We start from the raw sequence: 55172 nt of genomic DNA, 5'->3' as shown, positions 1-55172 counted from the left end.
CCCCCGCACCCACCCAAACCGCCCGACATCGCCCCCGCAACCGGTGGCCGCTTCGGTCGTTGGGCCAGATATGTTCAGTTTCGACGACTCCATCAGCAGTCGGGCCCTCGGCCATCCCGTCGTCGCCGTGGGGGCTCCCGCGGCGCCTACCCACGACGTTCTGACGCCGATCTACAACGCGCTGGAGACCGAGTGGCGGCGGATGTTCCGCGCCGTCCCGCACGAGCGCTCGAACGAGGACTTCGCGGCGGGCCGCCCGTCCTATGGCGCGCCCGCGGCGATCAGCCACTCGTACGCGCAGGATCCGCCGTTCCCGAACTTCTCGCTGCCCACCCAGGGCGGCTACACCACGTACGGCCGACACCGCGGCGCCTCGCTGGTGCCCGCCCAACCCCCGCGCGTACCCGCCCCGCACGGCCACCTGCCGCTCTGATGTGCCTCGACCGGGCGAAGCCGGCGGGAAACGAGGAGGGCCCGGACGCCACCGGCGTCCGGGCCCTCCTCGTGTGCGTGGTCGGCGACTACATGGTCAGCGACCGGTCTTGTTGCGGCCGCGCTTCTCCCTGACCTTCATCCGGATCTCGATCGGCGTGCCCGGGAAGCCGAATTCCTCGCGCAGCCGGCGCTCGATGAAGCGGCGGTAGCCAGCCTCCAGGAAGCCGCTGGTGAACAGCACGAAGCGGGGCGGCTTGGTGCCCGCCTGGGTGCCGAACAGGATGCGCGGCTGCTTGCCACCGCGGATCGGGTGCGGGTGGGAGGCCACCAGCGTGCCCAGGAACGCGTTCAGCTGGCCGGTGGGAATGCGCTTCTCCCAGCTGGCCAGCGCGGTCTCGATGGCCGGGACCAGCTTCTCCATGTGCCGGCCGGTCAGCGCCGACACGTTCACCCGGGGCGCCCAGGTGACCTGGACCAGGTCCTGCTCGATCTCGCGTTCGAGGTAGTAGCGGCGCTCCTCGTCCATCAGGTCCCACTTGTTGTACGCGATCACGATCGCGCGCCCCGCCTCGACCGCGAGCGAGATGATCCGGGTGTCCTGCTCGGTCAGCCGCTCGCTGGCGTCGATCAGGATCACCCCGACCTCGGCCTTCTCCAGCGCGGCCGTGGTGCGCAGCGACGCGTAGAAGTCGGCGCCCTGGGTCAGGTGCACCCGCCGCCGGATGCCCGCGGTGTCGATGAACTTCCAGGTCTTGCCGCCGAGCTGGATCAGTTCGTCGACCGGGTCGCGGGTGGTGCCCGCGACCTTGTCCACGACCACCCGGTTCTCGCCGGCGACCTTGTTCAGCATGCTCGACTTGCCCACGTTCGGGCGGCCGAGCAGCGCGACCCGGCGCGGGCCGCCCTCCATCACGCCGAAGCGCTGCGCGGGGGCCTCCGGCAGCACCGCCAGCGCGGCGTCGAGCAGGTCGCCGCTGCCTCGGCCGTGCACGGCCGAGACCGGCCAGGGCTGGCCCAGGCCCAGCGACCACAGCGCGGCGGCGTCCGCCTCCTGCGCCATGTTGTCGACCTTGTTGGCGGCCAGCACGACCGGCTTGCCGGACTTGCGCAGCACCCTGACGACGGCCTCGTCGCTGTCGGTGGGGCCGACGATCGCGTCGACCACGAACATCACCGCGTCCGCCGAGTCGATCGCGTATTCGGCCTGGACCGCGACCGACAGGTCGATCCCGACCACGTCGCGCTCCCAGCCGCCGGTGTCGACCACGGTGAACCGTCGGCCGTTCCAGGTGGCCTCGTAGTACACGCGGTCGCGGGTCACCCCGGGGGTGTCCTCCACGACCGCTTCGCGGCGCCCGATGATCCGGTTGACCAGCGTGGACTTGCCCACGTTGGGTCGGCCCACGACGGCGAGCACCGGCAGCGGTCCGCCGGACTCGTCGCCGTGCTCGCCTCGGTCGGGGGCGTCCCCGTCCAGGTCGACCCATTCCTCGGGGTCGTAGCCCGCCTCCCACGCCTCCGGGTCGAAGGCGCCCTCGGTCGTGGCGTCGGCGTGCTGCTCCATGGGGGTGTTCCTCGTTCGGGTAGCGGTACGGGTGAAGATCGTGGTCAGCCGGCGCGGCCGGTCATCCGCTCGGCCTCGCGCAGGTGCGCGGTGAGCCGTTCGACGATGCGGTCGGACGCGGCCTGGACGGCCTTGCGGGTGGCCCGGCGGTCGGCGTTCTCGACCGCCTCGAAGGGCTTGCCGTAGACCACGTCGATCCGGGAGCGCAGACCCGGCAATGCACCGATCGAGGATCCCCGCGCACCGGTGCCGAGGCACGCCACCGGGACGATGGGTGCCCCGGAGCGCAATGCCAGATATGCAAGTCCATTGTGCACTGCCGAGAAGTCGGCCTGTCCCCTAGTGCCCTCCGGGAACACGCCGAGCGCGCCGCCGCGCGCCAGTACGTCGAGCGAATCGGTGATCATTTTGCGGTCGGCGACCCCGCGCTGGACCGGGATGTGGCCGATCCCGCGCAGTACCGGGCCGAGCGCGCCGGTGAACATCTCGCGCTTGACCAGCACCTGCGTGGGCCGCGGCGCGAAGGCGAAGAGCATCGGCCCGTCGACGAAGTTGGCGTGATTGCCCGCCAGGATCACCGGGCCTGCCATCGGCACGTGCCACGCGCCCAGCGCGCGCACCCGCCAGAAACTGCGCAGCAGCGGCTCGCCGATGAAGTGCGCGGCCCCGGCGAGCGGGGGCTTCGAGGTGGTCCCGAAGGCCCCGGTCACCGCACGTGTTCCGCGACCAGGGCGAGCAGGTGGTCGACCACCTGATCACGGTCGAGTTCGGTGGTGTCCACCAGGATCGCGCCCTCGGCCATCCCGGCCGGCGCGACCGCGCGACCGGAGTCCAGCGCGTCCCGGCGGGCCAGGTCGGCCCGGGTCGCCTCGACGCTGGTGGCCTGCACGCCGAGCAGCTCGGCGTTGCGGCGGGCGGCGCGGGCCGCCTCCGACGCGGTCAGGTAGACCTTGACCGCCGCGTCGGGCGCCACCACGCTCGCGATGTCACGGCCCTCGACCACGATGCCGCCCGCACCGATCACGGCCCGCTGAAGGTCGACCAGGCGGGTGCGCACCTGCGGCACGGCGCTGACCGCGCTGACCGCCTTGGTCACCTCGTCGGTACGGATGGGGCCGGCCGCGTCCTTGCCGTCCACCGTGATGGTGGGCCCCTCCGGCGCGGTCCCGGAGACGATCTGCGGCTTGTCCGCGACGGCGGCCACGGCGGCGGGGTCGTGGATGTCGATGTCGTTGGTGAGCATCCACCACGTCATCGCCCGGTACATCGCACCCGTGTCCAGGTAGCGCAGGCCCAGCCGGGCGGCGACCGCGCGCGAGACGCTGGACTTGCCGGACCCTGACGGACCGTCGATGGCGACCACGGCGGTCGCGAGCGGCGTACGGGCTTCCACGGTCGCCGACCTTTCGCTTGTTGCCGGCACGGGGGCCGTCACGGGTATTGCCGAACCGGGCGGCGCGATGGATGCCGCGGGGCGATAGGACACCGCCCGAGGGTACCGTCACGGATAGCCTTGATCGGTTCCCCCATTATTCCGTCACCTGTCCCTTGGAGTTCCCGTCGTGCGTACCGCCGCCGTGGTCGGCACCGGACTGATCGGTACATCCGTCGCGCTCGCGCTGACCGCACGCGGGGTCACCGTGTATCTGCGGGATCGGGACAGCACCGCGGTACAGACGGCGGCGGCGATGGGCGCGGGGCTGGAGGCGACACCGCCGGAGCCGGTGGACCTGGCCGTACTCGCGGTGCCACCGGGGCGGATCGCCGAGACGCTGCGGCTGGTGCAGGCGGAGCGGCTCGCGCTCAGCTACACGGACGTGGCCAGCGTCAAGGAGCAGCCGCTCCGGGAGATGGCGGAGCTGGGCTGCGACGCGACGCGCTACATCGGCGGCCATCCGCTGGCCGGGCGCGAGCGTTCCGGGCCGCTGGCCGCGCGGGCCGACCTGTTCGACGGCCGGCCGTGGGTGCTCACCCCCTCGCGCGAGACCGACACCGAGACGCTGAATCGGGCGCTGGAGATGGTGTCGTTGTGCCGCGCGGTGCCGGTGGTGATGGCGCCGCGCGACCACGACCACGCGGTCGCGCTCGTCTCGCACGCGCCGCACCTGGTGTCCGCGCTGATGGCCGCGCGCCTGGAGCACGCGCAGGACACCGACACCCGGCTCGCGGGCCAGGGTGTGCGGGACGTGACCCGGGTCGCGGGCTCGGATCCGCGGTTGTGGATAGACATCCTGGGCGCCAACGCGAACGCGGTCGCCGACGTGCTTGCCGGCCTGGCGACCGATCTGGACACCGTGGTCGGCGCGTTGCGTTCGCTCGGCGCCGAGGACGAGGCCAAGCGCGAACTGGGTTCGCGCGGTGTGGAGGCACTGCTGCGCCGCGGCAACGTGGGGCACGGCCGGATCCCGGGCAAGCACGGGCAGCCGGCCGCGCGGTACGAGGCCGTCCCGGTGGTCGTCCCCGACCGGCCGGGCGAGTTGGCCCGGCTGTTCGCCGACGTGGGCCGGGCCGAGGTCAACATCGAGGACATCCGGATCGACCACGCCCAGGGCCGGCCGGCCGGCCTGGTCGAGCTCCAGGTGGACCCGCGGCGGGCGGAGGCGCTCACAACGGCGCTGCGGGCCGGCGGCTGGACCGTGCAACGCTGACACCCGGGCCCGCCCGCCGGTGGCCCCCGTCGACCTGTTCGGGCGTCAACCACGGACGCGCGCGGCGGATTCGCCCGTGCGAGCGCGGCGGATTCGCCCGGACGCGGCGCGGCCGGCCCGTGCGGGTCGCGCCGCGGGCCGGGCTCGGCGCGGATCCGTTCAGGGCGCGGCGCAAACCGGTCCGTGCGGGCGCCTGCCGACGCGACCGCTCCACGCGGGTCACCGCGCCGGGCCCGGGCTCGGCACGGATCCGACCGGGACGCGGCGCGACCGCTCCGGGCGGACCGCTCCGCCGGCCGGGCTCAGCGCGGTGGGTTCTGCTCCGCCCAGCGGCGCCCGAGTTCGGTGCGGAAGTCCTCGCCCCATTGGGAGTTCAGTAGAATCTCCTCGATCAGCGGGTTCGGCGACCGGTCCCGGCGATCGGAGAGCACGCAGATCGCGATCTGGCGCAACACGCCCTTCGTGTCGGTCTTGGGTGCCAGCACCACCACGAGCAGTTGTTCGAGGAGCTTACGGGTGCGTTTGTCGCCCGCGCCGGCCGCTTCCAGGCGGTCGCCGAACTGCTCGGCGTCCAGCAGGGTTTCGCGCATCGCCCGCAGGTCGTCCGGGTTCCACGCCTCCGGCGCGAGCTGCCGGCGGCGCTGTTCCAGGCGCGTGGTCAGCCGATCCGCGATCACCGGCAACACCCGCAGGTCGGCGAGCCGCAGCGCGACCGCGAGCGTGACGATGTTGTCGATGCCCGCGACCTCGGTCTTGGCCGCGCCGCCGCCGAGCGCGCGTTCGCGCAGCGTGGGCTTGTCCGGCAGGCGCTTGACCGCGCGCCGTATCTTGTCCACCTCGGTGTCCGGGATGCCGTACTCGGCCCACGAACTCCACGGCGCGTTCCGGGCGCTGGCGGGCAGCGTGCCCGGGGTCGGCGGGCTCCCCGTCGCGCCGCCGGCCTCGCGATCCGGGTCGGTGTCCGGAGCTGCGTCCGGGTCGTCCTCGGTGAGTGGCAGCGCGGGTATCGGCAGTTCGCCGCGCTCCTCCTCGAAGCCCGGCCACGGCCCGGTGAAGGCGTCCTCGATCTCCTCGAACACCGCGCCGTCGTCGGCGTACCAGATCACGTCCGGAGTCTCGGCCGGCTCGGCAGGCTCGACCGGGCGCACCGGCTCGGTCGCCCGCACCGGTTCGTTCGCCCGCACCGGCTCCGGCGGCGCCTCGGCGGCCACCGTCGGGCGCGGCACCCGCTCCTTCGCGGAGACCGTGGTCCGGGCCGGCTCCGCCGCGTACGGGAAGGCCGGCTCCTCCTCGGCGGCCCCCGCCACGGTGACCACCCGCGGCTCGCGCGGGGCCCGCTCGACGCGCCCGGCGTGCTCCACCCGCCCGGCCCGCTCCGCTTGCCCGGCCCGCCCGGCGCGCTCGACCGATTCGACCGGTTCGACCGGTTCGACTGATTGAACCGGTTCGACCCGTCGTGCCCGCGCAGCCCGTTCGATCGATGCGTTGCGCTCCGGCCGCTCCGCCCGGCCCGGCGCCGGGGTGGCCGACGGCGCCGGTTCGGGAGCCCGCTCCGCTCCTGGTGCCGCGATCTCGGCGCCCGACACCCGGGGCGCGGCGATCCACCGGCTCAACCGGGTGCAGATCTCCCGGGACCGCTCCTCGGCCCGCTCGTGCGGGAACCGACGCAGGTCGAGCATGCCCTCCAGGAGTTGGTGGACACCCGACCAGTCGGTGTCGACGTACCGGCTCACCAGCAGCCCGGCCGCGTGCGCGTGCACATCCGAACCCGACTTGGGCTCCTCCCGCACCAGCAATCCGTACCGACCCGCCCACGGCTGTGCGTCCCGCGGCCGGCGCGGCAGCACCACGAACCTCGGCTTGGCCGAGTGAGCCAACGTCTCGAACGTGGAGAACGTGAACGCCCCCGGAACCAGCCGCGGGAGCAGATCGGCGAGCCCCCACAGCACCGGCACCGGGTCGATCCCGACGTCCGCCTGCCGGAACGAGAAGAAGCGGCTCGGGTGGCGCAGCACCGCGGCCACCGTGACCTCCAGCAGGTGTGCCTGGTCACGGGCCCGCCCGCGCAGCCGTTCGGCGTTGCCGTCCAGCGCGGCCTCCACGAAGTCCCGGGCGATCGGGGCCAGGCCATAGCCGCGCGGGATGTCCTCCAGGGCCGCCTCCTCCGCCCACACCGCGTCCTGGGTGAGCACCAGCGCGCGATGCGGGCCCAGGTCGCGGCCCGGGTCGAGGAGGACGCGCGCGTTGTTGCCCTCGACCACGTACTCGCGCCGGATCACCGCGGCGCCCCGACCGGTGTGCACCAGCGCGACACTGGTCACCGGCGCGCCGCGGTCGTCCACGTCGACCGCCACGTGCTCGCGCAAGTCGTCGTGCCAGGAGAGAAGTTCGTCCCGGGACACCGAGGAGGCGATCGGCCCCAGGCCACGTCCGCCGAGCAGGCTGTCGTCCTGGCGTCGATAGACGATCTGCCGAAACCCGTCCGCGTCGGCAGCGGTCGGCGGATGGTCCCCTCGCGGCTGCGATGCCCGTGCCGTCATGGCTACGCTTCCATCCTGTATGGCGTGATGCCGAGTTCCTCGATCAGGAGCCGACCGCATTCGCGCTGGAACGGCCCATAGCAGTCGGTGGCCGACATCGCGTCCACCAGGACGCGTTGATACCGCGCCCACTCTCCGTCGAACGTGCGAAGCCGCATGACCGTGCCCGCGACGCCGGCGACGAAGTACGGGAACCGATCGCTGTCCTCGGCGACCATCCGGGTCATCTTCCACAACAGGGCGTGCAGCACGTCCTCCTCCAGCCGACAGCCGGCCACGGCGGCGAGGCCCTCGTGCAGTCGTCCGAGCACCTCGGCGTAGGCACGCAGGGAGCGCCATTCACGCCGCGGATTCGCGTACTCGCGATCGACCCGGACGGCCAGGCTTCGCACCACCGCTTCGAGCAGTGGCCGCTCGACGAGCAGCAGTGCGACCGCGAGCGATCCGGTGTCGGCCCGATCGATCGCCTTGCCGACCCGGCGGGTCTCCCGGCCGTCCTCGGCCATCTGTTCGGCGGCCTGCCCAAGCGCCACGAATCCGTCCCAGGTCGCCGTCAAGTCGTCCCACGCGTCCCAGTCCCACCTGCCTCGCGCGGACCGAGCCGGCGTGTCCTGCGGAAGTTCGGGACGGTTCGTCGACCCGCCGGCCTCGCGGCGGGTCGACCCCGCCGGAGTCGTCGGCCGATCGGGACGCGTCGGCCCGGGCACGATCGGACCGCTGCCGATCCAGTCCGCCCACGATGCGGACGCACCGCCCGAGCCCCCCGCCGTGGGGGCGTCCCGCCGGGCACGCGCGTCGTAGGCACCCGCCCGATCCGGCGCGTCCGGATCGAAGTATTCGCCCGACTCGCCCTGTTCATCGTGTTCGTCATACGCATCGTATTCGTCGTGTTCGTCGTGTTCGTCGTGCTCCTGGGTCCAGGTGTCCGTGTACTCGGTCGTCTGGAGGTCCTGCGAATACCCCAGCTTCGACCACCCCACGACCGGGCTGTCCACCTCACCCGCCGGGTCGTCCCGCGACACCCGGCCGGTCGCCGGCACCGCAGGCGTGGCCCCACGGGCGGGTTCGAGCACGTGGTTGGCCCGCTCCGGGTTCGACGCATGGGTCCCGACCGCGTCGTTGAGCTCCCGCAGCGTGCCCAGCATCTCCTCCCACGACCACTCGCAGTAGCGCCGCACCAGGATCCGTGCGGCCAGCCGGAACACGTCCTGCCCCGGTTCGGCGGCCGGGACGATCCGGACCCGGTTCGCCGGCTCCGGGGTATTGGGCCAGCGCGGCACCAGCACGAAGCTCGGCTTCATCGCCGCGTCGCTGGTCTCGTACGTGGAGAAGGTCCTGCCTCCCGGCGCCACCCACCGGGCCAGATCGAACACCCCCCACAGCACGGGCACGATGCCTTCACCGACATGCTCCGTGAGCAGCGTGAACTTCTGCCCCTCGTTGCGCATCACCGCCGCGAGCACGACTTCGACCAGTTCCGCATGCTCCCGCGCCTGGGCGCGGATCGTCTCGTGCACGTCGACGCGGTACGCCTCCGGGCGGATCGACACCCCACCCAGCGCCACGTCTTCGCGCACGTCCAGGCTCGGGATCCCCGATCCGGTCAGCCCGCCGTCGTACCGGTCGTGCAGCCATACGGCCGCCAGCATGGTGTGCGGCCGGATCATCCGCTCGGGGTCGAGCAGCACGTGCGCGTTGTTGCCGGGCCGGTTGCTGGCGTGGATCGCGGCCTCGCGCAGGATCAGCGCATGCCGGTCCCCCGGCAGGTGCACCTGGCACATGCTCCAGTCGGGGGTCTCCGGCAGCGAACGGTCCATCGAGACATGGCTGTTCAGGCCCCGGTCCCATTCCCGCAGCCGTTCGCGGTCCAGCGAGGCGGCGACCGGGCCCATGCCCTGGCCACCGAACAGATCCCCGTAGCTCCAGCGATACACGACCTGATCCAGCGGATCCCGCTCGTCCGCTCCGGTCTCCGACGCCATCTCACACCCCCACGCGCTCGACCCCGGCCTGATCGAGCATGTCGCACATCGCCAGGATCGACACGACGGGTTCGAGAACACGACGCGGCCGGATGCCGCCGGGGAAGCGGCCGTCCCGGTCCCGGGCGCCCGTGGCCGACACGAAGTGCATCGTGCAGCGCCGGAATTCCTCGAACGGACTGAGCCAGGCCACCGCGTCGTGGGCGTACAGGAAGGAGTACACGTCGCGGCTCTCGGCGGCCACCCTCGCCGGATCCAACCGTCCGGGCTTGGGCGGCTGCGAGCCCAACCAGGCGTCCACGGGCGGCTCGAACCGGATCAGGTCGGACTTGGTCACCGCGACCGCGACCGGCTGGCCGAGCAACTCGGCCGTACGCGGCAGCCGGTCCATCACCGCGGCGAACGTCCGGTCGCCCCGGCGCGTACCGGGTGGATCGTCGCCGTCGCCGGTGAGCCTGCGCAACTCCGGCAGGTCGACCGCCACCACCGGGTCCACCACGAAGACGAACGCGTCGGCAGCGGCCAGGAATTGCATCTCCCGGCCACCCCTGGCCAAGTCCTCGCCGCTGACGTCGAAGAACGCGATCGGCCGGGTCCGGCCGGCCGAGCGCAGCAGCAGCGCGTCGGCGAACTGCACCAGGTTGCCCTGGTGGTTGACCGTGGTCGCGAGCATGGTCCCGCGCTGGAGCGGGTCGACCCGGTTGCGCAGGTAGTCCTGATGCTGATCGGGGTCCACCGGCTGATGCGTGACGCCGTACGGACGCAACCCGCCGGCGTCGATCTCGGCGATCATCGCGGCGAGCAGGTGCGTCTTGCCGGAGAGACCGTCACCGATCAGCCCGATCACCAGCGGCGGTTCGTGGATCAGGTAGTTGGTCGGCAGGTAGTGCTCGCGCTCCTCGTCCCCGGCCGGGTTGGGGCAGCGCATGAAGGTCGCGCGCAGCCGGTCGTGCCGCTTGACCGGGTCGGTGACCGTGCTCAGGTTCACCCGTTCGTAGCGCAGCCGTTCGTCGCGCTCGTAGAGATCGTTCTCGTTCCACCGGATCAGGTCCAGGCAGTAGGGGCAGCGCACCTCGGGTCGATTCGGGTCGATGGGACCGGCCGCCGGGGCGGCGGTCGGTTGGGCGCCGGGAGGCGGCGCCTGGGGTGGCACGCGGGGCGTCTGTCGGGTGCCCTCCTCCGGCGGTGGCTCGGAGCGGGTCCCGGGCGGCGTGCGCGGCTTGGTCCGCGCCTCCTGGCGGGCGCCGAGCGCGTCCAACCGGCCCCGGATCTCCTCCACCCGGGTCGCCTCGGGCATCGTGTGCACCTCGGTGGGCACGTTGAGCAGCCGGTGGAAACCCGCCCATCCCTCGCCCACGTAGTGCTTCACCATGCGCCGGGCGAGTTCGCGATACGCGTCGAACGGCTCGTCGCGGCCGGTCAGATCGACCCGCACCCGGGTCCCGGGCCCGCTACCGGGCCCCCGGGGCAGGGTGATGAAGCGGGGTGCGCCCTTGGGATCGGGGGCCGTGTCGTCGACCTCGAACGTGGAGAACGTCCACGGCCCCGGCAGTAGCGCGGTGAGCAGGTGTTGCAGGCCCCACAGCAGCGCCGTGGCGTCCTCGGCGGTGGCCGGCAGCAGGGCCACCTTGGCCCGGGGCCGGCGCAGCACCGCGGCGGTGAACACCTCCAGCGGGTCGCCGAGCCGGCGGGCCCGCTCGTGCAGGCCGCCGGCGGCGAGTTCGAACGCCTCGGCGAGCCGCTCGTCGGCGAGCGGCTTGAGGCCGTAACCGGCCGGGACCCGGTCCGGGTCGAGCGCGCCGGGGGCCCGCGCTTCCAGCGAGCCCCACGCGATGGCGTCGAACGGCGCGATGCTGTCCCGGGGGCCGACCAGGACGTGCGCGGAGTTGTTCAGCCGCTGCCGGCGAGCGTCGGCGGTGAACGCGCGACGCACCAGCGCGACGCCCAGCGGGGTGTCGAGCAGACACACGCTGGAGGCCGGGCAGGCCGGGTCGCCGTAGTCCATCGTGACCGCGTCGGCCAGCCGGGTGCGGGTGTGCCAGCCGAAGAGGTCGTCGCGGCCCAGGGACGTGGCGACCGGGACGATGCCGCGGCGCCCGAGCAACCCGTCGGGGTCCCAGCGGTACACGATCTGATGCAACATCAGCCGACCTCACCTGCCGTCGCGTTCAACTCGGTTGGTTCTTTCCGAAGAGCCGGAACCGGCCCGGCCTCGGCTCGGTGACCGGCGGGTTCGCCGGTTTGGGCGGGACGCCGCCCGGCGGTGGGACGAAGGCGGACGGCGGGGCGTCGGGGGCGGCCGGCGGCGCCGGTTGGCCCGCCAGGGGCATGCGCTGCCGTTTGCGCTGCAGGGCCGCCTCGTAGCCGCGCCGGCCCTCGGCGAGCGGGTCGTAGTGGGCGTGGCCATGCACGTACGGGTCCGGTTCGTTGAGCCGGCGCAGCAGCTCCGCCGCGCTCGGTCGACGCTGCGGGTCCGTCTCGAACACACCCTGGAACAGGTCGAACAGCAGACCCTGGCTCTCCACCCCGGCCGGAACCATGCCCTGGCGAACCGGGCGGCCGACGGTGACGTGGTAGGCGACCTGGGCGGCCGACCACAGATCGTCGCGCGGGTCGGCGGGTCCGGGTCCGCGCAGTGGGCCCGGCGCGGCCCACAGCGCGGTGCCCAGGCTGCTGCGGGGCTCGCCCGCGAGTGCGGCGTGGTCGAAGTCGGCGATGTACAGCCGGCGCTGCTCGCGCTGCCAGCGCACGCTGGTGGGGGTCAGGTCGCCGTGCACGACACCGGCCGTCTCCAGGTGGCGGACGGTGCGAAAGAGCGCACGCCGAAAGGCGTCCTGTTCCTCGGTCAGCAACTTGCCCACCACATCCTCGGCGGGCGGGCAGGGCACCGCCTCCAGCAGCAGGAACGGCTCGACGCCGTCGAAGTCGTGCCCGGCGATGCGGGCCAGCTCGCGCGGATGGTCGGCCGGCCCGAACGTGCGCGCGAGCCGCAGCAGCACCCGGATCTCGGTCTCCAGGCCCGCCTCCGCGCCGATCCGGCGCCGCGCGTCCAGCGGAGCGAGCCGCTTTTGCACGAACGTGCTGCCGTCCTCCACGTCCCGAACGTCGCGGATGCGAAAGGGACGGCCCGAAGCGGCCGGTCGGTCCGGGCCGAACTCGACGCGGCGCTCCACCGATCGACCCTCGGGGTCGGTGTATCCGAGCTTCTCCTCCCCGGACTCGCCCGGCCGCCCGGGCGCTCCCGCCGTGCTCACGAGGCCCGTCCGTCGTCGCGGCGGGCAGCCGATCCGCCCGCGTGGTCCGGGCCACCGCCCGGCGCGCCGTCGACGCTTTCCTCCCACATCCGCGCGTCGTCCACCGAACCCGGCAGCAGCGGCAGCAGGCGCAGCACCCCGGCCATCCGGCCGGCCCCGGTCCACACCAGCTCGTGGTCCACGAGTTGCCCGTCGCCGCGCTCGCGCAGGGCCTCGCGGACGGCCGGGCGCACCCCGCGCGGCGCGAAGCGCACACTGCGAATGTGCGTGGGGACGTGGTCGAGCAGCATCAACTGGTCGGTCGCGCACAGTTGCAGCATGGACCGGTCCGCGGGCAGGGCGAGCAGTCCGGCGATCCGGTCCGCGTCGCCGCCGGCCGTGTTGCCGACATGCGGGCGGTCCTTCCTGCGACGTGCGAACGGCGGCGCGGCCTGGACTCCGTGGTGGGCGAGGTGGTCGGCGTACGAGCGCAACACGCGCCGCAGTTCGCGTTCCGCGCCCTGCCGGGACGCCTCCGCCGGATCCCCTTCGAGCAGCGACCACATCGGTTCGAACGCGGCATGCAGCCCGTCCACCAGGTCGCCGAGCACGACGTCGTACAGACTCGGGCCCGCGCTCGGCGGCGGCGTCGAGGGCGGTGCGGGCCGACCGGGCGGCAAAGGGCTGCCGGTGTCGTATCCCGTCGGGGTCGGCTCGGGACCGGCCGGCTCACGCACGAGTTGCCGCTCGATCGCGGTCGCGTCCTCGGCGAGCACCTTGGCGCTCTCCTCCAGCAGCGCGGCCAGCACGATCGCCCGGTCCACCGCCTCACGGCGCGGACCCGCCAGTGCCCAGTCGTTCCACACGGTGCGGACGAGCAGCGCGTGCAGTGCGTGCAGCGCCCGACCGGCCGCGCCGAGCGCCAGCGTGCGCTCCCAGCGCCGCACCCGCACCGTCCAGTCCACCCCGGGCAGCACGACGAGCACGGCCAGGCCGAGCACGAGGGCGAGCGGGCCGACGCCGGTCGGCGGCCCCCACGCGCGCCCGGCGAGCACTCCGCCGACCGCGCCGATCAGCGCGACCAGGCCGGCCGGCACGATCATCGACAACGCCTCGGCGGGCAGCATCGCGCCGCCCCCGCGGTCGGGGCGGCGCAGCGCGATCAGGGTCGACCCGAACACCGCGAGCAGCACCGCGAGGGTGGCGCCGACCACCGCGAAGGCGGGCCACAGCGCGGTCAGGAACGAGCCGACCAGGAGCCCGCCGACGACCCCGATGTGGGCCGGACCGAGCGGGAACGCGGCCGGGCGCAGGTAGTGCCCGAGGAAGCCGTCCGAGCAGGTCTGATCCACCTCGAACGCCCGCGAGGCGCCCGCGCCCGGACCGACCCGGTCGGCCAACTCGCGCAGTCTCTCGGCCAGTCCGCGCAACCCCTCGGGTCGGTCGAAGGCGGCGGCGGTGCGCTCGCGCAGCGCCGCGGCCACCGAGGTCACGCTCAGTCCGGGCGGCTCCGGGATCAGCACGCCGATCTGGTCCAGCCAGGCCCGCGCGTCCGCGTCGAAGCCGGCCGTGCCCTGGCCCACGGTCTGCCGGACCAGGTCCCGGTATTCACCCAGCGCGGTCGCGGAGTCGACGACCTGATCGTGGATCGATCGCCCGTCGCGGCCGGCCGAGCCGTACAGCGCGAGTGGGCCGGCCAGCAGCGACAGACGCCGCTGCGCCTGCCCGAAGCCCTGGTCGACGTGCGCCCACCGGGCACCCAGAGGGCTGTCGGCGCGCACACATTCGCGGATGCCGCCGCCGACCGCGGCGAGCCCGGTGCCCTGGTTGTCGGCGAGAGCCGCGAGCGGCTCGGGCCACGGTTCGTCGACGCCGCCCTCGGCACCGACCAGCCGCTGCGCCGCGCGGATCCGGGCCCGCTGTACCGCGTCGTCGCGGATCCGGTGCACGAACGCGTTCAGCCCCGGCGCCGCGATCGAGCGGGGCATCTCGGTCACCCCGGCGAGCACGTGATCGAACACCTCGGGCTGGGTGAGCACGTCGACCAGCGGGGCGAGCGCGTCGGCGTCGTCCGGCCGCAGGGTGGTCCCGGGCGCCCGGCCCGGCTCCCAGTCGGTGCCCCGGACGTCGCCGACCCACAGCGTGGCCGCGTCGCTGCCGACGAGTTGGCCCGGGCGGCGCAGCACGATCGAGCCGTCCACGGGCGAGCCGACCGCGACGCACACGACCTTGATGTAGTCGCCGCCGAAGATGCGTTCGTACGCCCGCCGGTGGGCGACCAGGTCGTCCACGGAGTCGAGCACGAGCACGCGGTCGGCGGCCACGTTCAGGGTGCCGGCGGGCACCCGGGTACGCGCGTACGCGGTCTGCACGTCGGCGAACCGCCGGGCCGCCATGACCGCTTCGTACTCGGTGCGCAGGTCGACCACGACCACCAGCGGGCGCGGCGCGCCCGCGTCGACGGAGTCGGTCACCAGCCACCCCCGGGCGTCTCGCGCTCGTCGTGCTCGTCCGGCAGCGGCAGGGTCCGGTCCAGGCCGTCCAGCCGCACCGTGCGGTCCTCGGGATCCGCGTCGTCGCGCCCGGCCCCGTCACGCGGGTCGAACGGGCCCCGTGCGTCGCGGGCCCGGTACGGGTCGTGCGGATCGCCCGCGCCCCGCGTCCCCAGCGGCCCGCGGTTCTCGCGCGACTCCCCCGGGTCGTACGGATCGTAGGGGTCGTACGGCTCCCGCCGGGTCCCTCGCTCGGCGGCCGGCGGCCGGTCCGGGCCGTCCCGATCGTCTCGGCCGCGGTCGCGTCGCTCGGGTTTGTCCAGGTTCGGCCGGCCCAGATCGCCGGTCTCCGGCAACTCGGGCACCCGCCCCCACTCCTGCGGGTCACGCGGCGCGCGGTCGCGCCACTCGCGCGGACCGCTCGGGCCCTGCTCGTCCCGCTCCTGTTCGTCCCGCCATGCCCGCGGGCCCCTCGGCTCCCTCGGCTCACGGCCGTCCCGCCGATCCGGGTCGCCCTTGTCGAACACCGGACCACCCGACTCGCGTCCGGCCCGCCGCTCCCACTCCCGGTCGCCGCGGTCGCCGCGGTCATCCCGGTCGTCCCGATTTCGCCTCGTCGGTCGCGACTCCCGTCGCTCGGCCCACTCCTCCCGGTCGTCACGGTCGTCCCGGTCGTCGTCGCGCACCCGTTCGGCAGCCCGCCGAGGCCGCTCGTTGCCGCGTTCGTCCCAACCCTGATCCCGGTCCCGCACGCTGCCGCGCTCGTTCCGGTCCCGATCCCGGTCCCGCGGCCCCCGGTCACGCACGTCACCGCGCCCGCCGAACACCTCGTCGTCGTCCGCCGCCCTTTCGGCGTGGTCCAGTTCGCGCAGCGAGTCCCGGTTGGCGCCCTGGTGCGAGAAGGACAGGTCGAGTGCGGCGGGCAGCGTGACCTGCCACAGCCGCAGCAGTTCCTCCGCCCAGCCCCGGCTGCGCTCCGGCAACCGGTCGCGCAGTTCCTTGAGCACCTTGACCTGGCGCGGCGCGACGTCGTGCACGAAGTGCCGGTACAGCGGCGAGGGTTCGCGCACCCGCGAGCCCAGGCCCTCGGGATAGGTGAGCATCAGCTGCTTGGCGAACTCCCGGCGCACCGAGGCGTCGTCGGTCAGCGTCCACTCCTCGTAGGCGCGCAGCAGGCTGCCCCACGAGGAGGCCCGGTCGAACGGGCGCAGCGGCAGCTTCATCACGGTCGGCCCGTGCGGCAGCCGGATGTCGATCACCTCGGGCGAGGACCGGTCCCCACGCGCGACCTCGACCTGCCCGTTCCACATCGCGCACAGCAGCCGGTGCAGGATGTACGCCCGATGACCCTCGGTGGTGGCCAGCCAGTCGTAGGTGAAGCCCAGCCGCTGGCGCCACTTGAGGAAGTCGACCGGATCCTGTCGGTCCAGCGAGCGCGACCACTGCGCGAGCACCTGGCGCACCTCGGGCACCTCGGTCAGGCTCATCGCGCTGCGGAAGAGCACCACCACGATCGACTCCTGCTCGACCGCGCGGAACTCGATCTTGCGGGACGGCTCATTGGGGATGTTCAGCATGCGTTCCAGGTATTGCCGCACGTCCGAGTCGTGCGAGGTGCCCGGGTGGGCGATCAGCACCTTGAGTTCGCCGCTGCCCTCGGGCGAGAAGCCGTTGGGCAGCATGCCCGCGAGCTTTTGCACGAACTGTTCGAGGTCCTCCTCGCCCACCGCGGCACCGCGCCGGGTCGCCGCGCGGGTGAGCAGATCGCGCACCGGCGGCAGCAGCGGCTGCGCGTTGAGTTCGCCTGCCTGCACGAACAGGGTCTTGACGTGCTGCTTGATCTGGTCGCGCACGTAGGTGACGGCGGCCGGGCCGCCCTCACGCTCCTCGCCCAGCTCGTAGGCGCGCTGCCAGATGCCCGCGCCGAGCAGCTTGCCGACGATCTGCGCGGCGCCGGCCGTCTCGGGCAGCCGCTCGCGGTCCACGAAGCGGCGCAACACCTGGCGGTAGAACGACTCCAGGTTGCCCTGCGGCGGCAGCAGGTAGGAGACCCCGGAGCGCTGGCGGTACAACTCGCGGGTGGCCCGGCCGAAGTTCGCCTCCTCCTGGTCGCGGTGGTCGTTGAACGCCTGCCCCAGGCCGTCCACGACGTGCCGCAGGTAGATCATCCTGCGATCCCACACCTCGGCCTGACCGCCCCACTGGGCATGCCAGTTGCGCCGTGACCGCCACTCGAACCACTGCTGCTGCGCACCCAGCGCGCGCTGCACCTCGGGGTCGCCCCACTTGGCCTTGACCACCCCGCCCGCGCGGTCCTTGATCGCGGGTATGTGCGGCGCGTTCACGGTGATCCCGGGCGGCGGCGTCGGCTCGGTGCTGCAGTGCGCGAGCAGCCCGGCCACCCCGGGCCGGTCCGTGTCGCTGTACAGCCGCCGGTCGCCGAAGAGCACCCGGCGGGCCCGGAACAGGTCGCCGTCGGCGAGCAGTTGTCGAATCCCGCGAGCGTGGTTGAACTCCTCGGCCAACTGTGCGGTGTGCGCCCGCAGTTGGGCCTCCTGTTGGCGCAGTGCCTGCTCCATCGCCCGGGTGCGCGCGTTGAGCGCCTGCATGATGGCCGCCGCACCCTTGGCCGGCGACGGATCGGCCACGTGCGGCGGTGCGCACAGCCACAGTTCGCCCAGGCCGGACACCGACATGAAGGACTTGATCTGCTCCAGGTTGGCCTCGGAGGACACCCGGACGTCCGAGGTCAGATCGCGCACGGCCTGGGCGAGCAGTCGGCCGGCGACGATGTCGGCGAGTTCGTCCACCGGTACGGTCATCGAGGCGACCAGGCTGGTGGACACCCCGCAGGCGCCGATCCCACTCGGCGCCGGGACCTCCCGGCGGACCCCCTCGTTGATGAAGCTGTCCGCGAACGACTGGTACAGGTCGCCCTGGATGACCGCGTTCTCCAACTCGGGCCCACCCGGGTTGAGCCCGGTGCCGATCAGCGACATCACCAGGGACACCACCGAGCGGTGCAGGTCCTCGCGCTCGATCCCGCTGGTGCGGCTGAACAGGAAGCCGGTCTGGACGGTGCCGGCCTTGAGCCGGGTGGACTCCAGACCGGGATAGCGCACGGCCAGGTTGCCCGCCGGCGCGCCGAGCCCGGTGTCGAGTTCCTCCTGCGCGTACTGCCCGTTCTGGTCGTCGACCAGTTGGAACAGGTCGAGCAGCGCACGACCGGCGTTGAGCACCGCGGGTCGCCCGCCGCCGCGCTCCTCGTCGAACGCGGACGGCATCAGCACCAGCGGGTAGATCTTGATCCCGTCGTAGCCCTGCGAGAACGCCTCGCCGATCAGGTGCAGGTAGTCGTAGAAGATCCCGCAACCGGTGCCGCCGGCGATCGAGAAGGCGACGAACACGTCGCACGTGTTGCGGTTGTTCTGGCTGCCGCTGAGCGCCATCAGGTGGTCGTTGCCGTTGCTGATCAGGCCGACCGCGCGGCGCAACGGGTCCATCGCGGGCGCGAGTCCGTGCCGGAAGGTCTCGAACAGTGCCGCGCGCCCGACGGTGGGCAACTGCCCCGCGCCGCGCCGCAGCGGCGTCACCCGCGGCTCGCCCTCCCGGGCGGGCAACCACGGGATGGTCTCCTCCGCCGCGTTGATCCGCAACGAACGGGCCACCTCGGGATAGGTGTTCAGCGGCGGCACCAGCTGGGTGGTCAGGTGCGCGTTGCGGTCGGCGGCGGCCCGGTGCGCGGGCGGCGCGGCACGCAGCCGCTGGCGCTGCAACTCGTTCTCGTTGAGGTCGGCGTAGACGAACTGGATGCAGTTGGGCAGTTGGTACGGGGCCAGTTGGCCACCGAGCCGCTGCATCAAGCCGGTGCCGTCGGCACCGCACAGTTCCTCGCGCAGCCGTCGTTCGAGTTCGGCTCCGATCAGACATCCGGTACCGCCCAGGCCCACGAACAGCATGGACTGGTGGATGGACATGCCCCTGCGGCCTTGCGCTGCCACGGGCCCTCCTCGAAAAGTGCGTGACGTGCGAGTTCAGGTGCCCGGACCCCCGCGTCCGGGACTGGTACTGCAACGGCACTAGCGCGGGGGTCCGTAGCCGAACGTGGTGTCGTCGGGGCCCGGGCCGGCTCCGGGATCCGCGGCGGGTCCCGAGCCGTACGGACCGTACGGGTTGTACGGCTGGTCGGATCCGTAGGCTCCCTCGCCGTACGGCCGCGGGGGCGCGGCCGCGGGCGCGGCGGAGCCGTACGGGCTGTAGGGCTCGCCCGACCCGGAACTCCCGCTCGGCGGCGCCGCGTTGTGGACCCGGTCGTCCGTGAAGCCGAGCGCGAGCCCGGGCTCGATCTCGGTGGGCCGGCCCGAGTCCAGGTGCAGGTGGGTGCCGAGCGGGGTCTCCACGTCCAGAGTGCCGGTCGCCGCGGTCCGCCGCACGATCCACGCGGTTCCGGGTTCGTGCTGGTACAGCGGGATCAACTGGGGCGGGAAGCCGGTGGTGTCCAGCCGGAACCACATCGCCTCGGCGCGCTCGTCCAGCGGCCGGGTCTCCACGCCGATCGGCTGCCCGTCGCGGTACAGGCGCAGCGCGATCGGTCCGATCCGACGCGCCCGCCCGCGCCGCTTGGCGAGGAAGGCGAGCAGTGCGAGCAGCAGCGCGAGCAGCACGACGCCCCCGATCACCAGCCACAGGTACTCGTCCCAGAAGCCGGGCGGCGGTTCGACGGTGACCGTGCGGGTGGTCTCGAAGAGCACCTTGTCGCCGTCGGTGGTGTCCAACACCCTGACCCGGCCGGTGTGGTCGCCCTTGGCGATGTCCTTGCCGAACGCGAGCTCGAAATCGAACTTGTCGGAGCCGGCCGTGACCCGCTGCTCGGCCCCGGTGATCCGCAGCCCGGTGTTCGCCGGGAAGTCGGCGACCACCCGCAGCGTGTGCGGCTTGGCGTCGTTCACCTTCCAGGACACGGTGCCGGCGACGCTGCCGCCGGGTTCGATCGTGCCGTCGCCCCACTTGATCTCGGCCGAGACCGCGGCCGGTCCCCCGCCGAGGGTGACCGTCTTGACCTCACGGGTGCCGGCCACGCCCGGTGCACTGATCGTGCCGGTGAAGCCGACCCGGCCGGTGGTGTCGCCCGGGATCTTGTAGTCGCTGAAGAACTCGCCCTTGTCGCCGGGCCGGAGCGGGATGTCCGCCTTGAGCCCGGGTCCCTCGACGTGGCCCGACACCGTGACGCCCTTGAGCGCGGCCGGATCGGTCAGGTTCTTCTCCCGGGTCTGCAGGAAGACGCTGAATCTGACCGACTCGCCCGCGCTCGGCTGGGGCGGGTTGAGCTGGACGTAGGACTTGACCACGCCCTGCCACAGCGCGGCCGCGCTGACCGGTCCGGAGAAGCCGGCGGGTGCCTTGAGGTGGATCCGCCACTTGCCCGCCACGGGATCGGTGATCCGCAGCGTCTCGGTCCGCGAGCCCTGCCCGCGCTGTTCGGTGCCGGGCGCGTTGTCGACCTGCTTGCCGTCCGGGTCGAAGAACGTGGTCTCGATCCGCTCGTTGGCCTTCTGCACCTGGATGACCACGTCGGTGGCGATCGCCGGAATCGTCACGTGCAGGTCGGCCTCGCCGTTCACTTCGGTCGAGTCGGTCTGGGTCACCCCCGCGCAGCGCGCGGTCGCGAACGCCCTGCGCAGGGTCTGCACGACCTCACCGGAGTCCTTGACCGTGATCGCCTTGGGCTTGTCCTCGGGCCGTTCCGAGCACATCGACGGCGCGCCGCCATCCGCCATCCGGGCCAGTTGTGCGGCGTCGATCGCGCTGCCGAAGCCCAGTGGCCAGATCTGTACGCCCGCCGCCTTCGCCTGGGCCAGTGCGGTGCCCAGGCCCTTGTCCAGCTCACCCGGGATGCGCGCGGCGTCGTTGCCGTAGCCCTCGCCGGGCGCGACCGCCATCGCGCCGTCGGTCAGCACGAACAGGACCCTGGGTTGCCCGGCGGGAGCCTTGGCCAGCATGCTCACGCCCTGCCGGATCGCGGCCGGGATGTCGGTGTTGTTGCCCTCCTGGTCGGTGCGCGCGTGCAGCTTGTCGGCGCACCGGGCAGCCGCCGGATCGGACACCGCGGTCGGCTCGCAGACCACGTCCACCGGCGGTTTCCCGTCGGCGCCGCTGCCGAAGCCGATCACCCCCACCCGCGATTCCGGCGAGAGTTCGCCGATCGCGGCCAGCGCGGCGGCGTCCTTCTCCCGGTCCAGATCGGCGCCCTTGAGGCTGCCGGACTCGTCGACCAGGACCGCGTACGAGATCGGCGCGACCTTCAGGCTCGGATCCCCCACCGTGGGATCCGCCGCCCTGGCCGCGCCGGGGGTCAGCGCCAGTGCGAGCGCGCCGAGCAGAACTGCGGTGGCCAACCGTCGTGGATGCCGTGTGGAGGGCGCCGGCCGTGGCGCTCCCCGGCGGACAGGCAGCACCAAAGTGGCGTCCCCCCTGCTGTCGGCCCCGCGGGCGCGAGGCACACCTCGGGTATTCGGCAACGTTTCTAGCAGCAACGTGGGGGGTTACGGGCACCGTTCGCGATCACTGGCACACGCTCGGTTCCGAACCGTTATCAGCCAATGCCCGTGCACCCCCGTGCGGGCTTCCACGATGCACCATCGGGCAGTGTGGCGGAACCGAATCGGCCAGATACGAACAACGGCCGCAGCGGTTCCACTCGGAAGTGGAACCGCTGCGGCCGTCGGGGCAGTTGGCTGCCGTTGCCGAGACGCCGCGCCGGCGACTACAGATCGACCTGGCGGAACAGCAGGCCGATCTCCTCGTTGGACAACCTGCGGGTGCGGCCCGGCTTCTGGTCGCCCAGCTGGATCGGACCGAACTGCGTGCGCACCAGTCGCTCGACCGGGAAGCCCAACTCGGCCAGCATCCGCCGGACGATGTGCTTGCGGCCCTCGTGCAGCACCACCTCGACGAGGAAGTTGTTCCCGACGCTGTCCACGATCCGGAAGCTGTCGGCACGCGCGACGCCGTCCTCCAGTTCGACCCCGGCCTTGAGCTTCTTGCCCAGGTCGCGCGGGATCGGGCCCTGGATCGAGGCGAGGTAGGTCTTGCGCACCTCGTACCGAGGGTGGGTCAGTCGGTTGGACAGCTCGCCGTGGTTGGTGAGCAGGATCAGGCCCTCGGTCTCGGTGTCCAACCGGCCGACATGGAACAGGCGCTGCTCGAACTCGGTGATGTAGTCGGCGATGGTGAACCGGCCGTCCGGGTCGAACATGGTGGACACCACGCCGGTCGGCTTGTTGAACGCGATGTAGGTCTCCGCCGGACGAGTCGGGATGCGCATCCCGTCGACCTTGATCTCCACCGTGTCCGGGTCGACCCGCTTGCCCTGCTCGGTGACCCGCTCGTCGTTGACCTGGACCCGGCCCGCCTCGATCAGGTTCTCGCAGTGCCGACGGCTGCCGATGCCCGCGTCCGCCATCACCTTCTGCAGGCGAACGCCCTCCTGCTTCTCACGCTCGTTGCGCTCGGTGGAGCGCATCGTGGTGGGGCGACGGTCCGGGCGACCGGTGCTCGCCGACGGGCGGCGATCCTTGCCACCCGCCGCGCCCGACTTCGGCTGCCCACCCGCGCCGCCTCGACGATTGTCGTCGGCGACCCGGCGGGGCTGCGGAGTGTTGCTGCCGCGCCCGGTGCCCCCGCGCTTGTTCACCGAGCGTTCGTTGCCTCGGTCGTTGCCGCCGGAGCCTTGCCTGTTGGTGGGTGCCATCAAACTTCCGTAGTCGTCTCGCCGTCGTCGAGGTCGGCGTGCACCGCCCCGGTATCCCTCCCAGTATCCCCGCTCCGCGCAACCGGGGACGCCGCGCGGTGCGGGAAGCCGTCCCAAGCCCCCCCGCTCTCCGCCTCCAGCGCCTCGATCTCGGGCAGGAAAGGGGCCAATTCCGGCAACTCGTCCAGCGAGCGCAGGCCCATCCGCTCCAGGAAGAACTCGGTGGTGCGGTAGAGGGTGGCCTGGGTCTCGTATTCGATGCCGTATTCCTCCACCAGGCCACGCGCCAGGAGGGTACGCATCACGCCGTCGCAGTTGACCCCGCGCACCGAGGAGATCCGGCCGCGGCTGACCGGCTGGCGGTAGGCGACCACGGCGAGCGTCTCCAGGGCGGCCTGGGTCAGCTTGGACTGCTGCCCGTCCAGGACGAAGCGCTCGACCGCGGCGGCGTGCTCGGGACGACTGTAGAACCGCCAGCCGCCGGCCACCTCGCGCAGGTCGAAGCCGCGGCCCTGGGCGGTGTACTCCAGCGACAGCGTGCGCAGCGTGGCCAGCACGTCGGCGAGCGGGTGGTCGAGCACCTCGGCGAGCAGGTGTTCGGAGACCGGTTCCTGGACCACCATCAAAATGGCCTCCAGGGCCGCCGGGAGCGGACTGTCCGACACCGGCAGGGCGGGCGGCGGGGTCTTGCCCCGGGCGACCCGCGCGGCGGGCACGGCGGCCTCGGCGGGGGTCGGCCGCTCGGGCCGCGACACCGCGGCGGCATCGGCCGCCGGCTCCGACGCGATCTCGCCGCCCGGCTCGAGCCGAAATCCCTCGTCGTCGCTCACGCGTCCTCCTCGCCCTCGCGCACCACCGTGTCGAACTCGTCGAACCCGTCGCCGACCACCACGTCCTCGTCCGTCCCGGCCGTCCATCGCACGGTCAGCTCGCCCAACGCCTCGACCTGGTCGAACCCCACCGCCAACTCGCGAAAGAGTTCGAGCAGCACCAGGAAGCGGGCGACCACGTGCAGCGTGTCCGGCGCGTCCTCGGCCAACTCGGCGAAGGTCGCGCTGCCGGTGCGCCGCAACCGCTCGACCACTATCGCCGCCTGCTCGCGCACGCTCACCCGCTGCACGTGGATGTGGTCGATCGACACGATCCGCGGTGCCTTGGGGGTCATCGCCTTGGCCGCCAGCCGGGCGAATCGCTCCAGCGACGTGGTGATCACCACCTCGGGCAGCAGGTCCCGGTAGCGCGGCTCCAACGCCACCTCGCGCGGATGGCGGCGCGACTCCCGGGCCCAGCGCTCCTCCAGGATGCCCGCGATCTGCTTGTACGCCCGGTACTGGAGCAGCCGCGCGAACAGGATGTCCCGGGCCTCCAGCAGGGCCAGGTCCTCCTCGTCCTCGACCTCGGCGGCCGGCAACAGCCGGGCCGTCTTCAGGTCGAGCAGGGTCGCCGCGATCAGCAGGAACTCGGTGGCCTGGCCCAGATCCCAGTCCGCGCCCCGGGCCCGGATCCAGGCGATGAACTCGTCGGTGACCCGGGAGAGCGCGACCTCGGTGACGTCCATCTTGTGCTTGGCGATCAGGCCCAGGAGCAGGTCGAACGGACCCTCGAAGTTGGCCAGGTTGACCCGGAAGCCGGTGCCGTCGTCCGCCGGGAGCCCCGGGGCGGGAGCGGGTACGGCGGGCGGGCCGGGCTGCGACACGGTCTCCGGCACCGCCTGCACGCCCGACGCGGCCGGCCCCTGGGGGGCGGCGGGCCGACCCGGGCCGCGCCCGAGCGCGCGTCGGCTGGGGGCGGGACCGTTGCTGTTGGACATGGTGCGCTCAATGGTGCGGGCCGCGACTGCGGGAAACGGCACGGACCCGCCGGGCGGTGGTCCGAATTGGGCCACTCAGGGGACCGGCGGGTCCGTCGAGACTTCGCGAAGCCGGCGCCGCGGCCGGGTTCGCTCGAATGTCGCTTAAGAGCCACGCAGTCGACGGACGAGAATGCTCGCCTCGCCGCGCGCCTCCAGGTCGGCCAGGACCACCGCGACCGCTTCACGCACTATCCGACCGCGGTCCACGGCCAGGCCGTAGTCGCCGCGCAGGCTCAGGCGCGCGTGTTCGAGGTCCATCAGTTCCTCGGCGGACACGTAGACCGTGATCTTCTCGTCGTGTCGCTCGCGCCCGCTCGGGCGGCGCTGCGCACGTGTGCGGCGGTGGGCCGGGCGCGCGTTCGGGTCGACGCCCGCTGCGGCGGCGGACATCGAGGACGCTCCCGACGGCGTGGGCGCCTCGCGGCGGCCGGGCACGGGATGTTGCACGGCGTGCTGTTCGGCCTCGCCGGGGCCGCCGTCCGGACCGGACGACTCGTGTCGTTCGGTGCCCTCGGAGCCTGCTCCGACCGGCGGAACCTGCGCGGGTACGGTGCCGCGCGACTCTCCCGAATCCCCGCCGGCGCTCTGCTGCTGTTGCCGCAGCATGGCACCACCGGTGGTCCGGAACAGCTCGTCGGCACCCGGGAGACTCACTCGGCGCGACACCGGGCGAGCACCTCCCTGGCCAGTTGGCGATAGGCGGCTGCGCCCACCGAGTTGGAGGCGTAGGTGGTGATCGGTTCGCCCGCGACGGTGGTCTCGGGGAACCTGACGGTGCGTCCGATCACGGTGTGGAAGACCTGGTCGCCGAACGCCTCGGTGACGCGGGCCAGTACCTCCCGGCCGTGCACGGTGCGCACGTCGTACATCGTCGCCAGGATGCCGTCGAGCACGAGGTCGGGGTTCAGCCGCTCGTGCACCTTCTCGATCGTCTCGGTGAGCAGCGCGACCCCGCGCAGTGCGAAGAACTCGCACTCCAGCGGCACGATGACGCTGTTCGCCGCGGTGAGCGCGTTGACCGTGAGCAGACCGAGCGAGGGCTGGCAGTCGATGATGATGTAGTCGTAGTCGTTGACCAGCGGCCGGATCGCGCGCGAGAGCGTGGTCTCACGAGCCACCTCGGTGACCAGTTGCACCTCCGCCGCCGACAAGTCGATGTTGCTGGGCAACAGATCCATGCCGGGGATGATCGTCTTCAGCAGGACGTCGTCCGCGCTGAGGTGACTCTCCATCAGCAGGTTGTAGACGGTGAGTTCGAGTTCCATGGGGTTGACGCCCAGGCCCACCGACAGCGCGCCCTGGGGGTCGAAGTCCACGAGCAGCACTCGTCGACCGTATTCGGCCAGCGCGGCACCCAGGTTGATGGTCGACGTGGTCTTGCCGACGCCGCCCTTCTGGTTGCACATCGCGATGATCTTCGCCGGGCCGTGTTCGCTCACGGGCGCCGGAATCGGGAAGTACGGAAGGGCGCGGCCGGTGGGACCGACCCGCTCGCGCCGCTGCGTGGCGGCGTCGGGGGCGAGAGTCGCGGCGTACTCCGGATCCGGTTCGTAGTCCGCGTCGGGGTCGAACGGTCCGCCACGCAGTTCCTCGGCGTAGCGCAACTCGTCGTCGTAGTAGTACATGTCGTAGGCGTACTCGTGCGCGTCCGGACCATCGAGCCCGTCTTGCCCGGCCTGGGCAGTCTGGCCCGCCTGAACGGCGCTGTCCGTGCGCGTCCCCTGCTGGTCCTGCGGGCCGTCGGCGGGCCCGTAGGAAGAGGTAGTCGGCGCTGCACGGCCCGGCGCCGCCCCTGGCTGGGCACCCCCGGGAGCAAATGTCGACTCGTTCACAAGTCGTCTTACCTCCTTGCCGACCAGGTCATTTCTTGCTTCGTCAGCCTGAATCCTTGCCGACGGATCGCGACTCTATGGCGTTGCGGACGGTCGCAGCAAGGCGAACCGCCCGACGCATGCAACATGTGAGGCGATCTAGTCAAGCGCCCGAGGGTGGGATCCTGCGTACACATGACGGGGCCCGTCGAAGGTTTCGCGCCCGTAGACCCGGGTCGTGGACACCGAGGAATGACCCAGGAGTTCCTGGACGACCCGGACATCGGCCCCACTGTCGAGCAAATGCGTGGCGAACGAACGCCGCAGCGTACGCGGGGAGATGGGGTCCGGCGGCGGCGCCCGCGCAGCCGCTCCGCCGTGACGATCCGCGGCCTCGCGCGTTGAGGTGGACGGCGGTGCCGCCGCGCCCGGCGGCGGCGAGTTCGGGGCGGGCCCGCACCGGATACACGTCGAGCGCCTCCAGGACGGGTGCGCCCGGACACACCCCGCGCGCATCCGGACAAGAGGGGTAACGTCGCGGATCCCGCCGATGGCGAGCAACGTGTTCCGCGCCACCCCGCGCTCACCCGTCACCCGAGCCGGACAGGCCCCGACCACCGCGTCCACGACCCCGTTCCGGCCCCAAAACACCACATGCCGCACACCCACGTCATTGGGGGTGTACGGCATGCGGCCGTCTTCGGCCCGGGGTCACCTTTGTCCCCGCACCGAACCAACCAATCCGGCCCGAGGCAATCCGCCCCGGCCGGCGCTTGAGGCCGACCGATCCGCAGCCCTCAAGCACCGGCCGAGCAAAACCCGGCCCGGCCGGCGCTTGTGGCCAATGGCCGGTCCTAACCCAGCACGTCTTCCAACGACACAGCCGGCAGGCCGAGCGCCTCGCCGACCGCGGCGTTCGTGAGCCGACCCTCGTGCGTCGACAGGCCGAGGGCAAGTGCCCGGTCCGCCTTCGCCGCGTCGCGCCAGCCACGGTTCGCGAGCTGCACGATGTACGGCAGCGTCGCGTTGGTGAGCGCGTAGGTCGAGGTGTGCGGGACCGCGCCCGGCATGTTCGCGACGCAGTAGAAGATCGAGTTGTGCACCTTGTACACCGGGTCGTCGTGCGTCGTGGCGTGCGAGTCCTCGAAGCAGCCGCCCTGGTCGATCGCGATGTCGACGAGCACGGAGCCCGGCTTCATCCGCGACACCAGCTCGTTGGTGATCAGCTTCGGGGCCTTGGCGCCCGGGATCAGCACCGCGCCGATGACCAGGTCCGCGTCCAGCACGGCCTTCTCGATCTCGTACGTGTTCGAGGCGACGGTCTGCAGGTGGCCCTGGTAGATCCGGTCCGCGTCGCGCAGCGCCTGGATGTTGCGGTCCAGCAGGAGCACCTCGGCCTGCATGCCCAGGGCGATCGCCGCCGCGTTCATGCCCGAGACACCGGCGCCGATCACGACGACCTTCGCGGCGTAGACACCGGAGACGCCACCCATCAGGGTGCCGCGACCGCCGCCCTGCGCCATCAGGTGGTACGAGCCGACCTGCGGCGCGAGCCGACCGGCCACCTCGGACATCGGGGCGAGCAGCGGCAGCGCGCCGTTGGGCAGCTGCACCGTCTCGTACGCGATGGACGTGGTGCCGGCGTTGAGCAGGGCCTCGGTGCACTCCTTACCTGCGGCGAGGTGCAGGTAGGTGAAGAGCGTCTGGTCCTTGCGCAGCCGCCCGAACTCCGACGCGATCGGCTCCTTGACCTTGAGGATCAGGTCGCCGGTCGCCCAGACGTCGTCCGCTGTGGGGAGAATGGTCGCCCCCGCGGCCACATACTCCTCGTTCGGGATGGAGGAGCCGACGCCCGCGTCGTGCTCGATGTAGACCTCGTGACCGTTGCGCACGAGCTCGTGCACGCCGGCGGGCGTGATCGCCACGCGGTACTCGTGGTTCTTGACCTCGCGGGGGATACCGACCTTCACGGCTATCAAGTCCTGTCGACAGAGGGTTGGGCACCAGCGAGCCCGGGCATGCGAATGCACGCCGAACCTCGTGGTGTTCCTAGCTTAGTGCGGTTGGAACGCCCCGCCAACCTTACAAAGTGGCAGTGAGGGGTCGACCGCTTGTCTATTTCGTAGGTTGCGCCCGGGAAAGATGGACGAGAGCGAGTACCCGCAGGGCCGCTATTCGTCACCCAGGAAGCGACGAACCTCGTCGACTTCGGGCGCGCCCGCGTCCACGAGCAGGGCCAATGCCTGCCGGCGGCGCAAGCGGGCGTCCCGGACGTCGCCGGCTTCCAGCGCCAGTTCGGCGCTCTGCAACAGGGCGAGTGCCTCCAGGCGCTCGTCGCCCGCCGCCCGAAACGCCTCCAGCGCGTCCCGATAGACCGCGAGCGCCTCCTGCGCGCGGCCCGCTTCGCCGAGCACGGCGGCGATGTCGGTCAGCACCCGGCCGATGTCGGCGGGGTCGCCGATCCGACGGCGCACCCCGAGCGCGGCCCGGTGGTCGCGGATCGACTGTTCGAATCGGCCCATCCGCGCGTGCAGCCGGCCCAGGTGGGACAACACCCGGGCCTGGCCGGCCGCGTCGCCGATGGTGCGACGCAGCAGCAGCGAGCGGTCGTACCAGTCCGCGGCGCGCTGCAGGTCGCCCAGGTCGGCGTAGGCGTTGCCGAGGTTGACCATCGCGCGGCCCTCGCCGGCCGGGTCGCCCAGTCCGCGGGAGACCTCCAGGGCCGCGCGGTAGCAGGACAGCGCTTCCTCCAGTTCCTGGCGCGCGACGTGCAGATTGCCCAGGTTGAGCAGGGCGACCGCCTCCTGCCGGCCGGAACCGGCCCGGCGTGCGGTGGTCAGCGCGAGTTCGTGCAGCTCGCGCACGTCGCTCCAGTGCGCGCGGCGGTCCAGCAGCCGGGTCAGCACCGAGACCAGCCGGCGGGTGGCCGCGTCCAGGCCGGCGGCCGCGGCGACCCGGGCGGCGGCCAGCAGCTCCGGCCGCTCGTCACGCAACCACGCGCGGGCCTCGTCGGCGGACTCGAAGCGCACGTCGGCACCCGGATCCGGGCCGTCCGCGCCGACGATGATCCGCTCGGCCGAGCGGGCCAGCCGCACGTACCGGTCGAGCAGGCGCACCCGCGCGTTGCGTCGCTCGCCCGGCCGCTCCTCCGCGTCCAGGCGCTCTTGTACATAGCCGCGCACCAGGTCGTGGAAGCGGAACCGGCCCGGTACCGAGCCCTGCTCCAGCAGATGCAACTCGCGCAGTTCGATCAGCGACCGGGTGGCCGCGTCGGGCCCGCAGTCGGCGAGCGCGGCGGCGGCGTCCGCACCGAACTCGCGCCCGGGCACCAGCGCGAGCAGCCGCAGCAGCCGCGCGGCGGAGGGCACCAGTTCGCGGTGGATCAGCGAGAAACACGCGCGCACCGCGAGGTCGTCGCCGGCCTGCTCGTGCAACCGCAACCGTTCGGCCCGCAACCGGCGACCCACGTCGGCCATCGCGTAGCGCGGCCGGGCCCGCAACCAGGCACCGGCCATCCGTAGCGCGGCCGGGTGGAAGTCGCACAGTGCGGCCAGCTCGTCCGCGGCGCGCGGATCGCACGCCACCCGGGTGTGTCCGGCCAGGTTGCCGAGCAGTTCGGCCGAGGCGCGCGCGTCCAGCATGTCCAGCGCGCAGGTCCGCACGGCCGCGGCCCGGCCGAGCCCGGTGAGCGGGGACACCGAGGTGGTCACCACCAGCGCGGTGGGACTCTCCGGGAGCAGCGGGCGCAGCTGCGCGGTCCCGGTCACGTCCTCCAGCAGGATCAGGAAATGTTTCCCGTCCAGATGCTGCCGAAAAAGCCTGATGCGTTCCTCGTGGGCGGACGGTATGGCCACCGTGCCGAGCGCGTACAACATCGATTCGAGCACGTCGCCGGGCGGGATCAGCTCGCCGCGCGGCCCGGTGAGGCGGGCATACAGTCGGCCGTCCGGGAAGTGCGGGGCCAGCCGGTGGGCCAGCCGCACCGCGAACTCGGTGCGACCCACGCCCACCGGTCCGGTGATCGCGACCACCCGATCCCGAGGCAGCCACACCGTACGGGTGGTGCCCGGGTGTTCGGGGTCGGTCGGCGCGAGCTGCGCGGGGATCGCCGCGCCGGGTCCGGTCACCCAGCCGTAGATGGTGTCGAGTTCGTCGGCGCGGCCGACGAAGTCGGGTCCTCCGGGCGGCAGTTGGTCCACGATCGCGGGCAACGCCTCGACCGGCGCGCGCATTCCGGGAACCAGCCCCTCGGCCGTCGCGCACCCGACCCCGGACTCCCCGGTCACAGCCACCGCAGACGCCCCCTGTCTCACCCACACCCATCGCGCAGATTACGGCCACGTACCGGCCCGGGAGGTCCGACTCGCCAACCCCGAGGCGCCGAATCCGCGGCCTTTCCACCCCGAGGCGACGGGTGGGGGCGGGCACGAAAGATCCCCGGCCCACCAAGACGCGATCGTGGCCTGTCAATAAGGCCGAGCGGGCCAGGGCGCATCCGCGGCCCGGAGCGCGTCCAGCCCGTCCCCCGCCAACGCGGCCGAGAGCGCGAGCGCTCCCGAAACCAGTATCGGGTTGTGCAGTTCGCCGGCGAGGATCCCGGTGATCGCCTCGTCCAGCGGCAGCCAGGCCAGTTCCATCCCGACCTCCTCGTGCTCGACCGCGAACCGCTCGGCCCGCGACTCGGACAACCCGCGCGCGAGGAACACCCGGATCGCCTCGCCCGAGGAACCGGGTGTGGTGTAGACGTCCACCAGCACGTTCCAGGTGCCGGCCTCGTGGTGGGCCTCCTCGAACAACTCCCGTTGGGCGGCGTGCAGCGGGTTCTCCCCCGGCACGTCCAACAGTCCGGCCGGGATCTCCCACAACTTGTGCCGCACCGGATGCCGATATTGGCGCAGCACCAGCAGCCGCCCCTGCTCGTCCAACGCCGCCACGCCCACCGCCCCGGGGTGGTCCAGGTAGTCGCGCCGCGCACTGCTGCCGTCCGGCATCTCGACCACGTCACTGCGCATCGACCAGGCCCGCCCCTTGAACGGCGTCTCGCTCTCCGCGACGGGCCACGCCTCGGCGGTGTCGACGATCCTCGCCCGAGTGCCCGGGTCGTTCACGATGCGCTCCCCTTCAACCGGCCGCCGGCCGAATACCGCCGCCCGACCGGTCAGCCTAGTGCTCCCGGATCACCCCGCCCGGCTCCGACAAGCCGAAGCCCGGCGCAGCCCGCAGCCGGACGCGTGCCGATCGTTCCCGGCCGCTCCCGACTCCGCACGAGTGCCGGACTGGTCGCCGTTCTCGGGGTCTGGTCGACGGCCACGTCGACCGAGGTGTTCGGGTCGATGAGTCGACGGGCGACCTCCTGCCACCAGTGCTGCGTGAGCCACGACGTGCCGGCCCAAAGAATCACGACCCCGACCAGACCCACTCGTGCGCGAGTCACCATCGCCGACCCCCCACGTGCAACGGCGGAGGCCGCGATCCCGAGTGCGGGCATCGGCGCCCGGACCTCCCCGGACCCCACACGCCGCGGGCGACGCGGATCAGATCCTGACGACCTGTCACCAACAAGCGCCATGGTTGGCCGAGGCATTCACCAGGCGTTTCCCCGCCGGTTGTCGCATGACGACCGAGGTGCCTGCGATCGTCGTCACGAGACGGCCACCCGGATTGAGTGCTTCGAGCCAGGTCCGAGGATTCCGAGGCATCCCGACCGTGGCGACGATGCGATCGAACCTGCCCGGAAGCGACTCCAGCGCACTGCCGACCAGGACCCGGGGGGACAGTCCGATCGATTGGAGGCGTCGTTGCGCCACCTCGACCGGGTAGTCATCGACATCGATGCTGGTGATCCGCCCGGCTCCGAAGCGGGACGCCAACAGCGCTGTCCCATATCCCGACCCTTTTCCGGACTGAGACGACGACCTCGTGCCGTGGCGTTCACTCCGTGTTGCGGCACTGCGACGATGGATATCGTTGCGCCATGACCACGCATGATCTGGCTCCGTTTCTACTCGAAGACATCGAGTTCGATCCCGGTCACAGCCTTCGACTCACGGACTGGCGTGAGCTGATGCCGGTGATCCAGGCCGCGGGCCGAGAAGGCAACGGCTATACCTGGGAAGGCATCGCGCGACTTCTCGTGGCCCGGCACCTGCCCGATGCGGCGGACCGGTTGGAACACGATTCCGAGTCCGGGATGTTCGCCGTGTACTCGTCGAATCGCGAGGTCCTTGAAGCTCTGGGCGTCCTCATGCGCGATCTGTATCGATCGCCCGAGCAATTGGGCATCCTTCTGACCTCGGTCGATCCGGACTTCTTTGACGACTGACCCCGCTTGGGCCGGCTCCCCGCTCACGGGTCGACCTTCTTCAGCACGCGGGGACGTGGGCGTGAAGATGAGTAACGTCGACCTCGCGACCGCCGTCTCGAAGCCGTTCGTTCCATCGCTCGTCCGGCATCTGTCGCGGCAGGCGCCGTGGGACCTTGGGGTTGTAGCGCAGCCGCCCCTCGCCGCCATACGGACCCAGTGGATTGTGATGGGCGTCGGGCGCCGCCTCACGCTCCTGGCCAACGGCACCGGATTGACCAGCGGACCGCTACCCGATGCGATCCAGAACTCGTGGAAGCCGCGGATCACGGCGTTGCTGTGCCTGATCGTGCGCGGCTTGTGTCACGAGATGTTGCGTCCAACTCTGTTGCGCTCCTTCATCGTTCGGATGCGCGACGTCTACCGACCAGGCCATGCGGGGGACGTACTCACTCGCGGCGTTGTCGCCCGCTAGTCCGGTCGACAACTCGGTGCCGATCTCCAACACCTCGGATTCCGGCGCCGGTTGCGCCAACGAAATCATGTCGACCACCAAGCCGGGCAGCGTCGAAGACGACGTGGGCCGCCCGTGCGCAACCCGCTCCGATCCATCCGCGTGATCGGCGTGTCGGTCTCCGACTCGAATCACCAGCGACGTATCCACCACGAACCTTCGGTGTCATGACGCCTCCGAAGACTGTTCGAACACTGCGGACCATGACCCGAGCAGACCTTCCGCGCCATCCCACGCGGAGGCGACGGACCCGGGAGCCGGGGCCACCCGCAACCGAGCTGCTACCAACTTCCCGTTGGTGGCCTTCATCCACGTGAAGCCTTCAGCCAGGCCAAGCACAATGGCAAGGCCCCGCCCGCACTCGAGTTCGGCGCCGGCGGGTCGGATCACCGGGCATGGCATGGGGTCGTAGTCCCAGACTCCCATCTCGAACTCCCGCCGCTGCCAGGTGAGCATCAACTGACACTCCTGCGGCGCGCCCACCTGTGGCTTCACGTGTACGACGGAGTTGGTCACCAACTCGGACACGATCAGCAGGGCCCCGTCCCCGACCCGCTCCGGGAAGCCATGCCGTATGCAGAAGTCCCGAACGAGACCACGAGCCGTCTTGACGGAGTGGACGGACAACGGAAGATCGAACTTCTGGGCACACGGCTGCATGGCAGCTCCCGAGATGTGACACCGAGGGTGTGATGGGTCCGTCCTGAGGACGACAGCGAAATCACGCCTCGCATGCATACGGATGCAGTACGTAGCGCCCCTCTACCGTTCCGCTTCGCATGAGAATTGTCAATCTGGACAAGAATTCTCATGGCAGCCGACTTGCGTCGCTCTTCCGGCGGCAGACTGAGCGGCATGGCCCTATCCAGCCCTCGACACGTCAAGCTCGGGCAGGAGCTGCGCCGCCTCCGGGTGGCCGCGAAGCTGTCCATGGTCGACGTACACAGCGAAGTCGACATGTCAGTCGCGACGTTCAGTCGCCTCGAACTCGGCAAGAAGAAGGACATCGACGAGCAGACCGTCTGGGTCCTGCTACGCAGATACGGCGCAAGCGACGATGACACCCGGGCCGTGCTCGCCCTCTGGGAAACCTGCCGCCAGGAGGTCGAACAGTGGTGGGACGCCTACGGCGACACGGTCTCCAGCGCCTACGCCGAATTCATCCGCGCCGAGCACACCGCGATCGAATGCCAGACGTTCACGCCTCTCGGCCTCCCGGGCCTGACGCAGACAGAGCGCTACGCGAGGGCCCTCACCGCCCAGACCGACGGTGGCGGCGAGGAGCGCACCGCCATCTTCACGGAGGTGCGGTTGCTGCGCCAGAAACGTCTGTACGCCGACCCGCCCTTGCGGATGACCGCGTTCATCACCGAAGCGGCTCTCCGAATCGACGTCGGCGGCGAGCGGGTGATGCGTGAACAGCTGCAACACCTGCTGATTCTGGCCGAGTTGCCCAACGTCCACCTCGTCGTGATCCCTTTCGGATCCGCTGCCGTCGCCATTCTGGGATCCGGGTTCACGAAGTTCGACTACCCCGACGAAGAGCCGAGCGTGATCATCAACGCCGGTGCCGCAGGCCCCTTTCCGGCAACCGACGAGCCGTCCTATATTCAGCGCGGCCAACGACTGATCGACAGACTGATGGGCGCGGGACTCGCCCCGGGAGAATCCGTCGCCATGATCCGGCAATACGTCACAAAGTGGAGTGACCGTGAGTTCTGAAGCACATCTGGCGTGGAGAAAGAGCCACCACAGCACCCAGGACAGTGACTGCGTCGAGGTCGCGCCCGATCGCGACGTCGTTCGCGCGCGGGACTCGAAAGTGGTCCTGGGCCCGGTTCTGGGCTTCGGAGAGGCACCCTGGGCGCGCTTCGTGAGTGCGCTGAAGTAGACGCCGTCGAGGACCCGACGCCAAGGAGCCACCGGCCCGATCATCCGGGCGGGTGGCTCCTTGTGTTGTCGGCCTACCGGCCTGTCGGCTTGTCGGTCGGGCGCCGGCCGTGCGTCAGGACGTGGTCTCCGCGACGCGGTCCTCGCCCTTGATCCGGCGGACCGCCGCCGCGACCAGGCCCGCGAAGAGCGGGTGCGGGCGGGTCGGGCGGGACTTGAGTTCCGGGTGGGCCTGGGTGGCGATGAAGTACGGGTGCTGCTCGCGCGGCAGTTCCACGTACTCCACCAGGCGGCCGTCGGGCGAGAGGCCGGAGAAGACCAGGCCGGTCTCCTCCAACTGCCCGCGGTAGGCGTTGTTGACCTCGTAGCGGTGCCGGTGCCGCTCCTCGGACTGTGCCGCGCCGTAGACCTCGCGGGCGATCGAGCCCGCGGCCAGGTCCGCCGTGTACAGGCCGAGCCGCATCGTGCCGCCCAGGTCGCCCTGGCCCGCGACGATGTCGAGCTGGTCGGCCATGGTCGCCACCACCGGGTGCGCGGCCTGAGGGTCGAACTCGAGCGAGTTCGCGCCGGCCAGGCCCGCCAGGTTGCGCGCGGCCTCGATCACCATGCACTGCAGGCCCAGACAGATGCCCAGGGTCGGGATCCGGTGCTCGCGGGCGTAGGCGATCGCCTGCACCTTGCCCTCGACGCCGCGGTCGCCGAACCCGCCGGGGATCAGCACCGCGTCGCAGTCGCCGAGCTCACGCGCGGCGCCCTCCGGCGTCGCGGTGTTGTCCGACGTCACCCACTTGATCCGGGTCCGAACGTTGTTCGCGAAGCCGCCCGCGCGGATCGCCTCGGTGACCGAGAGGTAGGCGTCGGGCAGGTCGATGTACTTGCCGACCAACGCGACGGTGACCTCGCGCTCGGGCTGGTGCACCCGGCGCAGCAGGTCGTCCCACTGGGTCCAGTCCACGTCCCGGAAGTTCAGCCCGAGCCGGCGCACCACATACGCGTCCAAGCCCTCGGAGTGCAGGACCTTGGGGATGTCGTAGATGGACGGCGCGTCGATGGCCGCGACCACGGCCTCCTCGTCCACGTCGCACATCAGCGAGATCTTGCGCTTGATGTCCTGCGGCACCGCCCGGTCCGCACGCAGCACGATCGCGTCCGGCTGGATGCCGATGCTGCGCAGCGCGGCGACCGAATGCTGGGTCGGCTTGGTCTTCAGCTCGCCCGACGGGCCGATGTAGGGCAGCAGCGAGACGTGCAGGAAGAACACGTTGTCCCGGCCGACCTCGTGCCGGACCTGGCGGATCGATTCGAGGAAGGGCAGCGACTCGATGTCGCCGACGGTGCCGCCGACCTCGGTGATCACGATGTCCACGTCGTCCACGGCCATGGCCCGGATCCGCGACTTGATCTCGTTCGTGATGTGCGGGATGACCTGCACGGTGTCACCGAGGTACTCGCCGCGACGCTCCTTGGCGATGACCGTCGAGTAGACCTGACCGGTCGTCACGTTGGCCGAGCCGTGCAGGTCGACATCGAGGAAGCGCTCGTAGTGGCCGACGTCCAGGTCGGTCTCGGCGCCGTCGTTGGTGACGAACACCTCCCCGTGCTGGAACGGGTTCATCGTCCCGGGGTCGACGTTGAGGTAGGGGTCGAGCTTTTGCATCGTGACCCGCAGGCCGCGCGCCTTGAGGAGCGCTCCGAGGCTCGACGCGGTGAGCCCCTTGCCGAGCGAGGAGGCGACGCCTCCGGTGACGAAAAGGTGCTTCGCCTGCCGGGCGCGACTGGGCGTCTGAGGCACTGCCAAGGAGGGGCTCCCGTGGTTGCGATCGAGGGGATTTCGAAGGGGACGCTGCTGGGCCGATGCGGGCCCGGAACAGTCCCACCAAGTCCACGGGATACCAGCCTAACAGCGTCCGGGGCCGAGGTCCCGCACCCGGTGCGGAACAACTGCGACACCATACGGCGATTGCCCAGAGTGACAACGCACGGGAGATTCCGGGCACATGCCGACGGATCGGCCGAGTCGGATTCGACACAGAGTCAACGATCGGGTCGGCGAAAGCAGGCACGTTTCAGCGCCGATGGCGCACTATGCTACGCAGGCGGTGCACGAGCCTCTCTCCGTTCGCCGACACCCGCGCGCAGCGGTGGGCACACGCGCGCGACGGGTGCGCGTCCCCCGGATCCCGACGGGACGACATTTCGGGAGCACCGGTCGATCCGACCACCGTTACGGCGGTCGATCACGCGCGCGTGGTGCACTCTGGAATGAATCGATCAATCGCTGATCAGAACACGTCGAACAGCGAGCGCGGTACGCACGAACACAGCACTCACGAACGCAGCACGTACGAGCCAGTCACGTGCGAGCCCAGCCCCTCAGCCGAACCCGGTACGCACGACGGGACGACCGGCACCATCAGGACGACCAGGAACGGAAAGCGTTGCCCGTGACCAGCCGCATCGAGGACTACGCCCTCATCGGGGACATGCAGACCGCCGCTCTCGTAGGCCGCGACGGTTCCATGGATTGGCTCTGCCTCCCCCGCTTCGATTCCCCCGCCGTGTTCGCGGGCCTGCTCGGCAGCGAGGAACACGGCTCGTGGCGGGTCGCGCCGCTTTCCGGCGGCCCCGCGACACGCCGCCGGTATCGCGGCGACTCGCTGATCCTCGAATCGGAATGGGAGACCCCGCGGGGGACCATTCGGGTGATCGATTTCATGCCTCCGGCGGACGCGCTTGTCGGCGCGCCGGTCGTGGTGCGGATCGTGGAGGGCGTGTCGGGTCGGGTGCCGGTGCGCTCGGAACTGCGCATGCGGTTCCACTACGGCAAGGTCGTGCCGTGGGTGCGCCGCGAGGAGGACGGACGCACCGTCGCGGTGGCCGGCCCGGACGCGGTGTGGTTCGCCAGTGACACCGAGACCTACGGGCGCGGCCTGACCACCTATTCGGACGTCACCGTCGGCGAGGGCGACCGGGTCACGTTCACCCTCACGTGGCACCCCTCGCACGTCGAGGGCCCGCTGCCCACCGACGCGCTCGCCGCCCTCGCGGACACCGAGGCGTTCTGGACCGACTGGATGACCCGCTGCACCTACCGGGGTCCGTGGCGCGAGCCGGTGGTGCGCTCGCTGATCACGCTCAAGGCGCTCACCTACGCGCCGACCGGCGGGATCGTCGCGGCGCCGACCACGTCGCTGCCCGAGGACGTGGGCGGGGTGCGCAACTGGGACTACCGCTACACGTGGCTGCGGGACGCGGCGATGACGCTGGGCGCACTGCTCAAGACCGGTTTCGTGGACGAGGCCAAGGCGTGGCGCGAGTGGCTGCTGCGGGCGGTCGCGGGCGACCCGGAGAACCTCCAGATCATGTACGGCGTGGGCGGCGAGCGCCGACTCACCGAGTACGAGGCGACCTGGCTGCCGGGCTACGAGGGCTCGCACCCGGTCCGGATCGGCAACGCCGCCGCCGAGCAGTTCCAGCTCGACGTCTACGGCGAGGTCATCGACGCGCTGCACCTGGGTCGGCAGGCCGGCATGGAGGGCAACGACCACGCTCACGCGCTCCAGCTCAAACTGATGGACTACATGGAGCAGCACTGGCGCGACCCGGACGAGGGCATCTGGGAGGTGCGCGGACCGCGCCGGCACTTCGTGCACTCCAAGGTGATGGCCTGGGTCGCGGTGGACCGCACCATCAAGATGCTGGTGGACGAGCCGATGGACTCCGACACCGGCAAGATGCTCGAACACCTCAAGGGGGTGCGCGAGGAGATCCACCGCGAGGTGTGCGCGTACGGGTACGACGCGGACCGCAACACCTTCACCCAGTACTACGGCTCGACCGAGTTGGACGCGTCGCTGCTGCTGATCCCGCAGGTGGGCTTCCTGCCGCCGGAGGACAAGCGGGTGATCGGCACGATCGAGGCGATCCAGCGCGAGCTGACCGAGGACGGCTTCGTGCGCCGCTACCCCACCAACGGCACCAGCGTCGGCCTGGACGGCCTGCCGGGTGACGAAGGGGCGTTCCTGGCCTGCTCGTTCTGGCTGGCCGACGACCTGGCGATGATCGGCCGGGTGGAGGAGGCACGCGAGCTGTTCGAACGTCTGCTCGCGCTGCGCAACGACCTGGGCCTGCTCGCCGAGGAGTGGGACCCGCGGCTCCAGCGCCAGGTGGGCAACTTCCCGCAGGCGTTCAGCCACGTGCCGCTGATCGACACGGCGCTGCGGCTGACCGCGACGATGCGCACCGAGGTGGGCGAGCAGGACTGATCGCGGCGGGCGTCACGGCGGCGGGACACCGCGGCGGCGGGACGAGTGGGTCGGGTGGGCGCCCTGTGCAGGTGTGCGCACCGATCCCGGGCGGTACCTCCCCGACGCCATGTCCCGCGGACCACGTTTGACGACCACCACAAGGGGCGACGAGCCGACCGGCTCGTCGCCCCTTCTCGTCGCCCGTGTCGCCGTTGCCGTCGACCCGCCGGTCCGGCGCGGTGCACCGGCCCCCACGACGGGCGCGGGGTCACACCGGGCCGAGTTCCTCGTAGATGCTCAGCACCTGGGCGATGGTCTCCCGCTCGTCGGGCCAGGTCACGGCCTGGGCGCGGCCCGCCTCGACGAGTTCGGCGCGCCGGGTCGGGTCGGCGAGCAGGTCGCGGACCGCGGCGGCGAGGTCGTCCGGCCGGCCGGCCGGAACCAGTACCGCCGCGTCGCCGACCAGCTCCGGGATTCCGCCGACCTGTGTGGCAACCAGTGCCACACCGGTGCGCAGCGCCTCCTGGGCGACCAGTGCCCGGGCCTCCCAGCGGCTGGGCAGGACCGCGAGATCGGCGGCGCCGAGCAGGTCGGCCACGTCCGCACGATGGCCGAGCAGGCGAACCGGCAACGACTCGGCGTCGATCCGGTCCTGGAGCGATTCCCGCAGCGGCCCGTCTCCGGCGATCACGAGCAGGGGCGCCGGTCGTTCGTCCGACCACTGCCGCGCGGCGTCCAGGAGCACCGGGTAGTCCTTCTGCGGGGCCAATCTGCCCACGGCGACCAGCAGCGGCCGGTCCCCGGCGTCGAATTCGGCCCGCACCGCGGCCCGGTCTCGCTCGGCCGGCGGCAGCGGCGGAGCCGATACCGGTCCCAGCCGGGCGTCACGCGCGCCGAGCTGCCTGGCCCGGTCGACCAAATCGGTCGAGGCGCCCAGGACGACGTCGGCCGCCCGTACCGCGCGGCCCTCCAGCACCCGGGTCAACGCACCCTTCGCGCCGCCGACCAGGACCGCGTTGTGCAGTGTGAGCACCAGCGGCCTGCGGCGCACCCGATGCCGACCGAGAGCGTTGCCCGCCGCCAACCCGGCGCGCAGTCCGTGCGCGTGCACCACGTGCGCGGGTGCGCAGGCCGCGCGCAGCTCGCGCAGCGCCGCCCGATCGGTGGGTCGCGGCCCCGAACCGATCTCGACGACCCGAAATCGGGCGCCGGTGCCCGCGAAGTCGAAGTGCTCCTCGGTCGAGGCCGGGCCGCACACGGTCACCGCGACCCCGCGCCCGACCAGGCCGGCCGCCAGCGAGCGCACGTGCGCGCCGATCCCGCCGGTGGACGTGGCCAGGACAAGGACGGCCCGCAGCCGGGCCGGCTCGGTGCGCTCTCGCGCCTCAGTCGTCGTGTCCACGTCGCTGCTCCCCTTCCGATTCGGCCGTCCGCCTCCCGCGCAGCGTGGCCCTGACGGCCTCGCCGACGGTCACGGATACGACTCCCGCGAACACCAGGGTGCCCACGATGGCGGCAACCGCCGCGATGATCAACGTGAAGACGATGCCGCCGGTCCCGAATGCCCGCGACGCCCCGAACCCGGCCGCGCCACCGGCGAACGCGGCCGCCGACGCGCACACCGCCGTCCGGACCATCGCGGCGCCGGACAACGCCCGCGGGCCGGCCGTGCGGACCACGGCGTAGGCCAGCAGCAGTCCCGCCACGGTCATCCCGATCGTGTTGCCCAGGCCGAGCGCGGCCACCGTCCAGCGCGCGGGCAGCGCGAAGGCGAGCGCGACGTCGGCGACCACGACCACGCACCACCCGGCGACCACGCAGCCGGCGGCGGCGCGACCGTGGCCGGAGGCGTTCAGCGCACGGCCCAGGTGCGCGATCAGCGCGTACCCGATCAGGCCGGGCGCGAAGGCGGCCAGCGCCCAGGCCATTTGTTCGGGCTCGGTGGAACCGGCCATGAACAGCGCGAAGAACCGACCCAGCGGCGCGGCGGCGGCCAGCAGCAGCGAGGTGCCGGCCGCGCCGACCAGGAGCACGGTGCGGGTGGTCGCGGCGACCGCGTCCGCGAACGCGTCCCGGTCGCCGTCGTGCGCGTGCGCGCTCAGCCGCGGGAAGGCGGCGGTGGCGATCGGCACCGCGAGCACCGCGTACGGGAGGAGGTAGACCATCCACGTGGTCTGGTAGACGACCAGGGATCCGTGCGTACCGCGCCCGTTGGCGAGCAGGATCACCGCGATCGTCGCGGCCTGCTGGGCGATCAGCGTCGCGACGCCGGCCAGCGCGAGGGTGCGCACCCGATGGGCCACGCCGTCCGGGAAGCGCAGCGTGGGGCGCAGTCGCAGGCCGGTCGAGCGCAGCGGTACGACGGTGACCAGCGCCAGGGCCAGGACGCCGGCGGTGGTGCCCAGCGACAGGGTCAGTTCGGCGCCGCGCGGCAGGGCGGCCAGGTTGTCGAGGTCGACGTCGTACCGGTTCGCGAAGAGCAGGTAGCTGCCGGCCACGACCAGGCTGGACACGAGCGGCGCGAGCGTCCCGGCCAGGAAGCGGTGATGGGCCTGGAGAATGCCGCCGGCGACCACGGCGATCCCGTACAGCAGCACCTGCGGCACGAAGACGAGCAACATCCGGGAGGCGACGTCCGCGACGCCGGGTCCGTCCGCCTTGCCGGCCAACAGCAGTTCGGCGATCGGGCGGGCGAGCAGCGCGCCGAGCAGCACGATCGGGGTCAGCACCAGGACGACCCAGGTGAGCAGCGCCGACGCGATCCGCCCGGCGTCCTGACGTGCGCCCTTGGCCACCGGGCCGGCCAGCACCGGCACCACCACACTCGCCAGCGCCCCGCCGGCGACGATCTCGAAGACGATGTTGGGCACCGAGTTGACCGTGCTGTACGCGGTGCCCAGGACGGTGTCACCCACCGTCCCGGAAAACACCAACTGCCGCCCGAACCCGGCCAACCGGGCGAACACGGTGACCACGGCCATCAACGCGGCGGCCCCGGCGATACCACGGACCACGCCGCGGGGGCGGGAGGCGGCGGCGGGGGGTGCGGCGCCGGCGGCGGACTCGGGGTTTACGCCGTCGGCTCCCTTGCCGTCGGTGGCGGGCTCGTCGGCCTGCCCGCGAGGCGGGGTGTCGGCCCCGGGCTCGGAGGGCACGCCGCCGGTCCGGGGCTCGGCGAGCGCGGCGTCGGCTCCCTCATCGGCAGGCGCGGCGCCGGTGGCGGGCTCATCGGGTACGCCGGCGGCTCCCCTGTCGTCGGCGGCGGACGCGGCGGCCTCGGGCACGGCGTCGGCTTCGCCATCGGCAGGCGGGGCACCCGCTCCGGGCTCGGGACGCACGCCGCCGGTCCCGGCCCCGGTCCCGGTCCCGGCAGGTCCTGCGTCCGCTTCGCTGCCGTGCGGCCGGCGAGAGTGGCCTCGGGTGGCCGTCATCCGTCGACCTCACCCGTCGGGAGTGGAGGGCGGGTGCGGGCGGTCCAGGCGGCCGGCCGGGTCGGGACGCCGGTCATCCGCGTACCGCTCGTGGGCACGCCCCGTCGCGCGCCCACGGGCCGTCGGTCGTTGCCGGTCATGCCGGTGCGACGGCTCCCTCGGCGGCCGGCTGCCGGGGCACCGGGGTCGCGGCGGGCGCACGGCGGCCGAGCATGTCGATCGCGTTCAGCGGCCGGTTGCCGGCGATGACCTTGGTGAAGCTGACCTTCTCGCTGGCGGCGGTGAGCGCGGCCAGCACGAGCGCCTTGGCCACCAGCCCCCCGCGCCCGGAGCCGGCCGCGAGGGCCACGCCCAGGGCCGCGCCCAGCGCGTTCGCGCCCGCGTCGCCGAGCATCGACTTCTCGCCCAGGTCCTCCGGCAGCAGCGCCGCCGCCGCACCCACCGGGGCCGCCGCGAGGGCCGCCGCCGGTCCGCCCCGGAGCACGCGCGGCGCGCCCGCGATCAGGACCGCCTTGGCCGCGCGGCCCGGCCGCAGGTCGAACAGGTTGATCAGGTTGGCCGTACCCGCGACCACCCCGCCCGCGAGCAGCTTGTCCACCGGCCGCCGCTGCACGAGCGCGCCCGCCGCGAGGCCGGCCACGCCGAGTCCGACGATCTTGACGCCGCCGCTGGTCAGTTCGCCCTTGGCGAGCGCGCCGAGGTGGCCCTTGAACCCGCGCCGATCGCTCGACCCGGCCATGTCGTCGTAGGTCCCGAACCCGGCCCCCGCGACCGCCGCCAGCACACCGGCCGCACGCCACCGACCCGGCACCCCCGGGGCACACGCGGCGGCGACGGCCGTACCGACCGCCGTCGCGGGCCCTTCGAGCAGGGTCAGCACCTCGCCGCGGTGGTTGCGCCGCTCCCACAGCGCGGCCTCGCCCGGCGGGCGGCGGGTCAACGCGGCGTACGCGGCCCGCGCCGCGCCGGTCGCGGCCAGCGCGGTCGCCAGGCGACCCGGCCGGCCTCGGCGGGCCGCGACCGGGGCCCCGACACGGTCCGCGACACGAGCGGGGGCAGCGGCCTTCGTCACGACGTCTCCTTCTTCGGCAGCTCCGGCAACGGACCGTCGGTGGTGCCCGTCGTACCGTATTGACCGGAACTGCCCTGCTTGTCCTCGACTATCAGGGACCACACGACCGCGACCTGCCCCACAGGCGTGTCGGCGGTGTCCACGGTGGAAACGGCCTTGGCGGTCTGATCGTTACGGCGCAGCGCCCAGATCACGCCGTTCTCCTGCGCGGCGGACGCGGTACCGGCCATGACCGTACCGTCGTCGCCGGTGTCCAGGGCGCGCGCGAGCGAAAGATGGATGTTGTTGATTCGCCCCGGGTCGTCCCCGCCGGTGGCCCCGGACGGCGCGACGATCACGACCAGGTCGGCGCCGGTGGCCGGGTTGTCCTTGACGTCGACGAAGCCGGCCTCCTTGAGCCTGGTCAGCGTCTCGGTCGCGGCCTGCGTGTTGTGCGTCGCGGGCGTGGTGGTGCCGTTGTTCTGGTTGGTGTTCTGGCCCGGGGTGCCCGAGCCCGGGGTCTGGCCGGGCGTCTGGCCGCTCGGCGGCGCGGACGTGGTTCCCGCGCCGGTCGGCGGCGCGCCCGACGCGGACGTGCCGGGGGGCGTCGAGCCGGCCGGCGAACCGCTCACGGGCGGCTGGGTCGAGGTTCCGCCGGGCGTACCGCTCTGCACCGGCGGCAGCGTCTCGGTGATCGCGCCCGCGAGCACCCGCGCCGCCCGCTCGGTCGCCGACCCGGTCGGGAACGCGGTGGCGTTGGTGCCGAGCGCGGTGACCAGTTCGGCCTCGCGCTTGGGGTCGGTCCAGGCGCCCTTGATCCCCACCTGGCCGGTGACCGTCGCGGAGGCGCCGTCGAGCAGCTTGACCATGCTGTCGGTCAGCTTGGTGTCCGCGCCGGGCAGCGCGACCACGACCGCCTTGTGGCCGGCGAGCTTGCCCTTGACCAGCTCGGGCCCGACGGTGTTCATGATGCCGTTCAGGTACCTCGTACCGGCGTTCGCCCGGTCGAGTTCGCGACGCAGCCCTTCGTTGTTCCGGGCCAGGTCCTGAACCTGCGTGTCGAGCCCGGTGACGGCCGCCTCCTTGAGGAAGGACGCGCCGAGTACGAGCCCGACCGACAGGGCCAGGAAGACCGCGATGATGGAGACGACGTGATATCTGAAGTCGATCAACTGAACAGTCCCTGGAGCCAGTAGACGAAGGCGTCCCACTGTGCCCCGAACACGTGGAAGTACGCGCGCCCGAGCGGGGTGACCCGCACGGTGACCGCGATGGTGATCAGCGCGGCGAGGCACAACATGAGCAGCGATGTCGTGGAGATGCGGCTGCGGTACAGACGGCTGACGCCCTTGGCGTCCACAAGCTTGCCGCCCACCCGCAGCCGCGTGAGGAAGGTGCTCGCCATGCCGGCCCGGCCCTTGTCCAGGAACTCGACGAGCGTGAGGTGCGTACCGACCGCGACGATCAGGCTCGCGCCGCCGTCGTCGGCGAGCAACATCGCGATGTCCTCGCTGGTGCCGGTGGCGGGGAAGGCGATCCCGTCCACACCGAGCTCCTCGAGGCGTTCCATCCCGGGGGCGCGCCCGTCGCGGTACGCGTGCACGATGATCTCCGCGCCGCAGCGCAGCGCCTGGTCGGACACCGAGTCCATGTCGCCGACGATCATGTCGGGCTTGTAGCCGGCCTGAAGCAGCGCGTCGGCGCCGCCGTCCACGCCGATCATCACCGGGCGGTACTCGCGGATGTACGGCCGCAGCGCGGCGATGTCCTCGCGGTAGTGGTAGCCGCGGACCACGATGAGCACCTGCCGGCCGTCGATCCGGGTCCGGATCTCGGGGACGCCGACACCGTCGAGGAGCAGTTCGCGCTCCTCGCGGATGTACTTGAGGGTGTTCTCGGCGAACGCCTCGATCTGCTCGGACAGCCCGGCCCGGGCCTTCTCCATCGCCGCCGCCACCGATTCCGCGTCGAGCAGGGTGCCGACGGCGATCGGGTCGTCGCCGCGATAGAGGACGTTGTCCTCGACCCGAACCAGCTCACCCTCACGGATCCGGTCGAGCACGCTCCCGCCGACGGCGTCCAGGAGCGGTACGCCGGCCTCCACGAGCAGCTGCGGCCCGATGTTGGGGTAGCGCCCGCTGATGCTCTCGGCGGCGTTGACGACGGCGGCGGGCCGACACTTGACCAGCGCCTCGGCGGCGACCCGGTCGAGATCGCCGTGGTTGATGATGGCGACGTCCCCGGGGCGAAGCCGCTTGGTGAGGTCCTTGGTACGCCGATCGACCCGGGCAAACGAACCGGTGACCTCGGTATGCCGTCGACGACGAAGCGCGGGAATCCTCACCGGCGCAATCCTGCCATGCACAGTATTCGTGGGCGGCCGGCGACCGCTTCGGGAAACGGCCCCTCGGGCCCGGTGTGGCGGCTCCACCGCTCTCCTCGCGAGCTCGTCGATCCCTTGTCGACGATCAAGTCGTGGGCGCTGACACGCCGGGATGGCGCCGAATTCGCAGCAGCCCGGGGATACGAGTGGGTCGAGCTCACGATGGCGCTCCGGGGCGACGTGGCCTGCGTCACGGACGGGGACGGGGGTGAAACCGGAGCGGGGCTGTTACACGGGGGCGCGGGGCGCGGGGTGACGAGGGGCGGAGCCGGGGTCGTGGGCGCAGCGAGGGGGAGGCGGGGGTCGCGGGCTCGGCCGGGACGCGCGACGCGCGACGCGCGACGCGCGGGAAGCGAGGGGGCGGAGCCGGGGTCGTGGGCGCGGCGAGGGAGAGGCGGGGGTCGCGGGCTCGGCCGGGACGCGCGACGCGCGTGAAGCAAGGGGCGGAGCCGGGATCGTGGGCGCGGCGAGGGAGAGGCGGGAGTCGCGGGCTCGGCCGGGACGCGCGACGCGCGACGCGCGGGAAGCGAAGGGGCGGAGCCGGAGTCGCGAGCGCGGCGTTGCTGCTTGTTGGGCGACTTCGTCGCCGGCTCGCGAGGCACCACCTCTTTCTCTCCCCCGCTTCGCTCCTCCGAGAAAGAGGCGGCCCCTCGCTCGGGACGGTGTGCCCCTCCGCTTCGCTCCGGGTCACACCGTCCAAGTTCTGCGGCTCCGCCGCTCTCCGCGCTTCGCGCGTCGATCGCTGGGGTGGGCTGGGTCGGGGGCGCTGACGCGCCGGCTCGTGCGACGGCGGGCGGGCAGCCGCGCTCGAGGCCCGGGCGCCTGTGGAAGCCCAACCTCCGCGCCGAACGCGATGGGTGGAGCGGGTGGGTGCACATCCCAGTGGCCGAGACGTGGCCGCGATCCGGCGCGGACCTGTTCGGGGTCGGTAGGTATGCCGATGAGGGGGCGTCCCCCATCCGGGGGATCGGGATCGGCGTGTGCGGCGACGCGGGCGGGGCTGGGTCGGCGGAAGGCTGGTCCGCATGGAGAGCAGAGAGCCCACGCATTCCGACCCGCACTCGGCGGCGCCCGATCCGACATGCGCGGACACCGCCGCCCCGGATCCCGCGCAGGCGGGCCCACGCGCCGACGTACCGGACGCCGCCGGGCGGGGTGCGTTGCGGCGGCGGCTTGCGTGGTCGGCGGTGCTCGCGTGTTCGCCGTACCTGTTGTTGAAGCTGCTCTGGGTGGTCGGCGTCGACGTGGGTGTGGTGCATCCCGACGAGTTGAATCGCGCGCAGTGGGTGGCCGCGAACGCGCTCACGTTCGGGATGGACACGATCGCGGCGCTGATCGCGTACACACTCAGTCGGCCGCGCGAGGCCCGGATCCGGGCCTGGCTGATCACGCTGCCGCTGTGGGTGGCCTCGGGGCTGCTCGTGGTGATCATGACGGCCGTCCCGCTCAGCCTGCTGGGCGCGGCGGTCGGGAGTACCGGCAACCCGTTCGCGGGCGACGATTTCCTGCGGCCCTGGGTGTACGCGGTCGTCTACGGCGGCTTCATCGTGGAAGGCGCGGTGTTGTTGGCGGCCTTCGGGCTCTACGTCCACGAACGTTGGGGTGCGCTGTTGCGGGTGCGGGTTCGGGCGCTGCCGGATCCGGCCGGCACACGCGACGCGCAGCGAGTCCTCGGTACGGCCGCCGCGGTGCTGCTCGGCGTCGCCGGGGTGCTGCGGATGACGTGGGCGCTGGGTTCGGACCTCGGGATGAGCGAGCGCTGGGTCGCCGATCGCGACGCGACCGGGCGGTGGATGGACGGCGTACAGGGTGGTCTCGCCCTGATCGGCGCGGTGGGCCTGATCGTGCTGGTGTATCGGATCGGTGGCGCGCGGGTTCGGGGTCCGTTGGCGATGGCCTGGTTCGGCGCGGGCAGCGCGTTCGGGTGGGGCGGCTGGATGGGGCTGATCAGTGCCGGGGCCGCGCCCGAAAGCACGTTGGCGGAGCGGACTTCTTCGCTGCTCCACTTTGTCTACACTGCCGAAATGATCTCCGGTGTGCTGGCGTTGACCATCGGCTGGTTCTTCCTGGCCGAATACGCCCGGCACGCCGCCATCGTCGCGCGGCCCGCCCCGACGCAGTCGCAGCCGTCCGGTGGGAACGGGTGTCGGAGTGAGTTGTCGGCCGGATGATCGGGGGGCTCGGGCGGCGGCTGCTCGGGCGGCAGGCGCGGTTGCGGTGGGTGCATCTGGTTTTGGGGGGTGCCCTGTTGATGCCCTTTCATCTGGCCGCGCTCACCGTGCTCACCGCCACCGGACTGCTTCGGGGCACGCCGGCGGAGCCGCTCACCTCGCAGTTGGTCGCGCTGGCGTTGGCGCTGCCGTTCGTGGCCGTGGCCGGCCTGGTCCCGCTCGTCCGCACCCTGGAAGGGAGCGCCGCACGAGTGTTGTGCGCCCCGCACGGTGAGGTGCTCGGCGTCCCGGCGACCAGTGCGGCGGCGCGGCGGCGGGCCTCCGCGTGGTTCACGTCGCATGCGCTCCTGGGCGGTGTGGTCGCCGGTGTCTCGCTCGCCGCGCCGCCCGGGGGTGTGGTGTTGTTGGTGCTGCCGTTGGCCCCGGCCCTCGCCAAGGTGTTCCCGTGGGCCGAACCGGCGAACGCGCTCCCGATCGCCTGGCTGCCGGTCGGCCTGGTGCTGGTGCTGCTTCCGTTGCCCCTGTCCGCCGTTGCCGGCTCCTGGTTGGCCCGACTCGCTCCGACCCTGCTCGGCCCGACCCCCGCCGACCGTCTCGCGCTCGCCGAGCAACGCGCCGAACGCCTCGCCGAACGCGCCCGGATCGCCCGCGACCTGCACGACTCGGTCGGCCACGCGCTCAGCGCGGTCGGCATCCAGGCGGCTGCCGCGAGTCGGCTCCTGGAGCGTGATCCGGCTTTCGCCGCCCGGGCGTTGGCCGCGATCGAGGACACCGCCCGCGATGCGGTGGCCGAACTCGACCACGTGTTGGGCCTGTTGCGCGAGGAATCCGACGCCACCACCGCCCCGACGCCCTCCCTGGCCGATGTGACCGGCCTGGTCGCGCGTACCCGGGCGGCGGGAGCCGACGTCGAACTCGACCTGGTGGGCGCGGTGTCCGTCGTGCCGAAGCCGGTCTCCCGGGAGGCGTACCGAATCGTCCAGGAGGGCCTGGGCAACGTACTGCGGCACGCCGGCGAGGTCCCGGTCCGCCTCCGAATCGCGGTGATCGACGGCGAGTTGGCGATCGACCTGGCCAATCCGGCGGCCGAGGCCCGCACCACCCGACGCGGTGGCGGACGCGGCCTGCGCGGCGCCGCCGAGCGCATCGCCGTACTGCGCGGCACCTTCACCGCCGGCCCACGTGACGGGTCGTGGCACCTGAGCGCCCGCATCCCCCTGGAAGGACATCCGTGAACGACCCGGTACGCGTCCTGATCGCCGACGACGAAAGCCTGGTCCGCGCCGGCCTGTCCGCCATCGTCGCCGCCGAACCCGACCTGGCGGTGGTCGGCGAGGCCGCCACCGGAACGGAGGCGGTCGCGGGTGCACTCGAACTACGCCCCGACCTGATCCTGATGGATGTCCGCATGCCCGACCTGAACGGCATCGAAGCCACCGCCAGAATCCTGCACGAAACCCCGAGCCCGCAGCCGAGGGTGCTGATCGTGACCACCTTCGAAAACGACGACTACGTCTACGACGCCCTGCGCGCCGGCGCCCACGGCTTCCTCCTGAAGCGGGCGAAGGCGGATGAAATGGTGCACGCGATCCGCACCGTGGCCCGCGGCGATTCGCTCCTCTTCCCATCCGCCATCCGCGACCTGGCGCTCAGCCACGCGTCGGCCCGCACCGCGAACGCCGGACTGCGAACCCGCCTCGCCCGCCTCACCGACCGCGAGCGGGAGGTGTTGCGCCTGATCACCTGCGGCCTGTCCAACACCGAGATAGCCGATCGGACCGGCCTGGGCCCGGAGACGGTCAAGACGCATGTGGCCCGTGTACTGGGCAAGTTGGGTGTGCGCGACCGGACCCAGGCGGTGATCGCCGCATATGAGGGCGGCTTCGCCGCGGCGGGCGGGGCCGGGTTGCGATAGTCGTCGTCGGGTCGGACGGACGGCGCAGGCTCCCGTATGGACGGAAGGCCCGGGAGGACCGGCTGCCTCACCGCCGGGGGCGTACCACCCCGGGCCTGCACGAATCTACGCCGAGGACGTGGAGGGTGCGGTCCGCGGATTGCTCATGCCCCGGTTCCGGGCGTGTGCAGGTCGCCGTGCTGGACGGCGAAGACCGTGCCGAAGTCGCGAGCGGTGTTGCTCTGTTCGAGGACGAACGCCCGGCGGTCGGCCGGGAGCGCACCGCCGACCTCGTGGGTCAGCCGGGCGAGGTCCTCGCGGCCGGCGGGGTCCCGGCGGAGCAACTCGGCCAGTTCCTGGGCCCAGAAACCGAGCAGCGCACGCCGGACGTCGTCGGGGACCGCGGCGGTCCGCACCAACGCTGCGTTGGCGTCGAGTTGCGCCTCGACCGCGGCCCGGCGCCTGCGGTCGGCCCGGCCGAAGAGCCCGAGGACGGCAGCGGTTCCAGCGTCCCCACTCCTCCCGCCCACACGGAGCAGTTCGGCTCCTGACCCGGCTCGACGACGACGCCAGGATAACGTCCGGTGCCCGCGCGCAAGGGCGGAGCCGCGCCGGCCCTCGGCCTGTTGGAGCCCGGCGCGGTGCGGGCGTTGTCGGCGCGGGCCGGTACTTTCCGCACGCTTGAACGACAGCGAGGGACGGGCCCACGATCGAGAGGCGCTGTAGCCGTGTCCATGTGGTTGACGCTGGTGAAGATCGAGCCCGCGCTGCCGGGTAAAGCGCGGGAACGTCCGCATCCGGTCGCTGAATTGCGCGGCACCCACGAGGCGCACGGCGAGGACTACCGCGCCCTCTGCGACATCGCCGAGGGCCGGGCCGAGGTCGAGGAGGGCACGGCCGAATGGATGAGCGTGTATCCCGCCTTGGCCCGGGCAACCGGCAACGGATGCGCCGCTGTCGAGGCGTCCGACCCCGGCGGCGGGGCCGCCTTCGTCCTGACTGCGGACGAGGTCGCGCGCGTGGCCACAGGTCTCGCCGACGAAGGCTGGACCGGCTTCCTCGAAATCGCCCGCTTCTACGTCGCGGCCGCCGCCGAGGGCCGGGCCGTCGTCGGGGAAGTGAATTAGGACGCACGGGAATCGGCCCGCAGTGCGCCCGGGCCCCACGACCTGGGACGCCAATTCGCTGGTGACTCCGGTCCGCCGCGCACTACCCTGCGCCGACAACGCCGACCGGATCACTGCCGTGCCCGGCGGTCGTCGAAGAACCGGCGGAAGGACGGACGAATGGACCTGGATCCGGCTGATTTCTACACCGGGATCGTCGCGGAGTCCTATGCCCCATTGAGATCCTTCTCCCCGGACCCCGAAACCTACGCCGCCTTCCTCCGCGAAACCGGCGCCCCGGCCCTGGAGTTGGGCTGCGGAGACGGCGATCCGCTGCTCGCGCTGCGCCGACACGGCCTGGACGTCGAGGGCGTCGACTCCTCCGCCGACATGTTGGCGCGCTGCCGGCGTCGGGCCGGCGAGGCGGGAATCGCCGTCACCCTCCACCATCAGCGGATGGAGGCGCTCGACCTGCCCCGCAAATTCCGGGCGATCTTCCTGGCCGGCCCGACCTTCAACCTGCTTCCGGACGACAGCGCGGCCACCGCCGCCCTCGAAGGCATTCGCCGCCACCTGGTCGACGGCGGTACCGCGTTGATCCCACTGCACGTCCCTTCCCCCAGCCCGGCCGATCGGATCGGGGAAGTACACACCGCCATCGCCGACGACGGCGCGGAGTTGCGGTTCTCCCTGGTGTCCGAGGAACGCAACGAGGCCCGACGAACCCAGACGTCCCTGCTGCGCTACGAACGCCACACACCAGAAGCGAGCACCGTCGCGGAGCGCCCATGGTTGCTCCACTGGTACACCCGCCCCGGATTCGAGGCACTCGCCGCATCCGCCGGGCTCACCACGGTGTCCGTCACGGACGCGGACGGCAACACCACCGAGGACGACGCCGACTACACGGTCTTCCGGCTACGTACCGACCAACGCCACAGCGAATAGCACTCGCACGGCGACCAACACGAACCCGGCCCGGACTCGGCCCATTCGACCTCGGGGTACTCGTCGACTGAAATCGCCGTCCCTTGTTCGACCGTGCCGGATCAGAGCGCAAGTACCGGCCGAGTGGACAAGTCCTCGCAGAGGTAGGGCCGAGCGGAATTCGCCATTACCTTTTCGGCGGCTCCGCAATGGGGAGCCCGGCCTCCGGAGCTCTCGGCCACACAAACCTACCGGTCTCCAACCTTGGCCAAAGACCGGGGACCGGCCCCTCCTGCCGGCCCGAGCCCCGCACCGCCCGACAAAGAGCGGTGCGGGGAAATCTCAACACGGATCGAGGTCGGCCGTCAGCCGTATGCCTTCTGCCAGCGCCAGAACTGGTCCGTCCACGGCCCGACTTCCTCAAGCTGTAGGACGGCATTCCCTCCCTGATAACTCTGGCGCGTGGCGACCACCAAGCCGTCGACCCCCAGCGGCTTGATCACGAAGTCCGCCTGAGCGCTGTCCATCGAGACCAGGCGCCACAGTTGCCCTTCGCTCTTGCTGTCGGACTTGCTCGACAGCACGGCCGCACCGCTCTCGGGGGTTTCCCCGACGATGGCGAGGCTCCGATCGAAAGCACCGGTGTCCTTGTTGTATGCGGCGTTCCTGATGCGTACGACGCGGTCGCCGTATCCGACCTCGGGGATGAGCTCCCACTGCGACATCTTGTACGCCGACGCGGCGGCGTCTCGCCACACGACGGCCGATACGTCACCGTCGGCCCATCCGAGCGGAGTGATGTGCATTCCGGATACCGACTGGATGATCAGTTGCGGGCCTCGGGGTATGGGCAGGCTGACCATATGCATCCTCTCGTCGGGCAGGCCGCACTCCTCGGATCACCGGCCGAACCACCGCACGTGCAAAAAATGCTCGGCCGTTCGGAAGTGCACACCGCCAGGGAATCGAGCACCCCGCGCAGACGCTACAGGCGGGCTGCGCACCCCGATGAGAGATAAACGGGCCATGCACCGGGTTGCTTTCCGGTCAGCGAAATCATTCGATGAAAATACGACAACACTGCGAGCCCTGCCGGGCGAGAGAATTTTGCTCTCCGGCCAAACGTCAAATCCGGTCTCACCGATACCATTTTCTCACAAGAGAAAAGAGTGGCTTCCGAAAAACGGCCGGAAATCCCATCCGGAGAGGCAACACGGCAGGCGTCGATCACCCCGCCGGTTTCGGGTGGGCTCCCGGGTGTCGTGCCCGATCAGCGCGGTGCCGCGGACGCCGAGCGAGATCCACCCGCCCGTTGATGGGGCACCACCGCAGGCATCGTGTACGCGCCAAACCGAAGACGTCGACACACCAGGGACGTCGGCGTGCGCCTTCGGCATCGCGCCCGGCCGGCCACAGACTTCGCGGGTCGGCCACCAAAGACACATCTCCCCATGGGCGTTCACGGCCGCCGTGATCACCACCGCTAAACTGCGGCCACTGTGCGGGCTCGGGGTTCGCCCGGGTTCAACAGAGGAGCACGACCACATGATGGGGCCGGCCCATTCCCTGTCCGGAGCATGCGCGTGGATGGCCGCGGGTGCCGCCGCCGATGCCTACGGTCGGCCGATGCCCTGGCCCGTCCTGGTGGTCGGCGGCCTGATCTGCGCCGGCGCCGCCCTCGGCCCGGACCTGGATCACAAGGCCGCCACCGTCTCCCGCTCGTTCGGGCCGATATCCCTGATCCTCTGCGGCCTGGTCGACGCCCTCGCCACCGCCACCTACAAGGCCACCCGCAAGAAGGGCGACCCCCGCCGCAACGGCGGCCACCGCACCCTCACCCACACCTGGGTATGGGCCCTGCTCGTCGGCGTCGGCGCCTCCGCGATCTGCGCCTACGGCGGCCGTTGGGGCGTACTGGGCGTCCTGTTCGTCCACATGGTGCTCGCCATCGAGGGCCTGCTGTGGCGCCAGGCCCGATTGCACAGCGACATCCTGGTCTGGCTGCTGGGTGGTACCAGCACCTGGATGCTCGTCGAGATTCTGAACCGCCCCGGCAACGGCTCGAATTGGTTCTTCACCGAGCCCGGCCAGGAGTACTGGTGGGTCGGCCTCCCGATCGCCCTCGGCGCCCTGACCCACTGCATCGGTGACGCGCTCACCATCTCCGGCTGCCCGATCCTGTGGCCCATACCGATCGGCCGCAAGCGCTGGTACCCCCTGGGTCCGCCGAAGTCCATGCGCTTCCGCGCCGGCGCCAAGGTCGAAGTCAAGGTCCTGATGCCCCTCTTCATGGCCGCCGGCGGCCTGGGCGCCGTCGGCGCGCTCGGCTACCTCGGCTGACCCCTTCCACCGACGCAGGACAGTTCATCGACATCGTCTACCCAAGCCCATTCAACTTCCTTACACCCAGCGCGCCTTGCCCACCCAAGACATGAGAGCCTCGGCGCAACGACCCAACCCCCGATCGCCGCCACCCCGGCAGCGACCCGTACTCAAGGAAAGCCCCATGACCGAGTTGCTCCACCGATGGACCTGCTACTGGATCGAGCTCCTGCAACGCCACGACTCGACCCCCGAGAACGGAGCCTGACCCCACGTCGGTTGTGCGGCTTTGTGTACCCACCCCCTCCACCTGTTCCTTCCGCCACGAAGGTTGGGCCCTCACAGGCTCCGAGGATTCCGCTCCGACCCCTCAGCCCCCGACGCGGCCGCCGCCGGCAGGCAGTTCAACTCGTAAGCAAGGAAACTCTCCCCGGCCCACCGAGTCCGCCCGCCCCAGGCGCGTCAGCGCCCCCGACCCGCGCCGCCCTCGGTGATCGACGCGCGAAGCGCGGAGAGCGGCGGAGCCGCCAGTGTGGACGGTGTGGCCCGGAGCGAAGCGGAGGGACACGCCGTCACGAGCGAGGGGCCGCCTCTTTCTCGGAGGAGCGAAGCGGGGGAGAGAAAGAGG

Annotated in this window: 42 protein-coding genes; 13 read left to right on the top strand and 29 right to left on the bottom strand. The window is 71.8% G+C overall.

Annotation, left to right across the window (positions count from 1 at the left end; all coding sequences use genetic code 11):
* The first annotated feature begins 70 nt into the window (after positions 1-70).
* Positions 71-433: a hypothetical protein gene (locus A3IC_RS59255; RefSeq protein ID WP_020555603.1), complete on the top strand. Its 363-nt coding sequence runs from the start codon at positions 71-73 to the stop codon at positions 431-433.
* A gap of 96 nt (positions 434-529) precedes the next feature.
* On the opposite strand, the gene der is transcribed toward A3IC_RS59255, so the two are convergent.
* The 3 genes from der to cmk are packed head-to-tail and all read right to left on the bottom strand — an operon-like array spanning position 530 to position 3392.
* Positions 530-1999, bottom strand: coding sequence for a ribosome biogenesis GTPase Der (der, locus tag A3IC_RS0139565; protein WP_020555602.1), 1470 nt, complete (start codon positions 1997-1999; stop codon positions 530-532).
* 44 nt (positions 2000-2043) lie between these two features.
* Positions 2044-2709, bottom strand: coding sequence for a lysophospholipid acyltransferase family protein (locus A3IC_RS0139560; RefSeq protein WP_020555601.1), 666 nt, complete (start codon positions 2707-2709; stop codon positions 2044-2046).
* A complete protein-coding gene (cmk, locus tag A3IC_RS0139555) occupies positions 2706-3392 on the bottom strand; it encodes a (d)CMP kinase (RefSeq protein WP_020555600.1) in 687 nt (228 codons plus the stop codon). Before cmk ends, A3IC_RS0139560 begins: the two co-directional genes overlap by 4 nt.
* Positions 3393-3561: 169 nt before the next feature.
* Here cmk and A3IC_RS0139550 point away from each other — a divergent pair, with 169 nt between their 5' ends.
* The gene (locus tag A3IC_RS0139550) at positions 3562-4647 is read left to right on the top strand and encodes a prephenate dehydrogenase (RefSeq protein WP_020555599.1); all 1086 of its coding nucleotides are present in this window, start codon (positions 3562-3564) and stop codon (positions 4645-4647) included.
* Positions 4648-4949: 302 nt separating this feature from the next.
* Here the strand turns inward: A3IC_RS0139550 and A3IC_RS0139545 are convergent, their stop codons facing one another.
* The 17 genes from A3IC_RS0139545 to A3IC_RS0139465 all read right to left on the bottom strand — a co-directional run bounded on the left by A3IC_RS0139545 (position 4950) and on the right by A3IC_RS0139465 (position 32270).
* Entirely contained in the window at positions 4950-7187 is a 2238-nt protein-coding gene (locus A3IC_RS0139545; protein WP_026219272.1) for a hypothetical protein, read from the bottom strand.
* Positions 7188-7189: 2 nt separating this feature from the next.
* Positions 7190-9169 (bottom strand): hypothetical protein, encoded by a 1980-nt coding sequence (locus A3IC_RS0139540; protein ID WP_026219271.1) that lies wholly within the window; start codon positions 9167-9169, stop codon positions 7190-7192.
* A 1-nt stretch (position 9170) separates the two neighbouring features.
* The gene (locus tag A3IC_RS63290) at positions 9171-11312 is read right to left on the bottom strand and encodes a TRAFAC clade GTPase domain-containing protein (protein ID WP_052174021.1); all 2142 of its coding nucleotides are present in this window, start codon (positions 11310-11312) and stop codon (positions 9171-9173) included.
* A gap of 25 nt (positions 11313-11337) precedes the next feature.
* Complete coding sequence (locus A3IC_RS72755) at positions 11338-12423, bottom strand: protein kinase domain-containing protein (RefSeq protein ID WP_026219270.1); 1086 nt, start codon at positions 12421-12423, stop codon at positions 11338-11340.
* Positions 12420-14876 (bottom strand): hypothetical protein, encoded by a 2457-nt coding sequence (locus A3IC_RS69210; protein WP_020555598.1) that lies wholly within the window; start codon positions 14874-14876, stop codon positions 12420-12422. Before A3IC_RS69210 ends, A3IC_RS72755 begins: the two co-directional genes overlap by 4 nt.
* Positions 14873-18895, bottom strand: a complete 4023-nt coding sequence (locus A3IC_RS59245) for a tubulin-like doman-containing protein (RefSeq protein WP_205354590.1) — start codon at positions 18893-18895, stop codon at positions 14873-14875. Before A3IC_RS59245 ends, A3IC_RS69210 begins: the two co-directional genes overlap by 4 nt.
* A 78-nt stretch (positions 18896-18973) precedes the next feature.
* On the bottom strand, positions 18974-21289 hold the full coding sequence (locus A3IC_RS63285) for a VWA domain-containing protein (RefSeq protein ID WP_020555597.1): 2316 nt from the start codon (positions 21287-21289) through the stop codon (positions 18974-18976).
* A gap of 368 nt (positions 21290-21657) precedes the next feature.
* Positions 21658-22644 carry a pseudouridine synthase gene (locus tag A3IC_RS59235; RefSeq protein ID WP_020555596.1) on the bottom strand — a complete coding sequence of 329 codons (987 nt, stop codon included), beginning with the start codon at positions 22642-22644 and terminating at the stop codon, positions 21658-21660.
* Complete coding sequence (scpB, locus tag A3IC_RS63280; protein WP_245599790.1) at positions 22644-23267, bottom strand: SMC-Scp complex subunit ScpB; 624 nt, start codon at positions 23265-23267, stop codon at positions 22644-22646. Before scpB ends, A3IC_RS59235 begins: the two co-directional genes overlap by 1 nt.
* Positions 23268-23470: 203 nt before the next feature.
* Positions 23471-24454 carry a segregation and condensation protein A gene (locus A3IC_RS59225; protein ID WP_040877900.1) on the bottom strand — a complete coding sequence of 328 codons (984 nt, stop codon included), beginning with the start codon at positions 24452-24454 and terminating at the stop codon, positions 23471-23473.
* A gap of 144 nt (positions 24455-24598) precedes the next feature.
* On the bottom strand, positions 24599-25162 hold the full coding sequence (locus A3IC_RS0139490; protein WP_020555593.1) for a hypothetical protein: 564 nt from the start codon (positions 25160-25162) through the stop codon (positions 24599-24601).
* On the bottom strand, positions 25147-26121 hold the full coding sequence (locus A3IC_RS0139485; protein ID WP_020555592.1) for a ParA family protein: 975 nt from the start codon (positions 26119-26121) through the stop codon (positions 25147-25149). The genes A3IC_RS0139490 and A3IC_RS0139485 overlap by 16 nt, the downstream gene beginning before the upstream one ends.
* Positions 26122-26466: 345 nt before the next feature.
* Positions 26467-26823 carry a tyrosine-type recombinase/integrase gene (locus tag A3IC_RS73805; RefSeq protein ID WP_281174566.1) on the bottom strand — a complete coding sequence of 119 codons (357 nt, stop codon included), beginning with the start codon at positions 26821-26823 and terminating at the stop codon, positions 26467-26469.
* Between the two features lie 338 nt (positions 26824-27161).
* The gene (gene ald / locus A3IC_RS0139480; protein ID WP_020555591.1) at positions 27162-28277 is read right to left on the bottom strand and encodes an alanine dehydrogenase; all 1116 of its coding nucleotides are present in this window, start codon (positions 28275-28277) and stop codon (positions 27162-27164) included.
* A gap of 201 nt (positions 28278-28478) precedes the next feature.
* Positions 28479-30599 (bottom strand): tetratricopeptide repeat protein, encoded by a 2121-nt coding sequence (locus tag A3IC_RS59220; protein ID WP_158696287.1) that lies wholly within the window; start codon positions 30597-30599, stop codon positions 28479-28481.
* A gap of 174 nt (positions 30600-30773) precedes the next feature.
* A complete protein-coding gene (locus A3IC_RS0139470) occupies positions 30774-31415 on the bottom strand; it encodes an NUDIX domain-containing protein (protein ID WP_020555589.1) in 642 nt (213 codons plus the stop codon).
* Between the two features lie 444 nt (positions 31416-31859).
* Complete coding sequence (locus A3IC_RS0139465; protein WP_079026982.1) at positions 31860-32270, bottom strand: methyltransferase domain-containing protein; 411 nt, start codon at positions 32268-32270, stop codon at positions 31860-31862.
* A gap of 11 nt (positions 32271-32281) precedes the next feature.
* Between A3IC_RS0139465 and A3IC_RS59215 the strand changes: the two genes are divergently transcribed.
* On the top strand, positions 32282-32629 hold the full coding sequence (locus tag A3IC_RS59215) for an Imm51 family immunity protein (protein ID WP_020555587.1): 348 nt from the start codon (positions 32282-32284) through the stop codon (positions 32627-32629).
* A gap of 61 nt (positions 32630-32690) precedes the next feature.
* Positions 32691-33083, top strand: coding sequence for a hypothetical protein (locus A3IC_RS69205; RefSeq protein ID WP_158696286.1), 393 nt, complete (start codon positions 32691-32693; stop codon positions 33081-33083).
* Between the two features lie 204 nt (positions 33084-33287).
* On the opposite strand, the gene A3IC_RS63275 is transcribed toward A3IC_RS69205, so the two are convergent.
* Positions 33288-33749 carry an ATP-binding protein gene (locus tag A3IC_RS63275; RefSeq protein ID WP_052174020.1) on the bottom strand — a complete coding sequence of 154 codons (462 nt, stop codon included), beginning with the start codon at positions 33747-33749 and terminating at the stop codon, positions 33288-33290.
* Positions 33750-33932: 183 nt separating this feature from the next.
* Here A3IC_RS63275 and A3IC_RS59205 point away from each other — a divergent pair, with 183 nt between their 5' ends.
* Both A3IC_RS59205 and A3IC_RS65855 read left to right on the top strand, forming a co-directional pair.
* Complete coding sequence (locus tag A3IC_RS59205; protein ID WP_079026980.1) at positions 33933-34844, top strand: helix-turn-helix domain-containing protein; 912 nt, start codon at positions 33933-33935, stop codon at positions 34842-34844.
* Positions 34834-35013 carry a DUF397 domain-containing protein gene (locus tag A3IC_RS65855; protein ID WP_079026979.1) on the top strand — a complete coding sequence of 60 codons (180 nt, stop codon included), beginning with the start codon at positions 34834-34836 and terminating at the stop codon, positions 35011-35013. Before A3IC_RS59205 ends, A3IC_RS65855 begins: the two co-directional genes overlap by 11 nt.
* Before the next feature lie 114 nt (positions 35014-35127).
* On the opposite strand, the gene A3IC_RS59200 is transcribed toward A3IC_RS65855, so the two are convergent.
* Positions 35128-36804 carry a CTP synthase gene (locus A3IC_RS59200; RefSeq protein WP_020555582.1) on the bottom strand — a complete coding sequence of 559 codons (1677 nt, stop codon included), beginning with the start codon at positions 36802-36804 and terminating at the stop codon, positions 35128-35130.
* A 652-nt stretch (positions 36805-37456) separates the two neighbouring features.
* Here A3IC_RS59200 and A3IC_RS0139430 point away from each other — a divergent pair.
* On the top strand, positions 37457-39277 hold the full coding sequence (locus A3IC_RS0139430; RefSeq protein WP_020555581.1) for a glycoside hydrolase family 15 protein: 1821 nt from the start codon (positions 37457-37459) through the stop codon (positions 39275-39277).
* Between the two features lie 250 nt (positions 39278-39527).
* Here A3IC_RS0139430 and A3IC_RS0139425 read toward each other — a convergent pair whose 3' ends face one another.
* The 5 genes from A3IC_RS0139425 to steA form a co-directional block, all read right to left on the bottom strand.
* On the bottom strand, positions 39528-40661 hold the full coding sequence (locus tag A3IC_RS0139425) for a glycosyltransferase family 4 protein (RefSeq protein ID WP_020555580.1): 1134 nt from the start codon (positions 40659-40661) through the stop codon (positions 39528-39530).
* Positions 40645-42543 carry a lipid II flippase MurJ gene (locus A3IC_RS59195; RefSeq protein WP_020555579.1) on the bottom strand — a complete coding sequence of 633 codons (1899 nt, stop codon included), beginning with the start codon at positions 42541-42543 and terminating at the stop codon, positions 40645-40647. The genes A3IC_RS0139425 and A3IC_RS59195 overlap by 17 nt, the downstream gene beginning before the upstream one ends.
* A 283-nt stretch (positions 42544-42826) precedes the next feature.
* Positions 42827-43762, bottom strand: coding sequence for a hypothetical protein (locus A3IC_RS0139415; RefSeq protein WP_020555578.1), 936 nt, complete (start codon positions 43760-43762; stop codon positions 42827-42829).
* Complete coding sequence (locus tag A3IC_RS0139410; protein WP_020555577.1) at positions 43759-44913, bottom strand: copper transporter; 1155 nt, start codon at positions 44911-44913, stop codon at positions 43759-43761. The genes A3IC_RS0139415 and A3IC_RS0139410 overlap by 4 nt, the downstream gene beginning before the upstream one ends.
* The gene (gene steA, locus A3IC_RS0139405) at positions 44910-46085 is read right to left on the bottom strand and encodes a putative cytokinetic ring protein SteA (RefSeq protein WP_020555576.1); all 1176 of its coding nucleotides are present in this window, start codon (positions 46083-46085) and stop codon (positions 44910-44912) included. The genes A3IC_RS0139410 and steA overlap by 4 nt, the downstream gene beginning before the upstream one ends.
* 1064 nt (positions 46086-47149) lie before the next feature.
* Between steA and A3IC_RS59190 the strand changes: the two genes are divergently transcribed.
* The 3 genes from A3IC_RS59190 to A3IC_RS0139390 all read left to right on the top strand — a co-directional run bounded on the left by A3IC_RS59190 (position 47150) and on the right by A3IC_RS0139390 (position 50210).
* The gene (locus A3IC_RS59190; protein WP_020555575.1) at positions 47150-48295 is read left to right on the top strand and encodes a hypothetical protein; all 1146 of its coding nucleotides are present in this window, start codon (positions 47150-47152) and stop codon (positions 48293-48295) included.
* 80 nt (positions 48296-48375) lie between these two features.
* Positions 48376-49530 carry a sensor histidine kinase gene (locus A3IC_RS0139395; RefSeq protein WP_245599789.1) on the top strand — a complete coding sequence of 385 codons (1155 nt, stop codon included), beginning with the start codon at positions 48376-48378 and terminating at the stop codon, positions 49528-49530.
* Positions 49527-50210 carry a response regulator gene (locus tag A3IC_RS0139390; RefSeq protein ID WP_020555573.1) on the top strand — a complete coding sequence of 228 codons (684 nt, stop codon included), beginning with the start codon at positions 49527-49529 and terminating at the stop codon, positions 50208-50210. The genes A3IC_RS0139395 and A3IC_RS0139390 overlap by 4 nt, the downstream gene beginning before the upstream one ends.
* Positions 50211-50353: 143 nt before the next feature.
* On the opposite strand, the gene A3IC_RS59185 is transcribed toward A3IC_RS0139390, so the two are convergent.
* Positions 50354-50719, bottom strand: coding sequence for a hypothetical protein (locus A3IC_RS59185; protein WP_020555572.1), 366 nt, complete (start codon positions 50717-50719; stop codon positions 50354-50356).
* A gap of 204 nt (positions 50720-50923) precedes the next feature.
* Between A3IC_RS59185 and A3IC_RS69200 the strand changes: the two genes are divergently transcribed.
* A complete protein-coding gene (locus A3IC_RS69200) occupies positions 50924-51316 on the top strand; it encodes a hypothetical protein (protein ID WP_020555571.1) in 393 nt (130 codons plus the stop codon).
* A gap of 159 nt (positions 51317-51475) precedes the next feature.
* Positions 51476-52243: a methyltransferase domain-containing protein gene (locus tag A3IC_RS0139375; protein ID WP_020555570.1), complete on the top strand. Its 768-nt coding sequence runs from the start codon at positions 51476-51478 to the stop codon at positions 52241-52243.
* Between the two features lie 344 nt (positions 52244-52587).
* Here A3IC_RS0139375 and A3IC_RS0139370 read toward each other — a convergent pair whose 3' ends face one another.
* Complete coding sequence (locus A3IC_RS0139370; RefSeq protein WP_020555569.1) at positions 52588-53085, bottom strand: hypothetical protein; 498 nt, start codon at positions 53083-53085, stop codon at positions 52588-52590.
* 682 nt (positions 53086-53767) lie between these two features.
* On the opposite strand from A3IC_RS0139370, the gene A3IC_RS0139365 reads away from it, so the two are divergent.
* Positions 53768-54562, top strand: coding sequence for a metal-dependent hydrolase (locus A3IC_RS0139365; protein ID WP_026219265.1), 795 nt, complete (start codon positions 53768-53770; stop codon positions 54560-54562).
* Positions 54563-55172 lie beyond the last annotated feature (610 nt).

The sequence above is a fragment of the Embleya scabrispora DSM 41855 genome (assembly GCF_000372745.1).
Classification (GTDB): Bacteria; Actinomycetota; Actinomycetes; order Streptomycetales; family Streptomycetaceae; genus Embleya; species Embleya scabrispora.
The sequence above is the reverse complement of the archived record's forward strand: the minus strand, read 5'-3'. Positions and strand labels throughout refer to the sequence as shown.

What these genes read in the sequence shown, in the direction of transcription:
- A3IC_RS0139370 (WP_020555569.1), bottom strand. Translation starts at nt 53,085, where the DNA reads ATGGTCAGCCTGCCCATACCCCGAGGCCCGCAACTGATCATCCAGTCG.
- A3IC_RS0139365 (WP_026219265.1), top strand. Translation starts at nt 53,768, where the DNA reads ATGATGGGGCCGGCCCATTCCCTGTCCGGAGCATGCGCGTGGATGGCC.
- A3IC_RS0139545 (WP_026219272.1), bottom strand. Translation starts at nt 7,187, where the DNA reads ATGACGGCACGGGCATCGCAGCCGCGAGGGGACCATCCGCCGACCGCT.
- A3IC_RS69200 (WP_020555571.1), top strand. Translation starts at nt 50,924, where the DNA reads ATGTGGTTGACGCTGGTGAAGATCGAGCCCGCGCTGCCGGGTAAAGCG.
- A3IC_RS59235 (WP_020555596.1), bottom strand. Translation starts at nt 22,644, where the DNA reads ATGGCACCCACCAACAGGCAAGGCTCCGGCGGCAACGACCGAGGCAAC.
- der (WP_020555602.1), bottom strand. Translation starts at nt 1,999, where the DNA reads ATGGAGCAGCACGCCGACGCCACGACCGAGGGCGCCTTCGACCCGGAG.
- A3IC_RS59205 (WP_079026980.1), top strand. Translation starts at nt 33,933, where the DNA reads ATGGCAGCCGACTTGCGTCGCTCTTCCGGCGGCAGACTGAGCGGCATG.
- A3IC_RS59255 (WP_020555603.1), top strand. Translation starts at nt 71, where the DNA reads ATGTTCAGTTTCGACGACTCCATCAGCAGTCGGGCCCTCGGCCATCCC.
- scpB (WP_245599790.1), bottom strand. Translation starts at nt 23,267, where the DNA reads ATGGTGGTCCAGGAACCGGTCTCCGAACACCTGCTCGCCGAGGTGCTC.
- A3IC_RS0139375 (WP_020555570.1), top strand. Translation starts at nt 51,476, where the DNA reads ATGGACCTGGATCCGGCTGATTTCTACACCGGGATCGTCGCGGAGTCC.
- A3IC_RS59190 (WP_020555575.1), top strand. Translation starts at nt 47,150, where the DNA reads ATGGAGAGCAGAGAGCCCACGCATTCCGACCCGCACTCGGCGGCGCCC.
- A3IC_RS59215 (WP_020555587.1), top strand. Translation starts at nt 32,282, where the DNA reads ATGACCACGCATGATCTGGCTCCGTTTCTACTCGAAGACATCGAGTTC.
- A3IC_RS73805 (WP_281174566.1), bottom strand. Translation starts at nt 26,823, where the DNA reads ATGCGCGCGGGGTGTGTCCGGGCGCACCCGTCCTGGAGGCGCTCGACG.
- A3IC_RS63290 (WP_052174021.1), bottom strand. Translation starts at nt 11,312, where the DNA reads ATGTTGCATCAGATCGTGTACCGCTGGGACCCCGACGGGTTGCTCGGG.
- A3IC_RS0139540 (WP_026219271.1), bottom strand. Translation starts at nt 9,169, where the DNA reads ATGGCGTCGGAGACCGGAGCGGACGAGCGGGATCCGCTGGATCAGGTC.
- A3IC_RS0139395 (WP_245599789.1), top strand. Translation starts at nt 48,376, where the DNA reads ATGCCCTTTCATCTGGCCGCGCTCACCGTGCTCACCGCCACCGGACTG.
- A3IC_RS59225 (WP_040877900.1), bottom strand. Translation starts at nt 24,454, where the DNA reads ATGTCCAACAGCAACGGTCCCGCCCCCAGCCGACGCGCGCTCGGGCGC.
- A3IC_RS0139485 (WP_020555592.1), bottom strand. Translation starts at nt 26,121, where the DNA reads ATGTACTACTACGACGACGAGTTGCGCTACGCCGAGGAACTGCGTGGC.